Source organism: Picosynechococcus sp. NKBG15041c, from assembly GCF_055380235.1.
Window position 1 is genome coordinate 518,852 of sequence record NZ_AP040363.1, and the last position, 56,095, is coordinate 574,946.

Here is a 56,095-nt window from a genome sequence, read left to right on the forward strand (position 1 = left end):
CGTTCCCCGGTTTGAAAAAGATTTTTTGCGGCTTGGAGGGCTTGGGAGAGGGCGATCGCCTCCGCCTTTTCCGCTGCTGATAAATATTGATTCCGAGAGCTGAGGGCTAATCCAGAGGGCTCCCGCACAATGGGACAACCCCGCACGGTCACTGGCAGATGGAGATCCTGTACGAGTCGCCTAATAATCGCCAATTGTTGGGCGTCTTTTTCGCCGAAGTAGGCGATCGCTGGCCGCACCATTTGCAGCAACTTCACCACCACCGTTGCTACCCCCACAAAATGCCCGGGGCGGAAGCGACCACAGAGACCAGTTGTTAAAGAGGGGGGCGGCAGAATTTGCACTGCCTCTGGCAATGGGTACATTTCGGCCACCGTGGGCGCAAAAACCAGGTCTACTCCCAGGGTTTCGCAAAAGCGGCGATCATCTTCCAGTTGACGGGGGTATTGATCGAGATCTTCATTGGCGCCAAATTGGAGAGGATTGACAAAAATACTCACCACCACGAAGTCTGTTTCTCCTCTGGCCTGCTCAATCAAGCTACCATGGCCCCGGTGGAGAGCTCCCATGGTAGGCACAAAGCCAATTTTTACCGTGGGAGCCATCTGGGCGATCGCCGCCCGTAAGGCAGCTAGGGTATGGACAACTTTCATGGGTGCTGCCGCCATCAGACTAGTTCAGGACATCAATTCTGACATTGGCAACACCAGAACTTACCAAGCCAATCTGTTCTGCAGACCCCCGGGACAAGTCGATAATCCGACCGGGGGTAAAAGGCCCACGGTCATTGATCCGCACGACCACAGAGCGGTTGTTGCGTAGATTCGTTACCCGGACTCTCGTGCCAAAAGGCAGAGTCTTGTGGGCAGCGGTCATGGCATATTGATTAAACGGTTCACCACTGGCGGTGCGGCGACCATGGAAACCCGGGCCGTACCAAGAGGCACTACCTTGCATACTCCGTTGGACTTTCAAACCTACGCCCGCATCATTTTGAGCTTTCGGAGCATTGGCAATTTCGGCGATCGGTTCAGCACCACCGAGGATGCGTCGGAAACGATTCACGGCAATTAGAGCATCCTGGGTTGTATTGCCAGTACGGTCTGCCAGAAATACCGCGTCATCGAGGGTCACCAGGGGTTCATTGTCATATTGCAGAGCATATTGCCCTTCCCCTTCCCAGCTGGCGGTGAACTTTGTGGCGTCAAAGTCGGCTTGGGTAACGAGGCTATTTAATTCTTGGGAAACTTGTTGGGCGATCGCCGGAGTCGTATCAGGGGCAAGATCGTCAGAGTCGAGAAACGTGAGAACGGGCAATTGGTTGACGTAGAGAGTGGTAGCAGTCCGTTCTTCTTGGGGATAGGAAAAGAGAGTTGCGATGGGTTCAGAGCGTTGGGCCGCCGCAAGTATTTGGTTTTGGGCCAGTCGGCCAGAGGACGTATCCTGATTTGCCAGGGTTGGCGCTGCGGTCAGGCCCAGGGGAGCCAAAGTGGTAAAAACAGCAGACAAAGCGAGCAAATGGTTACGGTTTAAAGTCATGAAAAATAATTGAATTCAACTACCGCCGAAAACTACGCTTCACCAAAAACCTTGGTACAAGAGGGTTTTCCTTGGTTAAAGGGGGGATTGCATCGGGAAGATGCTTTAGCCCAAGCTTCAGTCAGAACGTGGTGATCACGTTACATTTCTTAAGCCGCCATACAGTAACACAGGCTTTTTCCGCTTCACATCCGTATACACAACCCCAAAAATCAGGTTCCGAACCAAAATAAATGGCAACGGGGGAAGTTAAAGCAAGGTAAAATCAGCTTTTCGAGTTTTGTTGAACTCGACAATTTCCCTTGATCCATTCATCAGAAATATTTATTCCATGGACTACCAACAAGCAGGTGTAGATATAGAAGCAGGGCGTTCCTTCGTCCAAACCATCAAGGATAACGTCGAAAGCACATATCGCCCCGGGGTGCTGGGCGGCTTGGGTGGCTTTGGGGGCTGCTTCGAAATTCCCGCTGGCTATCGTCAGCCGGTACTGATTTCTGGCACGGATGGGGTGGGAACGAAGCTTAAAATCGCCCACCAGACCGATCAACACCACACCGTCGGTATTGATTTGGTGGCTATGTGCGTCAACGATATTCTGACAGCCGGAGCTGAGCCGCTTTTCTTTTTGGATTATCTGGCCACGGGCAAACTTGAACCTGATCAATTAGCTCAGGTGGTCGCCGGGATTGTGGAAGGTTGTAAACAGAGTGGCTGTGCCCTTCTTGGGGGAGAAACGGCGGAAATGCCTGGTTTTTACCAAACTGGGGAATATGATCTAGCTGGCTTCTGTGTGGGGATTGTTGAAAAGAGCGAAATTTTAGATGGCTCCCGGGTACAGGTGGGGGATGTGGCGATCGCCTTACCCAGTAGTGGTGTCCATAGCAATGGTTTTTCCCTGGTGCGCAAGATTATTGAGATGAACCAACTCACCTGGGCAGACAAGCCGGCAGAATTCCAAGGGAAAACCCTGGGTGAAGTTTTCCTCACCCCTACCCAGATTTATGTACAGGCGATCCAAGGGGCGCTCAAAGCTGGTTTAGAGATCCATGGTATGGCCCACATTACGGGCGGCGGTCTCCCAGAAAATCTCCCCCGTTGTCTCCAAAAAAATCAGGCGATCGCCATCGATGCGAGCAGTTGGGAAATCCCAGGATTATTTCAATGGCTCCAAAAAATGGGAGAGGTCCCCCAAGCAGCCATGTGGGATACCTTCAATATGGGCGTAGGCTATGTGGTGCTTGTGTCGAAAACAAATGCGGCAAAAAGCCTTGAGTGGTTTACATCCCAAGGAATCAATGCCTGGCAAATCGGGGCAGTCGTCGACGGTACTGGGGAAGTCCTCGGGCTACAATAGGGAGCGAATTTTGCAATAAATCACTGATATTGGGTTTGAATTCATGTTTTCCTTTGATAATCAAGGTCCCCAACCCCGGGAAAAATGGCGATCGCAGGTGGATTGGTTTGTCCAAGATTATCGGCCGCAATTAACTGCCCTCGCCTGGGGTTTGCAACAGGAATGGAACAACGACGGTACAATCCTCGGCATTGATCTCAAGCCCAAACCCCATTTTGTGCCCTGTTCGTTTGAGATGCTCCAAATGCTCAATCGTCGAGTGGGAGGCCGTCTTCAAGAAATTTTAGGGATTATTGAAGGGGCTGATTTTGACAAAGAAGTGGTGATTCTCTGTCTGGGAGAAGGACAGGTGAAGTTAATTTATTTTGAAGCAGAGCCCAACCCAGTCGACTGTTTTCAGACCCATGGGGCCGACCTTGACCAACTCATTACGGCGCTAGAAGCGGTCATGGCCGAGTCTATTAGCCTCAAATCGGCATCGAAGTAACGATCTACTACGAAAATCCCACAAGAAATCGAGATTTTCCTAAAATTAAGACAGAAAACCCTAAAAATCTCCTAAGTAGGCATCATGATTACTAAAACCGTTGCCGAAGTCATGACCCCCGCGCCCGCCGTCGTTAAAGCCAGTGACTCGCTCCAAACGGCGATCGCCCTTTTAGTCGAAAAAAAAATTAGCGCCCTGCCTGTGGTTGATGACCAAGGAAAATTGGTGGGGATCATCGCCGATAGCGATCTCACCTGGCAGGAGACTGGGGTTGATACACCCCCCTATATCATGCTGCTTGATAGTGTGATTTATTTACAAAACCCCGCCAAGCATGACGCCGCCATCCACAAGGCCCTCGGCCAAACGGTGGGAGAAGTGATGAGTAAAAAAGTCCATAGCATTACCCCCAATAAAATGGTGCGAGAGGCTGCCCACCTCATGCACGAAAAACACACTGGTCGCTTACCAGTGGTGGATCCTGACAGTGAAAAAGTCATCGGGATTATTACCCAAGGTGATATTATTCGGGCGATGGCCCAAGCATCTTAATGTCCCAATTGTTTCGTTTGGTAGAGGATTTTCATGGCTTCTCTGGAATCTGTACAACAGCTACTCTCTTCTGAGAATTTCGGCGATCGCATTTCTGGTCTCAACCAACTGCGGGCCTTTTCTCCAGCGGAGGCTTTCCCCCTGATTCAACCTCTCCTGAGCGATCCAGAGGCTCGGGTACGCTATGCGGCGGTCAGTCAAATGGATGCCGTGGGCCAAGGCTTTGAGGCTGAAGCCCTTGTCTTACTCCGGCAAGCACTTTTCAATGACTCAGAACTTGATGTAAAAGCCGCCGCTGCCGATGCGATCGCCGGACTTAAACTTGCGGAAGCTTATGATGATCTCGCCCAGGTTTACCATGGCACGACAGAATGGCTGTTGCAATTCAGCATCGTGGCAGCCCTAGGAGAATTGGGCAATCCGGAGGCCTTCGATCTGCTCAAAGAAGCACTCCAGTCGGATATAGAATTAGTCCGCACCAGCGCCATTAGTGCCCTGGGCGATTTAGGTGATCGCCGGGCGATCGCCCTGTTGACCCCTTTTGTCGCTGACTCTGACTGGCAAGTGCGTTATCGCCTTGCCCAGTCCCTCGGCCGACTGGGTGGACCAGATGTGAAACCCTTTCTAGAAACCCTAGCCCAAGATGAACAAGCCGCCGTCGCAGACGAAGCCAAGCACCACCTCGCCTAAGAAAAAAGCAGTGCATCACCTACCCACCTAGTCGAAGCGCACTGTTTTAATTAAGTAAGTGGGCAAGAATTTGGTTGGGGATTTCTTCTGGGTAACCGGCATTAGATGATACGGACATGATCCTTCTAGCTAGGGAAGAGTGCTCATTTGTGACTCGCTCCTTTTCGACACTGTCTAACCTTTACTCACAGCGCCGGATGAGGCTCTGATTTTGAAAGGCTTCCTTCCCTCCTCGACATCGGCAAGGGGAGGAAGCCTGATCGGGCTGCAATGACGCATTCTGTTTCAAAAAGGTGACTAACTTCAGGCATTCCTCTCGCTGGTGGGATATGAGACATATTCACTGGCGTCTAATCCTGTGCAAGGGGATATGGCCATAGCTACAAAAAATCCGGGTAGCCCCGGATTTTCGTAGAAAAATGACTTCAGAAATGGTGCTTGGTAAGCCTTAGAAACCGAGGGCTGTCCAATCTACCTCAAAACCTTCGAGAATCAGAGAAGAGTTGTAAATCTGGAGAATAATAAGCAGGAATACTAAAAACAACGCCATGAAGACGCCCATCAGCGGTGTAGTGCCCCAACCAGGCGCAACCTTACCGTATTCAGAATTTAAAGGCTTGAGGATATCTCCCAACCGAGTACGCTGTGCCATAGGATTCGTGTATCGTAAAGGATTTTTGTAATGTTCCGTAATATTATAGAGGAAGAGTCATCATAATCTGAGATACACCTATGGATTCTGCAACAGTTCTTAGCATCGGTATTGCGGCGGTTGTGATCGCTGTGACGGGTTTTTCGATTTACACTGCTTTTGGGCCACCTTCGATGGAACTTGAGGATCCATTTGAAGATCATGAAGACTAAAAAAGCCCTTGGCATATTTTTTTAACAAGCGCAAAATAACCATATCTGATTGATAAATCATCCAAAACAGCCTGTAGGCTGTTTTTTTTGGAGATTGGCTTTGTCCCTTTGTTTTTAATCTTGGAGGAGGGTCGCCAGAATTTCAGGAACGAGGTCTTGCACGCCGGGAAGGACAATGCTGGCCCCCACATCTTGAAGATTGGAGGCGTACATATATTCTTTATCGTCACCAGTTTGGGCATGGGGTGGGATCACTCCAATGGCCTGCCATTGACGCTCAGGCTGCTGAATGATGGCATTGCTGATGGTGCGCATATCGGCAGCGGTATCACCCACATAGGCGACGGGGGTATTAGCCTCTGGGGATTCTAATTGGGCGATCGCCGCAAATAGTCCTTTGGGATTAGGTTTTTCGGGGGCGTCCTCCATGGCGACCAAGACGAGGTTGTCTAAACCAAGACGTTTTTTCAAGACATGTTCTGCGGAGGCCCGCATTGCCCCGCTAAAAAAACCCCAGGCAAAGCCAGCGGCAGTCAATTGTTCAAAATAATGATTGGTAGCCAGGAGGGGCTCATCATTAATGTAGCCATCAAAGTTCTTGCCCCGATATTTACGTTGGAAAAAAGCAACGAGTTCTTTGAAATCTACAGCAATATTTTCATCCCAACGCCGGATGAGTTCATGGGAAGCTTTCCAGTCATTATTCCAAATTGCTTCGGCCTTGAGGCTATCGATATCGCCATTGGTGGGGCGGTATTCCCCTTTGGTGTAATGTTCAACGGTATCGGCGATCGCCCGACGGTAGGACTGGCTGACATCCCGAATCACACCATCGATGTCAAAAATTACGATCCCTCTGGCCATGGCTATAATCTCTCCTGAACACTAATCACCACCATTGCTATTGTCCCAAGTCTCTGACTAAAAAAAAAGGGCAAACAGTGCCCGAAAATCCCGCTTTCGCCTTTGTTAGGCGTTTATTGAGATGGGGCGATCGCCCCATCTCAATAAAATTACCGCCAGTGGATATTAGTTCAAACAAGACAGAGTTGCTCAAACCAATATTAATGACGGTAACTCGAGGTTTTTCAAAAAGGCAGAACGTCCCAGGGAAGCCCCGACTTTTTTCTATTTACTTACGGTAAGGAACCGAAGCCAAGCTAATGTCTGCGGTGGAAACCCGGACGTTGACGGCGGGAATCCGAGCAGAACGGGCCATGGTGAGGAAGTTGGCCGGATCGCCAGCTTGGGGAACCCGGTCGGGCGTCCGGAAGCGACGGACAGCGTTTTGCCAAACCACTTGGGGGAAGCCAATCTGAGAGCGGTAGTAAGCATCGTAACGGGGAGACTTGATGTTAAAGGGAGTCTCACCTTGGTCACGGCTCGCGAGGCTACGGCGGCGCTGGTAAGGCACGGTGTCATAGCCAAAGTTTTCCATGTACTCATCGGTGTTGAGGAGTTGGTCAACAAAAGCGGCTAGACCCTTGGTGCAAATAACGATTGACCAAGTGATTTTTTCCCGTTCGTTGTAGGGATCACGGCCAAGTACCCGTTGAATGCACTGCTCGACAAAGCGGTAGTTACTGTTTTTGTTATAGAAACTATCAATGAAAGTCGGCGAAAGCAGCAGACCCCGGATAAAGTCACGGACGGTGATTTGACCGTTGCGTAACTGGGATTCGAGGAGTGTTTGGCGATCGCGTTTAAAAGCGTGGAAGAAAATTTGACGGTAAGCAGCGTTGATGAGAACGTCAAAATCGGAATCGCTAATAACGTTATCGGTCGTAAAAACGAAAGGCTGCTCGTCGCCACCGACGGTATACCCTTCTACTCGAACATTTTGGCTCGAGGGGGCGTATTGTAATAAAGGAATTGTCAAACCAGACCTCCGTTATATCAGAAGACTTTAAAAAGTAGGATTTCTTACTGATTAGCATAAGGGAGTCAGGGACTCTCCCTCAGAAAGATTAAAAAATATTACAGAAGTTAACGTTTATGTTGCTGCGCTAGGGCCTAGGGGATTTTATGGTTGTAGGCCAAAGTTCTCGGCATGGGGTTTACTCCCGGGCGATCGCCTGAGCTGGGCTGATAAAAGAGAAAATTAAATTTAAAGAAAATCTATTTTTCAGAGTTGACGGTGACCTGAAAAAATGCAGTATTTTAAGGAAAGTTATTGCCCGAAGATTTTAGTTGTTATTTTTGAATGACAGGTAAGAAATTCTGGGGCGATCGCCCCTTTCGGCGGATCTAAGCTTTATATCTAAGTGTGCAGGAGTTTTCGGATGAGCCAAGCCCCCCCTAACCAAGCAAACACCAGGTTACAGGCAGCCCTTGATAGTTTGGATTTAGATCTAGGCGCCGAATTCCAGCGCTACCAACGCCAGCGGCCAGCTCGATTAGCGCGATTGGCATCGCCACCGAGCTCAGCCCAAGCCCCCTCTTCGCTGGATCATTTAGACGATAACTTAGCCGCCCAGTCCCATCAATATCAAACGGAGACGGTTGACGCCCTAGATGACCCTGGAGTTGCGATGTTATCTCCCTGGGAACAGACACCGCCGCCCCCTGAAGATTACTTAAAATCTTCCGAAGAGCTTCTCAAAAGTTTGGACGAAGAAGGGGAAGTGTTACCGAAAAAGTCTGCTCCCCGTTGGCAGTTGGTCCTTGGTCTTTTGGGGGCAACTTTACTGGGGGGAGGATTAGTCGCCCTGGCGATCGCCATGCCTGATCTGTTTACGCGAACCACCGCTCCAGCAGTCAGCAATGAGCCGTCTCCTGTGACCACCGCTGCAGATCAAGCAACAACACCAAGTGATATTACTAATGGTTCACCCGCAACGGTAAATCTAGCTTCCCAAGAATTCATTGAACTGCGCCTCGAAAACCTAAGCGTTATTGATCCACGCAATGGAACAGAAACGACGACTGCCACCCCTACCGATGACAATCCTACTGAAACAACTGCTGACAATACAGCGACAACCCCGGAGCTAAATCCCATTGGTCTACCAGGCTTGACCAGTCCCCTCGCAACCCCCGATGGTCTCAAGGTGGGATATTTTTATATCATTTCTCGTGATACCAGTGCGGCGACCCTAGGGAAGGCGAAACAGGCAGTAGAAGAAGCATTTATCCGTCAATTTCCGGTTGGACCAGGGGTACAAATGGCTGAGGTGGATACAGTAGCCAAAGCTCAAACCCTGGTTCGGCAGTTCCAGGGCCAGGGGATCACTGCAGAAATTTACCACCATCAACTTTCGCCGGCACTGTAAAACAAGCCAGCGATCGCCCATTGGAGAATTGCACTTTCGGGTCAAGAAAAGACACTTGAAAATTAGGGCGATCGCCCGGGCGGTATAAATTGTAACGAAGGGTAAAACTTATGTTACGCTGACCTGTGGTTTTGTACATGCCCAAAGGAGAATCCTGTGGAACGCACATTTGTAATGGTTAAGCCGGACGGCGTTCAGCGCGGTTTGGTCGGCGACGTTATCCGTCGTTTTGAAGCAAAAGGCTTTAAGTTAGTGGGCCTGAAGTTGGTCTCTGTTTCCCGTGAATTAGCAGAGCAGCACTACGGCGTTCACAGAGAAAGACCGTTCTTCGGTGGCCTTGTGGAATTTATTATTTCTGCCCCTGTTGTTGCGATGGTGTGGGAAGGTAAAGGGGCGATCGCCTCTGCCCGTAAACTCATCGGTGCGACCAATCCCCTCGACGCAGAGCCCGGCACCATTCGCGGTGATTTCGGTGTAGATATCGGTCGTAACCTGATCCATGGTTCCGATGGCCCCGATACCGCCGCCAGTGAAATCGCCCTCTGGTTTAACGAAGGTGAACTTGCCAGCTGGGAGCCCGCTGCTCAAGCCTGGCTCTACGAATAAAAGCCCTAGGACTTACTAAAATAACCTTTTATATAATGAACACCTCGCCAGATTAACAAAGCGGGGTTTTTTATTATCCAAATTCAATTCAAAAACTCATGAAAAAGAAAATCTTAATGTCTTGGAGTAGTGGTAAAGATAGCGCTTGGGCATTGTACACACTACAACAAAACCCGGATTTTGAAGTAGTTGGACTTTTTTGTACGATCAATAAAGAATTTGACCGCATTTCTATGCATGGTGTCAGAATCGAACTTCTACAAAAACAAGCTGAAAGCCTCGATCTTCCTTTAGAGATCATTGAAATCCCTTACCCCTGTCGTAACATTGAATACGAAAAAATCATGGGAGATTTTGTAGAGCGAGTCAAAAGCAATGGTGTTGAATATTTTGCTTTTGGTGATCTATTTCTTGAAGATGTCCGCAACTATCGGGAAGAAAAACTAAAAGGATCTGGAATTCAACCTATTTTTCCGATCTGGGGGATTCCCACCGAAAAAATCTCCCGAGAAATGGTAAAAAACGGCTTAAAAACAATCACTATTTGTGTTGATTCTAAGCGAATTCCCGATAAATTTTTAGGTAAAATATTCGACGATAATTTCTTAGATGCATTACCTGAAACCATTGACCCCTGCGGTGAAAATGGAGAATTTCATACTTTTGTTTATGATGCGCCTATGTTCAAAAAGCCCATTGAGATCACCATAGGAGAAAGATTTGCGCGAGAAAATTTTGTCTATGTTGATATTTTATTGGCTACAGCTACCAATGGATAGTCAATACATTTTCAAGTGACTTGATTTTTTGAGCGTTTAAAAAAAGAGATTTATTTTTTATACAATTGTGAAACAATTTTGATTTTTTGAAATTATTTCTCTTCCTGCCAAAGTTTTTCCAACTGGTATTGCCAGGCAAGGAGAGCTTGACGCTGTTGCCTGGGTTTTTGGTCTAGGTCGCCCATCATGCCCTCTTCATAGAAACGGGTGATGGTTTGCATGGTTTGTTCAATCGTTTGTCCTTGGGATTTTGCCGCCCGAATAATTTCTCGCACTTTTTCTTCTGCAAGTTGATTAAAGAAAGCACTCAGTCCCTGACGATGGAGGGCCAACATCTCTGTTAACACTTGCTGGAAAACACTGGCACTCAGATGCTGGAGGGGGTATTTAAAGACGCCCCAGAGCAAATTTTGATTCATCGCATAGCGCACCAGTTTATTTTCATTAAAGTTGCCTTCGAGTAGCTGTAAATAGTAGGGAGCCGCCTCTTCCTGGGTGGCAATAGGAATAAACACCCGGAGCATTTGCCCATCACTGGAGAGACTGACTAACACATGCAGGCGGGTTTGAACTTGATGGATTTTCCAGGTCTTGCCATCTGTGTGGTTAATTTTGGCATCGGGAAAAAATTCAGCGAGGGTGGCGGAAATGGCGTCTGGGGTCATGACTCTAGAGGGCGGGTGAAGTTTTAATTCGGCGCATGGGCGTTTGGCGATCGCCCCATGGTACAGCGTTGCCAATCATGGACAGCGACGACTATTTCATCCATGGCTTGCCTGGTGGTACTGGCAGGTTGACCCGTTTGATTAGCCATAATTCCCACAAGCATTGTGCTGTCGTTGGGCAGATCCAGATAGCCAGTCAGGGTAGATACATGGGTCATCGTTCCAGTTTTGCCGAAAAATTGATTGACCACTGGGGTATTTTGAAAGCGATTTTGCAGCGTACCAGTGCGGCCGGCGATCGCCAAGGAATCTCGAAATACAGATCCTTGGGTGTGATTATCCATCGCAGCGAGGGCTTGCACTAAGGCTGTCGGTGTCACAAGATTATGGCGAGACAGCCCCGACCCATCCCGAAGCCGATAGCTGCCGGCCTCAATACCGAAGGCAGAGAAAGCAGCGGTTAGATCGAGCTCTTGGGTTTGTAAAGTTTTGAGCAGAGTCTCCGCAAAAAGATTGTTGCTATCTTGGTTGGTGGTTTTGATGATTTCTGCCAGGGGAGGAGAGGCGATCGCCGTCAGGGGTTCTATCTCATACTGTTGGCTGCCGTCACCTAGAGGATCTGGCAGTAAAGAAGCGAGATCACTATAAACGACCCGGCCCCCTCCGTAAGTAATCCCCTGCTCTCGGAGAATCAGCTGCACTGTTTCTAGGGCATAACGGCCGGGATCAGGCACCGATAAAAACCAGCGCCTCGGCGCAGCATCTGGTGCTAGAGATCCGCGCAGACTGAGGGTATTTGTACCATAGGTTTGGATCGGCTCAGGGGGAATCGCTGGCCCATCGGTGCTAGTGAACTGTTGGTTATCAAGACGCCACTGACGGCCGGCGATCGCATCGGACCAATTGAGATTGACTGGCGCCCCTACACGGCTTGGGGTAACAGTCGCTTCGACCGTATTTTCATTGAGGATCAGCCGATTGACTGCCGTTGCATAATACCAAGGCAAATCAGACCATTCCCAAGTTGAATTCAGGGTTTGGCTGGGGGGGCTGTCGAGAATGATCACTTCTTCCACGGCGGTAATGCCCTGGGTTTGTAGAGTGGCGAGGGCATCCCGGAGTTTTGCGGTCGTTAGGGTAGGGTCTCCTTTTCCTTCAATAACGAGGTAGCGCACATCTCCGTGGATATGGCGGACGAGGGAAATGGGGGTCTGGAATTGATAATCGGCTCCCAATAATTCTAGGGCCGCAGCGGTGGTCAACAGTTTAAGGGCAGAGGCGGGAACAAAAAATTGATCCCCGTTGTGTTCATAGATGGTTTGCTCCGTGTGGGCATCTTGGATCGCAATTCCCCACTGGCTTTGTCGCTGTTCTGGACGGTCGAGAATCTGGGCGATCGCCCCCGGTAAATCACAGGTATTTTGGGCCAGACTCACAGAAGCAAAGAGCAAGGGGAGACTGCCCCCCAGAATCAGGATGCTCCCGATTTGCTGCGATCGCCTGGTTCCCATAATGTTTCCTCGCTGAAATTACCGCTATTCGTCCTACTATACTGCCGTTTTTTGGGGATTTCAGTACACTGCGGGAAGGATTCTCTATTTTATTGCAGGGGGCAAAGCTTCCATGGGCGAACAATTTTTTCAACGCAAGCAGACCTTTTTTGATCGCTGGGCGAAAAATTACGACATTTTATTCACCACCCCTTTTTATCAAGCAGTTCACAAGCGATTACTCACCTACGCAGATTTCCCCAAGGATGGCTATGTGCTAGATCTCGGCTGTGGTACGGGCAAACTCTTTAAACGTTTGGGCAAACTTTATCCAGACTTAACCGGGGTTGGTCTGGATTTGTCCCCAGGAATGCTTGCCCAGGCCCGGACGAAAAATCGCCACGGCGATCGCTTTAGCTTTGTGGAAGGCAATGCGGAGGCGCAACCTTTCCCGGACAACAGCTTTGACGCAGCCTTTAATACGATTAGTTTTTTGCATTATCTAAACCCTGAAACGGTCTTGGGGGAAGTGCAACGGGTGCTCAAGCCAGGGAGCAAATTTTATCTCGCGGACTACGGCAAAGGAGAATTGCTCCAAGGGGATGGTTTTCCCTTTTCACCGGGGGGCTTGCGCTTTTATTCCCGCGCCGAGCGCACCGCCATGGGGGAACGAGTTGGCTTCAAAACGGTGACACACCATTATTTGATGTTTGGCGTGCTGTTGACGATTTTCGAGAAATTTTGAGCATTCGTCCCAGGCGATCGCCAATTTTCCCCGACCACTGATCCCCGATTATGGGATGATTATTTCCAACAGACGGGTTCACAGAAACAAGCACTATGACTAACGCCAAAGCCATCTCCATCCTTGGTTCCACCGGCTCCATCGGGACCCAGACCCTCGACATCGTGCGATCGCACCCTGATAAATTTCGCGTTGTGGGGATGGCGGCGGGTCGCAATATTCAGCTTTTGGCGGCCCAGGTGCGGGAGTTTCAGCCGGAAATTGTGGCGACCAGTGAAGAAAGTTTGTTACCCGAACTGAAAGCATTACTCGCTGATTTGCCCTGCACCCCCCAACTGATTGCTGGAAAAGAGGCGATCGCCGAAGTCGCCCGCTATGGTGATGCCGAAAGCGTGGTCACAGGGATCGTCGGTTGCGCCGGACTGTTGCCGACCATTGCGGCGATCGAAGCCGGCAAAGACATTGCCCTCGCCAACAAAGAAACCTTAATTGCCGGTGGCCCTGTCGTTCTCCCATTAATCGAAAAACATGGCGTCAAATTGTTGCCTGCCGATTCAGAGCATTCCGCCATCTTCCAATGTTTACAGGGCGTGCCCGCAGGGGGTCTAAAACGAATTATTTTGACCGCCTCCGGAGGCGCTTTCCGGGATTTGCCCGTCGAAAAACTGTCGACAGTCACCGTTAAAGATGCTCTCAAACATCCCAACTGGTCCATGGGCCAAAAGATCACCATCGATTCAGCAACCTTGATGAACAAAGGTTTAGAAGTCATCGAGGCCCATTATCTTTTCGGTCAAGGTTACGACAATATCGATATTGTGGTGCATCCCCAGAGCATTATTCATTCCCTCATCGAGTTGCAGGACACCTCTGTTTTAGCCCAACTCGGCTGGCCCGATATGCGCTTGCCCCTACTCTATGCCCTGTCCTATCCAGAACGCATTTACACCGATTGGGAGCAGTTTGATTTAGTCAAAGCGGGCGATTTAACGTTCCGAGAACCAGACCACGCAAAATATCCCTGCATGAATCTTGCCTATGGGGCGGGCCGGGCTGGGGGCTCGATGCCAGCGGTACTGAATGCCGCCAATGAACAAGCGGTAGCTCTCTTCCTCGAAGAAAAAATTGAGTTTCTCGATATTCCCCGCCTGATTGAAAAAGTTTGCGATCGCCACCAGAACGACAACAAATCTAATCCCAGCCTAGAAGATATTCTCGAGGCAGACCAATGGGCAAGGGCACAAGTTCTCAGTCTCCAGCCCCAGCTTGCCTAAATTTTATTAAGTTTTGCGATCTTTGACCCAGGTTAAAAAATCCTGAGCTGTCAAAATTTCAACGTCTTGGAAAGGGTTAAGAATCAGCAGATCTTGATCCCCTGTAACGAGAAAATCAGCATTGCCATTGACGGCTAATTCAAGGAATTTATTATCTTTGGGATCGCGGCAGGCAGAAATTTTCTCCATCACAGAGACAATTTCTGATTCAAAGGCCAAGCTGGTTAAAAAGTCTTCTCGAATCGATTGAGTAAGATAATGGTCAAACTTTTTGCGGCTCAGAACTTGGTTTAGTTCTGTCAGGACAGCAATTGAAGTGAGGATAGTTCCCTGCTGTTTGGCAAAGATAACCACTTCCCTACAGTTGGAACTGCCAAATACCAAAGCGCTCACCAAAATATTGGTATCAAGGGCAATTCGGAGCTTATTCATCTGCCAGAATATCGGCAAGGATTTCTGGTGTGATGCCGTTGGCGATCGCCTGTTGACTGGCTGTTTCCATCACCGCTAAAAGGGGCTTGGGGTTGATGGTTTTTTCGAGGAAAAGATTGAGTAAAAGCTGGATTTTTTCCTGCTGTTCTGGTTCCGCCTGCTGATAAGCAGCAGCGAGTTGTGGTTCGACAGGGATTGTAATACTTGTCATAGCCCTAGCCTCAAGAATGCTTACCTCTAGGGTAAGAGGAACTGTCAAAAAAGAGATATTAATTAAACCCGTGCTCCCGTTTGCACTTGCCAGAGACTGTAATAAAGCCCTTGCCGTTCTACAAGTTCTTCGTGGGTTCCTTGCTCAACGATTTTGCCTTGGTCCATCACATAGATGCAGTCGGAATGGCGAATGGTCGAGAGGCGGTGGGCGATCGCAATGGTGGTGCGATGCTGGGTGATTTTTTCGAGGGACTTAGCGATCGCCGCTTCGGTTTCGTTGTCCACGGCGGAGGTGGCTTCATCCAGAATGAGAATGGGCGGATCTTTTAAAATGGCCCGGGCGATCGCCAGCCGTTGCCGCTGACCACCGGATAATTTTTGCCCCCGTTCCCCGACGATGGTGTCGTACTGCTGGGGTAGGGTGTCAATGAAATCGTGGGCCTCGGCTAGTTTTGCCGCCTGGATAATTTCAGTTAACGTCGCATCGGGGTTGCCATAGGCGATATTTTCGGCCACGGTGCCGTGGAAAAGAAACACATCCTGACTCACCAGGCCGATCGCCCGCCGCAGATCCTTGAGATAAACATCACGAATATCTAGGCCATCGATGGTAATTTGCCCGCCGCTAATCTCGTAAAAGCGCAGGAGCAGTTTCACGATCGTACTTTTGCCAGAACCGGTTGCCCCCACAATCGCAATGGTTTGGCCAGCGGGAATCTGGAGGGAGAAATTTTCTAAAACGGGCGATCGCTCAAAATAAGCAAAGGAAACATTGTCGAGGTTGATCTCGCCTTTGACATTGTGGGTAGGGAGGGCCGTATCGCCAGAGCGAATTTGAATTTCCGTATCCAGCAGGTTAAATACCCGGTTACTGGAAGCCATCGCCCGTTGGTAGAGATCCAAGGTTTGCCCCAAGCGTGTCAGGGGCCAGAGCAGCCGTTGGGTCATAAACACCAAAACGCTGTAGGTGCCCACGGCCAGCAGACCCTGTTCCACCTGGAGGCCGCCGAAAAAGAGAATCGCCGTAAAACCCGCCAGAATCGCGATCCGAATCAAGGGGATAAAGGCCGCACTCAAGGCGATCGCCCGTTCATTACTCCTTAGATAAGCATCACTATCAAACCGGAGCCGTTCTAGCTCATAGTGCTCCGTCGTAAAGCTTTTAATCGTCGTGATGCCACTGAGGTTGTTCGATAGCCGCGCACTGAGTATTCCCACCTTTTCACGCACATCGGCATAACGGGGCGCTAACTTTTTCTGGAAGGCCACAGAACCCCAAATAATAATCGGGATCGGCGCCATCGCCATCCAGGCCGCCGATGGGGTCGCGTAGAAAAAGAGTGCTCCAATCAAAATCACCGTAGTGATTACCTGTAAAATTTCGTTGGCCCCTACATCCAGAAACCGCTCCAACTGGTTAACATCATCATTGAGGAGGGCCAGTAATTCCCCCGTGCTGCGCTCCTCAAAATAGCCTAGTTCCAGCTCTTGTAAATGGCTATAACCATCGAGACGGAGGTTATGCTGCATCTTTTGGGCAAGGTTACGCCAGAGCCGCTGGTAAAAATACTCAAAAATCGACTCGGCTCCCCAGATGATGAAGGAAAGCCCCCCAATCACCAGCAACTGACCAATGATGCTGGTGACCCCAAACTGCGCCACAAAGGATCTATCCCGCTGCACTACTGTATCCACGGCCACCCCGATTAATACCGGTGGCGCTAAATCAAAAAGCTTATTCAAAATTGAACAGGCGATCGCCCAATTGATTTGCTTACGGTAGCGATCGCCGTAACGAAACAGCCGGGTGAGAGGGTGGGACGACATACAGACCAAAAATCAGCGTAGGGGAAAATTGATCATAACCTGTTGTGCTTAATCCTGGCCCGGTTCGAGCACTTGCACTTCCACGGTTTTTACCGTTGCACCATCGCTGTCAATATCTGCCGTTGATTCTACTTCCACCGCCGCCACTTCCACCGTACCTTCTGGGGTCGAGCGCTGGAAGGTTTTTTCGGTGATCTGCACCACTTCGCCACAGCTCGGACAACGGGCCATGGAGTTATTTAATCCCGTAAATTCATAACTGCATACCGGGCAAGCCGCTTCCACCAAATTGCGCTTCAGCCACCACTGGAAGCCTACAACCCCCAAGGCGATCGCCACTGGGATCAGCACAACAAGAATAATCAGCCCATTGACGACCCAACCTAGGCCCACTGAAGTTAGTAAGGCTGCAATCAAAATAAGACTTAAAACGCAACCCAAGCCTGAAGAAGAGAATTGAATATTACGGGAGAAAGGATCGTTCACAATATTTCTTAATAATTGTTAACTGCCGACGCGAGTGCCTCAAGCTTATTTCACAAACCGAGATGATAAGCTTACAAATGCACAAAAATTATTTTAATAAATCATGTCGGAAAGCAATAATACACCTCTTTTATTGAGGGCTGCACGGGGGGAAAAAGTTGAGCGGACACCAGTTTGGATGATGCGCCAAGCTGGACGTTATATGAAAATTTATCGCGACCTACGGGATAAATATCCGAGTTTTCGGGAACGTTCCGAAAATCCCGATCTCGCCATTGAAATTTCGCTCCAACCTTGGCACGCATTTCAGCCTGACGGTGTAATTATGTTTTCGGATATTCTCACCCCCTTACCCGGGATGGGCATTCCCTTCGACATTATTGAGAGCAAGGGGCCAATGATTGATGACCCAATCCGCACCCAAGCCCAAGTGGATGCCATGACCCCTTTTGATCCGGCAGAATCGCTGCCCTTTATCAAGACTATTTTGGGAACATTGCGCCAGGAAGTCGGCAATGCTTCGACTGTACTGGGGTTTGTCGGTGCTCCCTGGACTTTGGCGGCCTATGCGATCGAAGGCAAGAGTTCTAAGAACTACGCTGTCATCAAAAATATGGCCTTCTCTGAGCCAGCAATCCTCCACAGCTTCCTCGGAAAAATCGCCGATGCGATCGCCGACTATGTTTGCTACCAAATCGAATGTGGTGCCCAGGTGATCCAAATGTTCGACTCTTGGGCCGGCCAACTGAGCCCCCAAGACTACGATATGTTTGCCCTGCCTTACCAAAAGCGAGTCGTCGATAAAGTCAAAGCGAAATATCCCGACTTTCCCCTGATCCTCTACATCAGTGGCAGTGCTGGTGTTCTCGAACGCATGGGCAAATCCGGTGTGGATATCGTCAGCGTCGATTGGACCGTCGACATGGCCGATGCCCGCCAGCGCCTCGGTAAAGATATGAAAGTCCAGGGCAACATTGATCCTGGTGTACTGTTCGGCTCCCAAGACTTTATCAAAGGACGCATTATCGACACTGTACGCAAAGCTGGCAACTGGGGTCACATCCTCAATCTCGGTCATGGTGTTCTTGTCGGCACTCCCGAAGATAATGTCCGTTTCTTCTTTGAAACCTGTAAAAATGTCCAAAGCTTTCTCTAGGCTGCAAAAAAATACCTAGTCTTAAAAAAGCGTTTTGGGAGATTAACACTCCTAAGACGCTTTTTTGATGGCCACCGCCGCCTGCCATAGGCAGCGCCGACATTTCTCGATAGAATTTGCTAGCGTTTGCTTTTTATTTAGTTGCGGGCAAGAAAGGGATGACAGTTCAACCAAAATTGATTATTCATGGTGGTGCAGGTAGTTCTCTCAAAGGGAAAGGGGGCTTGATCGCGGTACGAGAATCGCTCCACAAGATTGTCCAGGATATCTATAATTTGCTTGCTCAAGGCGGGAGTGCCGTGGATGCGGTAATCCTGGGGGCGAAACTTTTAGAAGACGAACCCCGCTTTAATGCTGGTACAGGTTCGGTGCTGCAATCTGATGGTCAAATTCGCATGAGTGCATCTTTGATGGATGGGGCTGCTCAACGCTTTAGCGGCGTGATCAATGTGGGTCGGGTGAAAAATCCGATTGAAATTGCCCAAGCACTGCAAGCAGAAGATGACCGGGTTTTGTCCGATGTGGGCGCAGCGGAAATGCTCAGGGTTTTGCAACTGCCGATCCATGATCCCCTCACAGATCTGCGTTTGCAGGAATGGATGGAAGAACGCAAAGGAAACTTCAGCAGTAGTATGGCTGGGGTCGTCGCTGAAGATGAAATGGCCCGGCGGGGAACCATTGGGGTAGTGGCACTGGATCAAGCGGGCCGGGTGGCAGCAGCAACTTCCACCGGGGGTAAGGGTTTAGAGCGTATCGGCCGGGTGAGTGATTCGGCAATGCCCGCAGGCAATTATGCGACGAACCTAGCTGGGGTCAGTTGCACTGGAATTGGGGAAGATATCATCGAAGAATGTTTGGCGGCGAAGGTCGTTATCCGCGTCACTGATGGTTTCAGTTTGCAGGCTGCCATGGAAAAATCCATCGAAGAAGCAACCATAAATCGGCGAGATCTCGGGGCGATCGCCTTAGATGCCCAGGGAAATATTGTCTGGGGAAAAACCAGTGAAGTGCTGTTGGCGGCCTACCATGATGGCACTGCGGTGGGGGATACCCTAGAGTGGCAAATTGAACCGGGAGTTGGCTCCCAGGCGTGATCGTGCGTACCTTTCTCACACGGACGGCGATCGCCTCGGGGACTCTCCTGGCCATTAGCTTTGTGGTCTTTACCATCTTGGCCTTGGCCCCGGGAGACCCCTTAAGTGAATTTGCCAACAATCCGGCGATCACCGCAGAGGTGCGGGAAAATATCCGGCGATCGCTCGGCCTCGATCAACCTTTCCAGATTCGTTATTTCAAATGGCTCTGGGCCCTGATTCAGGGTGACCTGGGCTATTCCTTCACGAGCAAAAGCCCGGTGCTAAGCTTAATCTGGCAACGGCTGCCGACGACCCTCTGGGTAGTGGGCATTGCCTATGGGGTGAGTGTGGCGATCGCCTTACCCCTGGGGATTATTTCTGCCCTGCGTCGCAATTCTCTGTTCGATCAACTGGCCACCACCGCCGCATTTTTGGGTTATTCTCTGCCCACTTTTTTCACGGGGCTCCTGGCGATTATCCTCTTCAGCGTGCAGTTGCAATGGCTCCCCTCGATGTATAACAGCACTTTAGTGGTGAATAACCTTGCCAGTTTTGGGCAGCAAATCCAACAATCGATTTTGCCGATTGCTGTACTGGCGTTGTATCAGACGGCTGTTTTGACTCGCTTTGTGCGCAATGCAATCCTCGAAGAGTTGCCCCAAGATTATGTGCGAACGGCCTATGCCAAAGGTTTGGGAGAATTCGCCGTACTACGCAAACATATTTTGCGAAACGCCTTAATTCCCGTTGTCACCCTCGTCGCCTTGGATGTGCCGACAATTTTTACCGGCGCGTTGATCACGGAGCAAATTTTTCGCGTGCCAGGAATTGGGGCATTGCTGATTGAATCGATTAACCGCAGCGATACCCCTGTCGTCATGGGGATTACGATGATTTACGCAATCCTAGTGGTCATTTTTAATGCGATCGCCGACTTGAGTTATCGTCTCCTCGATCCCCGCATTAAATAATCGACTTTTTCCTATCTTTTCCCATAAATCTTCCCCTTGGGGGGAAGTTCAGAGGAGAATTTATTCTTCTTCAGCGATGCTGTCCAGAGTCTCTGCACCCTCTCCTTCGGCGGCAGGGGGCACCAGAGCCACCGCGACGATCGCATCATCCTCATCAAGGCGCTGCACCCGTACCCCGGTAGCGTTGCGGGATTGGAGGGAAGTAGATTCCACTGCCTGGCGAATCATGATGCCCCGCCCAGTGACTAACATCAACTCATCACCTGCATTCACAATCCGCAAGGAAGCGAGGCGGTCATCTGCTGATTTGAACTTAATCGCCCGCAGGCCAACCCCAGCCCGATTTTGCAGACGGAAACGACCCACGGGAACTCGCTTACCGAAACCTTTGGTTGTCACGGCAATTACCCAGGGGCCTTGGTCAGCACTTTCAGTGACTTCTTCGTTCTCGTCATCTTCCTCTGCATTGTCCGCCGAGGCGATCGCCGCCGTAATTTGCGCCGAAACAATGTCCATGCTCACTAGGCGGTCTTCATCGGACTTGAGTTTCATTGACCGCACGCCCCGGGTAGAACGACCTAAGGGACGCAGTTGATGATGGTCGGCTTGGAAATGGATTGCCATCCCTTCACTACTGGCGACAATAATGCTGTCCTCCTGGCGGGCCAAACGGACCCAACGCAACTCATCCCCATCTTCGAGGGAAATAGCAATCAGACCATTGGAGCGAATTTTGGCGAAGGCGGAGAGGGCGGTTTTCTTGATGTAACCTTTTTGGGTCAACATCACGAGGTATTCATCCTCGGTAAACTCGCTCACCGCCAACATCGCCGTAATTTTTTCTTCCTTGGGAATGGGCAGCAGTTGAATGGCAGGTAAGCCCCGGGCCGTACGAGAACTCTGGGGAATTTGGTAGGCACTGATCGAATACACGACCCCCCGGTCTGTGAAAAACAGCACATGGTCATGGTCACAACAGGTGAGGAAGTGATCCACGCCGTCGTCTTCCTTCATTTTGGTGGCTGCTTTCCCACGGGTAGCTCGGTTTTGGGCGTCAAAGGTGGCCACGGGCATCCGTTTAATGTAGCCCTGTTCTGTAAGGAGAATTGCCGCCTGTTCATTGGCAATTAGGTCAATATCTTGCAAATCACCATCGTCAAGGACTAACTCAGTGCGGCGATCGCTCTGGTGAATGGACTTAATCTCTGCTAATTCTTCCTCGATGATCGCATTCACCCGTTCCCGGCGGGCGAGGATGTCCTCTAGGTCAGTAATTTTGAGCAGTAAATCCTGGTGTTCCGCTTCAATCTTGTCTGCTTCCAGGGCTGTCAAGCGACGCAACTGCATCTGTAAAATGGCGTCGGCTTGAGCTTGGCTGAGACTATAGCCATCCATCAACTCCTGGCGAGCGGTGATGGTATCGGCGGCTTGGCGAATTAGGCGAATCACAGCATCGAGGTTCCCTAGGGCAATGAGCAGACCTTGGAGAATGTGATCCCGTTCCTGGGCTTTACGCAGTTCGTAGCGAGTACGACGGGCGATGACCTCGATGCGGAAATCCAGGAAAACTTCGAGGAACTGCTTCAGGTTTAGCAGCTGGGGTTCCCCGTTAACAAGGGCCAGCATATTCGCACCGAAGTTCGCCTGGAGGGGGGTGTGTTTGTAGAGATTGTTTAAAACAACCCGGGGATAGGCGTCCCGTTTCAGTTCGATGACGATGCGCATCCCCTGGCGATCGCTTTCATCGCGGATATCAGAAATTCCATCTAGTTTCTTATCGTTGACCATATCGGCAATCCGTTCGATGAGAGCCGCTTTATTGGTCTGGTAGGGAAGTTCTGTAACAATAATTGCTTCTTTTTCTCGACCGTTTTGCTGAAGCGTTTCAATGGTCGCGACCCCCCGCATGGTGATTGAGCCACGTCCGGTGAGATAAGCATCCCGAATGCCGGAACGACCAAGAATTTGTGCCCCCGTCGGGAAATCTGGGGCCGGGATAAATTGCATCAATTCTTTGATGGTGATCTCAGGATTGTGGATCAGGGCGGTCACTCCATCAATGATTTCGCCGAGATTGTGGGGCGGAATATTTGTCGCCATTCCCACGGCAATCCCCGATGAGCCGTTCACTAGCAGTTGGGGCACCCGAGAAGGTAAGACCACAGGCTCTTGCTGGGAGCCATCAAAAGTATCAGCAAAATCAACGGTATCAGCTTCAATGTCTCGCAGTAGAGCATTGGTAGCGAGAGATTGGAGACGACATTCGGTATAACGCATTGCCGCCGCTGGGTCATTGTCAATGGAGCCAAAGTTGCCATGGCCATTGATCAGCGGGTCGCGCATCGAAAAATCTTGGGCCATCCGCACCAGGGCATCATAGACCGCCGTATCACCGTGGGGATGGTATTTACCGAGGACTTCCCCGACGACCCGGGCACATTTCCGAAAAGGGCGATCAGGGGTCAAACCCAGCTCATACATGGCATAGAGAATGCGGCGATGTACGGGCTTGAGACCATCCCGCGCATCGGGTAGCGCCCGCCCCACAATCACGCTCATGGCATACTCTAGGTACGAGCGTGACATTTCATTACTCAGATCAGTGGGGATAATGCGCTCCTGGGGGGAGATCATAGGATTTTGGCTCCGCTAGGTCAAAAAAGGTCAAAAATCAGCAAAAGAAGCATTTAGAAACGCTATTTCCTCTTTTTGCTGGGTTTTTTTTCGTGAATTCAGACTCTAATTCTATCACAATCTAGAGGCTATAAACGGCCTCAGGTAAGGGCTTTGGGCCTAGAAATTAGTCGGCGCCAGGCTGCTTAAGCCCCGCTGGGGAGTCCACTGGAGGGTTCCCTCGGTAGCGGTCCAATGGACGATCGCATTGGGGGCTAAAAAATGCCCTTGGGGGGAACCGATGGCGATCGCCCGCTGGGGCCGGAGGGTCTGCCAAATTTTCGCGTCGAGGTCTGATGGTTGGGCGATGAGAATCCCAGGGTTCCACTGGGCAATAAAATCTGCTTCTGGATTTTGTTTCGCCAAAAGATAAAAAGATTGTCCCTGGAGCCGAATTTCCAGCAAATGTACATTCTCTTGGAGCAGTTGTAGGTCGATCGCCCCGATGCGTTGGGGTTCGAGGGGGCGGAGGGCGATCGCCTCTGGGTTGATTTCCGGCTCAAGGGTGAAAGACTTCTGAATTGGGAATGTCTGGGGCGTCTCTGGCAACTCTTGATCTGTCGCTGTAAAGTTCACCAGGGCTTCGATTTGACTAATTCCGTTACGTCGCAGAAAGGGCACGAGATTATAGTCCCAAAAATCACTAGAGCCGCCATTGATCACGACCGTTTTGCCGCGAGCCTGGGCGACAATCACCGGGGTTTGGCGATCGCTAAAAATCGTCACCTGGGTCGTATTGAAATGGCGATAAATGAGCAGCACGATAAACAGCGTCAGCAAGCTCGCACTGAGAAAAACAAAACGTTTCTGGGCCCATTTCGTCCGCCAAATCAGCAGCATCACCCCATAGAAAACCAGCAACTGAGACCAATGGAGGGCCGCCACTGTCATCTGCGCCCCCGGTAACGCCACCACCCGTTCTACCAGCCAAATCATTCCCCCTAGGGGCCAAACCAAAATGTAGGCGATCGCCCCGCCCAACTGGGGACTCAATAGGCCCAAAAATCCACTAATCATCCCCCCTAAACTCACCAGGGCGATCGCCGGGGACAGCACAATACTTGTAAACACTGAATAGCTGGCGATCACATTGAACTGATAGGCCAACAGGGGCAACGTCCAGAGGCTGGCGGCGATGGGAATGGCGATCGCCGTGGCCACATTGAGCGGCAGGAAGTCCAGTTTTTTCTGAATGGGTTCGAGGGTCGTAAACAGGCCAAAGGTTGCCAAAAAACTCAGTTGAAAGCCCAAATCCCAAAGCCACAAAGGATTGATCAGCAGCAACACCGTCGCCGTTACCAGTAACAAACTGATGGGTTTCACTTGGCGATCGAGCAACAGGGCCACCAGACCGCCCATGCCCATCAGGGCCGCCCGCAGAATAGAAGGTTGTAACCCCGTCAGCAGCACGTAACCCAGGAGAACACCTGCGGCAACAGCAAACTGAATTTTGACCGCGCGATCGCGCAGGAGCCATAACACCAATCCCAACAGCAGGGACACATGGAATCCTGACGCCGCCACCGTATAGGCTAAGCCTGCCTTCACCCAGAGGTCATAGATCTCGCGATCCAAATTAGCCGCCTGTCGCCCCAGCACCATGGAACTAAGCAAACTGGCCGGGCGCTCTGCTAAAAATTGCCCGTGACTCCGTTGAATCCGTTGGCGAATCCGGTCAGAAATTGGGCGATCGCGTCGCTGTAAATCTGCTTCCCAGGCACTAAAACCCAAGAAAGTATTGCGTTGGCGCAGGTAATCGGGAAAGCTGAAGGCAAACCGATTTTGGGGTGGTCGGGGGGCATACAAGCGGCCCGTGAGCTGGAGGCGATCGCCCCGGTGCAAAGCCGGAAAATCCCCCGTTAAGGTGACATACAAATTTTCCGCTGGAGCCGCCACATTTTGCCCTTGCCGCACCTCGGTTGTGCGGAGCCAAAACCTTTGGTGCTGGGGGTCAGCGCTGTTGGTTGTTTGATAAATTTCGCCGCGAATTTCTACGGGACTTTGTAATAAATTGGGCTGGGCTTGGGTGAGGGCAAATAAACCATTGGCGGCGGGGCGAGGTAAACGAACTTGGCCATAGCCCACCGCCAAAAGCACCACCAATCCAAACAGGGGCCACCAGCGACGCGGCAGTTGCCAGAAATAGCGGGGGAGAAAGACCGTTGCCAGCATTGTGACAAAGGCGATCGCACTGACCATCATCCCCCATTGCAATCCGTCAGGCCTGGGATTTAATGGCCCCCAAAATCCGGTTAAGCCAAGGCCCAAAATATACCCTAGACAAAGCAAAATACCACGGTAGAAAGTCATTGCTGGTTGCAGGCAGTCTGTATAAGATTGAACACAAAAACATTTATGCCCTTAAGTTAAAATAACAAAGCTATTCAGGATCGTTGGAAAAACTGCATTAATGATGGAATTTGTTTACGATTTCAGTCAACTACCAAACTACCTTGAAATACTCAAGAAAAAGTTAAGAATTGCCGTCATTTATGGGGGAGATAAAACAGCTCAAGGGGCCGTTATTTATCAGACTCACAATCCCCGTTCCACCAAAACCTATGAAGTAGTTGCCCGGGACATTGCTGCTGCTCTCACAGATTTAGGTTTCCAACAGGTTTGCGTTTTACCTGATGATGCAACTTTGGGCGATCGCCTGCGAGAAAAGCAAATTCACCTGGCTTGGCTCAATACAGGTGGGGTGCAAGGTTACAATCCTGTTTGCCATACCCCGGCAATCCTAGAAATGTTGGGGGTTCCCTACATCGGCCATAATCCCCTCAATAGCTCGATTTTAGATAATAAACATGCCTTTAAACGGGAGTTACAAGGGCTGGGCTTCCCCACTGCTCCCTTTATGATTTGGCATCCCGCCCAGGGAAAATTTATCGCCAAAAATAATGTTCGTTTTCAGCAAACTTTTACAAATTATCAAGGGGCTTTTTTGGTGAAGCCCGTCTCGGGTCGCGCTTCTTTAAATATTCATTTCATCGCCCAACCTGAAGATCTCGGTGAGGCGATCGCCAACATCCATCAACAGACCCACAACACCGCTTTAATTGAACCTTTCCTGACAGGGCGAGAGTTTTGTGTCTCCGTTTGTGGCTATGTGCGTCACCGCCAAGACAAATTTGAAAAATTAGCCGCGCCTTTTACATTTTCTGTTTTAGAGCGACTTTTGGAACCAGACGAAAAGATTTTTACTTCCATGGATAAAAAAGCAATTACCGGCCAAAGAATTCGCTTTTTAGAAGACAGTGACCCAGCCAAAGAAAAGTTAATGAAATTAGCGCAACAAGTCTACTGGGAATTTAGTTTAAATGCCCTCATTCGCATTGACGCGCGGATGGATGGAACGGGGAATATCCAAATTTTAGAAGCAAACCCCAAGCCCGATCTCAAACGACCAGGGGCCAATGTTACTAGTCTTGTGGCCCAGGGGCTCTCAGAACAGCAAATGACCTATGAAGATTTGATTCTGTCTCTGATTAGCGATCGCCTGGATTATTTGTTCACCAACCACGCCCAGATCATCCCCCATATCACCGCATTGCTGGCCGCCTAACAAATAAATTTACAAATTTACAGCGGGGGCGATCGCCTGCTATATAATTAAATCTTGATAATTAAAATCAGTTCGGTTTTACCGGGGACCAGCCGGTAAAAGTAATGGGGAAAGAACGGTGAAAATCCGTCGCTGTCCCGCAGCTGTAAAGAAATTTGCAAAATTTCTAAGTCAGAATGCCCGCCGAATCCAGAGAATACACATTACTTAAACCATCTGCGAGGTACGGATGTTGACCCTCAATTCTTTTTTTCTCGCCCGCGATCAATTTCCTTTGCCAAGACTGCAATATCGCTACAGCCAGCGCCAGTTTTGTTAAGACAATGCCCATTTTTACATCGGCAGCTTCGTGATTAATCACGGGCCTAATCGGTTTTGATCAAACAGATTTTTTACTGATTACCCTAAATCAGTAGCAGTTTTCCTTTGATTTTTTACAGAGAATTCTGCCGATTAACGGTCAATATCGCTACATCTAATTCACATTTTTTTGAACTTACTTCAATGGCCCAATTTTCCTTTGTTAAGACCGTTTCTTGTGTTTTTCTTTACTTGTTCTGTGGCGCGATCGCCGCTGCTGCTCAAACAGAAATCAACCTTGAAGCAGACTCAGAAACTGAAGATCAAGAAACCGTTGATTTTGAGTTGACAGTAATCGATCAGCTTTTAAATCAAACGGTTTATGGCCCTTCCCGCCGTGAAGAAACGGTTAAAGATGCCACCCGCGCCGCCTATGTGATTAACCGTGAGCAGATCGAAGCCCAGGGTTATCGCACGGTGAATGAAGCCTTGCGGTATTTTCCTGGCATTTTTACGGATAGTACCTCTGGATCCCGCTTGGGAGCCCAAAGTTCTCAAATTTTGCGGGGGGCGAACAACTCTTCCCAAACTCTGATTTTGCTTGATGGCAGACCGATTAACCGTTTTGATTCTGGTGCTTTCGATCTATCGACTTTAACAACGGATAATGTCGAGCGGATCGAGGTCATCCCTGGGGGCGGTTCGGCGCTATTTGGCTCCAATGCCATCGGCGGGGTGATCAACATCGTCACGCGGCAACCGGAATTTAATCAACCGGTAGTGGTGGAAACGGGTCTTGATTTGGGGAGCTTTGGCTATAATCGCCAGCGGGTCGGGGTGAGTTTTGGGTCGGAGGCCCAGGCTGTTCGCGTTGCCTATGACCGCACGGCTGCAGATAATGACTTTGAGTTTGATATTCCGGTCAGTGGTCTAGCGGGAATCCGAGATAATGCCGCTAGTAATATTCAAAATGTGAACCTCCAGGCAATTACCCAGTTAGGCGATCGCCATCGACTGCGCTTTAGCGGTATCTATAGCAGCAAGGATCTCGAAATTCCGGGGAGTGTGACTTTCCCTAGCCCTAACGCGACGCAATACGACAACAATTGGCTACTGTCATTGGATTTAGAGTCTCGCCTCGGCAATAGCGATGATTCAATGCTGACAACGAAGGTTTTCGCAGATTTCAATGATTTTCGTTTCTTCAATGATCAATTTGGGACGACCGATGCTCGCTATGAAAACCGTTCCTTTGGCACACAAATCCAGCATAACTGGCAACTAAGCGAGACCCAAAACCTCACCTATGGCGTGGATTACCGCTATTTGACCGCAACAGCAGAAGATCCTGGTGTCTTTGGCTTTAGCTATGACGAAAACCTCAGTCAGGGGGCGATTTTTGCGCGCTATGGCTGGGATGTTTCCCCGGAATTTGCCCTCAATTTTGGTCTACGCCAAGACTTTAATAGTTTGGCGGATGGTTCGGTGACGTCTCCGAGTGCCGGGTTTGCCTGGCAAGTAGGAACAGCCACCCGCATCCGGGGTAATTATGCCCGCAATTTCCGCGTCCCCACGGCGGTGGATCTATATTTCCCTGGGTTTAGTAATCCTGATTTAGTCCCGGAAACGGCCAATAGTTTTGACTTGGGCATTGACCACCGTTTTTCTGACCGGGCACTGGTGCGACTGACCTATTTTAATAACACCCTCGATGATGCCATTGTTTTCGACCTCGGCACATTCACCCCCCAAAATATTCAAAAAGCCCGGAATCAAGGTTTAGAGGCAGAGTTAACCGTCCAACTGGCGCCTTCTCTTTCTGCTTTTGCTAACTACACTTGGAACAACTCTAAAATTCTCGCCGACACTAATCCTGCATTCGTTGGCAATGAGGTCGCCTTTGCGGGGACGGATTATTTCAATATTGGCCTGGCCTATGAAGATCCCCAGGGCATTTACGCGGGAATTTTTCTGAAGCGGGTGGGCGATCGCCTAACAAATAACGCCAATACAAACTCCCTTGAAGGCTACACCAATGTGGATTTGCGGGCTCGCTACCCCCTCAGTGAAACCGTGAATCTGACGGCGAGTGTGGAAAATTTATTTGACGCAGATTTTGAAACCTTCCCGGGCTACCCTGGAGTGGAACGGCGTTTCCAAATCGGCGTGAATGCCCGCTTCCGTTAATGTTGCCTGTGAAGTTCCCTGCCATTTAACCCCCAATTTTCTATGGTCAGAATCGCCCAAATTACCGATACCCATCTCCTCGATCGCCCGGGGGCAGAAATGCGCGGCGTCAAAACCGATTCGTCTTTTCAGGCGGTGTTGGCGGCGGTGCTGCGGCATAAGCCAGATCGGCTCATTTTGACGGGGGATCTGGCCCACGACGGCGAGGCGATCGCCTACGAGCGGTTGCGGGATCTGGTTGAAACGACCCAGATTCCCAGCTATTGGCTGCCGGGAAACCATGATGATCCAGAGGTGATGGCCGGGATTTTGCAGGGGGATTATCTTTCAGTGGAAAGGAGCATTTCCCTAGGCCAGTGGCAATTGCTGCTGTTGGATTCGCACCACGAAAACCCAGAATATGGCGAAGGCTTTTTAAGCGCCCAGCAATTGGCTTGGTTGGCCGCCCAATTAGAGCAGCATCAAAATTTGCCGGTGGCGATCGCCTTACATCACCATGTGGTACCGGCAGGAATTGATTGGCTCGACCAAATTAACGTGACCAACTGCGGCGAATTTTGGCAAGTTGTCCAACAGCATCCCCAGGTGAAAACCGTTTTCTTTGGCCATGTGCACTTGGAATATAGCGTTACCCAAGGGGGAATTCCCTGCTTTGGGACGCCCTCTACTTGCACCCAGGTGACACCCCCGAATCAGGAATTAAAAGAAGGCGATCGCCAACGGTGGGAGCAGCCGGGCTTCCGTTTATTTGACCTCCACGACGATGGCCGCTTTGCCACAACTGTGCAACGAATCCCGTGGTTTTTGTAGGAGAAAAAATGCCCCTTCCTTTGTTTCTATACCGCTCCTTTCCCCTCCTGGGCTTGGGTTTATCCCTATGGCTAGTGAGTTGTGGCCCGACCCAACAAACGGTAGAAATCCCAACTGCAACGGCGGCCTGTGTCGAAAATTATGATCCGGCGGTTGATTATTTCCCGGAGAAAGTGGCGCCAGAATTTGCGGCGGGGTTCCAGGTGACTTATCACAACCATTACAAAGTGGTGACCGTGCGCCAACCTTGGGAAACAGCCCAGCAGGATTTGACCTATGTTTTCGTCCAGTGCGGCACACCCATTCCCGAAGATTACCCAGAGGCCACCATTGTCGAAGTGCCCGTCCAGCGCATCGTTGCCCTTTCGACGACCTATTTACCCCATCTGGAGGTACTGGACTATCAATCACAGTTACTTGGGGTAGGCGATCGCCAGCTCATTTACAGCCCCGAAATTCGCGCCGCCATTGAAGCGGGTGAAATCCAAGAAGTGGGCAATTTAGAACTTGACCGAGAAAAACTCCTCACGCTCCAGCCCGATGTGGTTTTAAATTATCGCCTTGATACCAGTGAAGGGAACAATACAGCGGCCCTCGATGCCTTGGGGTTAACGGTGGTGCTAGATGCGGCCCACCTGGAACCAACACCTTTGGGCCGGGCGGAATGGCTTAAATTTACAGCTCTGCTGTTCAATAAAGAGGCCGCAGCTAACGACATTTTTGGGGCGATCGCCAACCGTTACGAAGCCCTGATGGATCAAGTCCGAGATTTAGAAGCCATTCCCACGGTGCTGAGTGGTTCCCCCTACCAAGGGGTCTGGTACGTGCCTGGGGGTGAAAGCTATGTGGCCCAACTGTTTCGGGATGCTAATGTGAACTATCCCTGGGATGCGACAACGGCTCGCCTCAGTTTACCCCTCGATTTAGAAGCGGTGTTAAATCGAGCCCAGGACGCCGATCTTTGGCTAAACGTAAATCCCGCTTGGCAGAGTACCGCCGATATTTTCCAAGAAGACCGCCGCTATGACCTATTTACAGCGGTACAAAATCAACAGGTCTATGCTGCCAACAAGCGGGTCGCCCCCGGGGGGGGGAATGATTTTTGGGAAGGGGGCGTGTTAAATCCGGATGTGATCCTCGCCGATGTGATCAAAATTGCCCACCCTGATGTATTGCCCGACCACGAACTTTTCTATTACCAACATCTGCAAGATCCTCAGTGAAAATTCCCTACTCCACTACCCCTTTAACCTTTTTGCCGTGGCCCACTGTGCGGTGGCGATCGCCCTCTTTGCTGCTGGTGTTGGGGCTGGTCTGGGGGGGCTTGTTTTTTCTGAATTTAGGGCTGGGTTCGACGACAATTCCCTGGGATCAACTGTTGGCGATCGCCCTAGGCCGCCCCGTCGATAATCCGGTTTGGGCCAATATCGTTTGGCAACTGCGTTTACCGCGGGCGATCGCCGCGACCTTTGCGGGGGCCGCCCTGAGTATCAGTGGCCTCCAGATGCAAACCCTGTTTAACAATCCCCTCGCCGGCCCCTTTGTACTGGGGATCAACTCTGGTGCGAGTTTGGGGGTGGCGATCGTCCTGCTGGGGACGGGGTTTATGGGCGGTGTGCTCGGCACGTTGAGCGTGGCCATGGCTGCCAGTCTCGGGGCCGTTGCTGTTTTTTTATTAATTTTGGCGATCGCCCGACGCGTCCCCCACAACAGCACCTTACTAATTTTGGGGCTGATGTTGGGCTATGTGAGCAATGCTTTAGTGACCCTTCTGTTGCACTTCAGTCCTGCTGAAGCCCTGCGCCTCTATCTCAGTTGGACATTCGGCAGTTTCGCGGCAATCCACCGGGAACAGTTACCTATTTTTATTACCCTCATTCTTGCTGGTGGCTTACTGGCATTTTTCCAAGCGAAACCCCTCAATGCTCTCCTATTAGGCAAACAATACGCCGAGAGTGTGGGCCTCAATCTCCGGGCAACTCGTCGCCAAATTATTGCTAGTACAGCGCTGCTGGCAGGTTCTGTCACTGCTTTTTGTGGCCCTATTTCCTTTATCGGGATTGCTGTGCCGCACCTTTGTCGAGGCTTACTGAAAACCGTTGACCATCGTCTATTGGTTCCAGCGGTAACTCTTTTGGGGGCGAGTTTGGCACTTTTAGCCGATATCATCGTGCAATTGCCGGGCAGCGAACTGACTTTGCCCCTAAATGCGGTTACAGCGATGTTTGGTGCTCCAATTATTATTATTTTAATTTTACGCCGGCATTCTTAACTGCGGCGAGGTGCACGGCAGATCGAAGCTTTCAAATTGTTTATCTGCATTTTCGAATCACCATGGAAGAATATTTAAGAGCCAGTCAGGTTATTGATTGTCAACATCCTGAAATTGTTAACCTTGCACAAAAAATTGCATCAGGCCACCAAAGCTCAACAGCGATCGCCAAGGAATGTTTTGAGTGGGTACGAGATGAAATTTGTCACAGCTTTGATTACCAGATGAACCCTGTGACTTGTCGCGCTTCTGATGTTCTTAGACATAAAACAGGTTATTGCTATGCTAAGAGCCATTTGTTGGCGGCCTTATTGCGGGCAAACCAGATTCCCGCAGGGTTTTGTTATCAGCGCTTGAGCATCGATGATCAAGGCGCCCCTTATTGCCTACATGGTTTCAATGCAATCTATTTACCTGAAATAGGTTGGTATCGTGTTGATGCAAGGGGCAACAAAGAAGGAGTTAACGCTCAATTTTCTCCCCCTCAGGAACAGTTAGCGTTTAAGATTCAATTTCCTGAAGAGGCAGATTTTCGGGCAATTCTTCCTGAGCCACTGCCAATTGTGGTTGAGGCATTGCAAGCCCAAACAACTTGGGATGGGATGCTTCAGAGACTTCCAGATGTAACCCTAGCCTCTGCAAATAGCTATGGTCTGGCACTCGATCATTAATCCAAGCTTAGTGATAGATGGTGTCGAAAAATATTCATATTTTCTTGTCTCACATGGCTGTTTAGTGCCATAAAAATGTCGTTGAGATGGATAACCTCACGTACTGCATTTAACAACTTACCTGATGGGGATGCTGCCATATAGAGCTTAAAAATCTGTATATCTTCATAAAAGCACTGTACAGATTATGCCTAGAAAATATCTCATTTCGGGTGTTTATCCAGAAATATTCTATATAAAAATAACAGAGAGAATATTATGTGAAAAGCATCTCTATAATTACTTAATTAGGCTGCATTCATATTAGGGGGAAGCCAGTGATCATCGCACCCGTTCAAAAACATGAGAGGCAGGCATTACTTGACTTGGCCGTGAGCACAGGACTATTCACTCCTGAAGACGCAGAAGGACTTTTGGGAAGAGTATTAGATTCCTTGACTGCGGGTGACTTGCCCAGCGGTCACACTGCTGTCTCATGTCGTGAATCATACGGAAGCCCGGTAGTTGGTTGGTCATATTTTGCGCCAGACCCGTATGCAGAGAAAGTATGGAATGTGTGGTGGATCGGCGTCAGTCCAAGTCATCATGGCATGGGCGTCGGCCAGGCACTTCTTGCGCATGTTAAACAAGCGGCTATAGCATCAGGGGTTCGCATCATTGTTATCGAGACAAGCGATCAGGCGCCCCTAGCAAGAGCTCGGCAGTTCTACCTCAAGCTCGGATATAAAGAGTGTGGGCGTATCCCAGATTTTTATGACAAAGGTGATGCGAAGGTTATCTTCTCGTGCTCTATCACGGGGGCAACTGGAGCTTAACGGGTTATCACAGGTCAAAAAACGCCTGAATAAGGCGATCGCCTGGGCATACTGAGTTCATCTTGGTACTCAATCTCGAAGAAGAGTTAGAAAGAACTTCATGATTCAACGTTAGTTGCAGTCAAAAGCCGTGAAGAAAAGCCAGAGATTTTGAATAAAATGTATGAATTTAAGTGGCATTCTATCATTTCATATTCATAAGCCAAACATATGCCGGAAGAAGATATTTTTCGCCTTTTAATGCAGCATAAACCCCCTCGAAAAGAGCGTTGATGTCCAATAAAATAGTAAAACATCAAACTATTATAGTAAATGTATGACAATTCTGATTTAGTAAATTAATCTAAAGTCTTCGTAGGGCAATGAAATTTTCGACAATCATTGATCGGGAATTTTAAAAAAATGGAGATGAAAGGTGAAAAAATAGATTTATTGACTAGATTTTTAATTTCAGATTTAAGCTCTAAAATTAAATTACAGAAGAAAAATGAAGAAAAAAATCGCACTTTTAGGAGAATATACTCCAACATTTAAACCCCATATTTTTACAACTACAGCGATCCAACATTCTTGCTCATTATTATCAATCGATATTGACGGGGATTGGGTTTCAACCGACGATATTAGTGATTCGTTGTTTGATATTTATTCTGGAATTTGGGTTGCCCCTGGTAGTCCTTATAAAAGTATGGAAAAGACTTTATGGGCAATTCAGTATGCTCGTGAGAATGGTATTCCTTGTTTCGGAACTTGTGGTGGATTTCAGCACTTCATTATTGAGTATGCCCGCAACATTCTGGGATTCGAAGATGCTCAACATGCAGAGTATGATCCCTATGCCTCTAAACTATTTATTTCTCAGCTTGACTGCTCATTAGCTGGACGAGAAATGACGTTAAACTTTATAGCAGAGTCACAAATTGCAACTATTTATGGAGCATTAAACGCAGTCGAGCGATACTATTGCAATTTTGGCGTCAACCCTGAGTTCATTCCACTATTGAAGAGTAATTCTTTAAATATTACAGGTTCAGATAGTGAGGGGGAAGTGCGAGTGATCGAGCTTCCTTCTCATCCATTTTTTATTGGAACGTTATTTGTACCTCAAGCACAATCAACTCCTGAAGCTCCACATCCCTTAGTGACTGCATTTTTGAAAGCAGTTTTTAACTATTGATGCAAGTTCAAGTGGTTAGTGCGTCATTTTAAGCTCCCCTGTCTAGATAAAAAACCGAATTGCCTTGCTAAGATTCATTGTTTGTTGCTGTTAAACATGGACAAAATTTCTTGGGATCTGACTCTCTCAACTGAACGCTTGATTCTTCGTCCTCAAAAACCTAATGATTATGAAGCATGGTATGCAGGATTTTCAGGTCGTTTGCCTAGTCAATATCAATATGATGAAGGGCTTGTTGATTTAGAGGGTTGTGATTTAGATTGGTTTGCGGCATTGTGCCAGCGCCATCAACAACAAGCAATAATGGATCGAGCCTATATCTTTGCAATTTTTTTGCGAGAGACAGGACAACACCTAGGGTATGTTGACTTATCTACAATTCGACGAGAAGAGAATCAATGGGCGAATTTAGGATATGGAATTCACAATCAATATCACCGTCAAGGATTCGCTAAAGAAGCGGTTTATGCTGCATTAATCGCTGGGTTTGAAGAATTAAGCTATCATCGGATTGAAGCCGCAATCAATTTGGATAATACACCGTCAATCGCGCTTGCCGAGAGTGTGGGAATGCAAAAAGAATGTATACGATGTGGATTTTTTTATGAGAATAAGCAGTGGGTTGATCATTTGATCTATGTAGCTTTTCCACTTGACTTTGGCCTAGCTGAAAAACCGCCCATGGTTTAGTGAGCACAAACATTTGCTCATAACAGATAAACCAGAATGTAAAAAATCAGGAGCGCGCGAGTGTCAGTTCAGATTATCCACCTTACTGAAAATGACGTTGCCTTGTTGCAGTCTATCAATGCAATGTTTGGTGTGGTATTCGATGACGCAGGGAGTTATTCCAGCAACAAGCCATCATCAAGCTACCTTCAAACATTGCTTGGTACATCCAGCTTCATTGCATTAGCTGCTGTTGATGGGCAAGAAGTTGTAGGTGCGATCGCCGCGTATGAACTAAAGAAATTTGAGCAGCAGAGAAGCGAAATTTATATCTATGATCTCGCAGTCGTTTCGACCCATCGCAGGCAAGGGATTGCCACGGCTCTTATTCAGGAGCTAAAAGTTATCGGTGCTGCACGCGGCGCATATGTGATTTATGTTCAAGCTGATAAAGGCGTAGAGGATCAACCCGCTATAGAGTTGTATTCAAAGTTGGGGACCATTGAGGATGTATTTCACTTCGATATTGCAGTTGAGGGTGGCCACAAAAATACCTAGCCACTGTTGTTGGATGATTCGGAAATTCAAATTCGGAGCGTAGCGGAAAATTGACCGCAGAGCGCTGCGTTAAGGGGTCATCACAGATGAATAAGACGATCGCCTTACCTCAAGCATCACGGAAGCATTGCGATTTTTGGCGGCTCCTAGGGAATCAAGTACACTGGAGGTGCTTTTTGAATATTGTGCTGAACTCATGGTTGTAGGGTCTATGGCGATCGCCTTTAAAGCAAGTCGGTGGTTTCTCAGTAGTTTGATTGCAGTGAATCTGATTGGTTGTAATCCCTGGACAGTGCTTTCTCAGGAGGAGGACCAGACGATCAGCGCCTTACAGACCCTAGAGCCCGGCGTAGAAGTACAGGTTGAGGGCATTGTGCGACAGCGTGTACCTCTCCTTAACCAAGGGGCCTATGAGCTCGAAGATTCGACGGGCCGTATTTGGGTCATTACAACCGCTGAAGCTCTACCAACAGAAGGCACAAGTCGCCGAGTTTCAGGACGTTTAGAGTTTCATGATGTCCAATTACAACAACAAAATTTTGGTGAATTTTTCATCCAGGAGGCAGACAATGCTGACTTCGTGGAACAGGGTGAAATCTCGACCCCCCAAATCCCCATAAAAGAACACCTTGACTTTCAGTTTTTACCCCATAAGGCCCAGCAAAAATCCTGAATTTCAAGGTGTTTTTTCAGAAGTTCAAGTTTCGTGGGTACGACCCCCTAGGCATCTGCACTAGATTCGGTAGTTTCGGGTGACTCTATAGAAGCTGCGACTTTTGCCTGTGCTTCTGCTTCTTCTTTTTCCCGACGTTTGCGTTCTGCTAGCAGGGCATCTTCGAGTACGGCGAGGACCTGATTCATTTTCTCTAGGTTACTGCGATACAGATCGAGGTCTTTTTGCATTTTTTCCGCGGGCAAATTTAAGCCTGTGGTGACGGTCGTCAACATTTCGTCGCGTTTTTCGGAGTCTTCGAGCAGTTGAGGTTCTGATTCGCCGAGAAAAGTATATATTCCGATGGCAAAAAGACGACTATATTTAAAGTTTTTGTTTTTGGCGATCGCCTCAATTTTTTCCCACAGCTCCTGGGCGCCTTCTGGGGGAACATCCTGGCGAAAACAGTCAATCAGTTGCGTGCCAGAACAACGCTTGGCCAGTTCCAGGAGGGCGATCGCATCCTGTTTGTAGTGTTCTGCCGTATCACCGACAGCCTGGCACATACTCTGGAAAATCGAGTCCTTATCCGCTTCCGGGCGATACCCCTGCATAAACCGTTCGAAGGAAGTGACGACTCCCAACGCATAGAAAGGGTCGTAGCGAAAGTCTGCATTAACTGACAGTAAATGCATTTCCACTAATAATTCTTCAACCACCCGCCGAAAAATCGAATTGATTGGCCGGGTATGATACGTATAAAAATCACGCTTCGTATCGGAAACGGTGCGAACTTGACTCACAAATAGGACCCACGATTGACATTTCAATATTCTATTCTGACGTTTTCAGAGGCGTTTGCCAAGGTAATGACGTTGGGCGATCGCCCCCTTGATTTATTTCCGTAATTACTGTGCACAAAAAAAGAGCGGCACCCAAGTACCACTCTTTGATTTTAAAAACGACCAATCTTGATTGGCCCATAAACCTGGGCCCGAAGTCACCAAGATTAGAGGGCATTAGCCCCTGCAACCACCTCTAGCAGTTCCTGGGTAATAGCCGCCTGACGTGCCTTGTTGTAGGACAAAGTCAGGGTTTTCATCAGTTCAGAAGCGTTATCACTGGCGTTGTTCATCGCCGTCATCCGCGCTGCTAATTCGCTGGCCGCTCCCTCTTGGAGGGCCCGGAGTAACTGGTTACTGAGGTACAAAGGCAGCAGAGCATTGAGAATATCCTTCGGATCTTGCTCAAAGATCATGTCTGCCGGTAGTTCCTTCACTTCGGTCGAAACTTTTTCCCGCTCCACCTGGAACTTACCGCCCCGGGTGATTAGGTTAAAGGTTTCATCGTCTGGATTCGTTAAAGCTTCGGGAACCAACGGTAAAAGCGTCTGGATTACGGGCTGAGAGCTAATCAAAGACACAAAGCGAGTGTAGATCAATTCGATTTTGTCTACCTCTTCTGCGAGGAACAAAGAGAGCAGTTCATCGGCAATGTCAGAAGCTTCCGCTGCCGAGGGAATTTGTTCTAAACCGGAGTAGGACTTAGCGATGGGGGCTTGGCGATTTTGGAAATATTGCACCGCTTTACGACCCACCAGCACAAACTTATAGTCGATGCCAGCCGCTGCTAATTCCTTGGCTCTCTGTTCTGCCTTGCGGATAATGTTGGCATTGTAGCCACCACAAAGGCCGCGATCGCCGGTGATAACCAACAAACCCACACATTTCACTTCCCGTTGCTTCAGGAGGGGCAGATCTGCTTCCTCGAGACGTAAACGGCTCTTGAGGCCATAGAGCACCTGCAAGAGGGTATTAGCAAAGGGACGGGTGGAGGTTACCTGTTCTTGGGCGCGGCGTACTTTTGCTGCGGCCACCAGACGCATCGCTTCGGTAATTTTCTTGGTATTTTTGACCGATTGAATCCGGTCGCGAATCCCCTTTAGGTTTGGCATGAGTAATATCCCTTAGTTCGATTCTGGGTCGCCCGTAAGCCTTGATGATGTTCATCTTTGGCCCCAGGCGACAGATAATCTGCTTAGGCCGCAGCGCCAAAGCTTTGCTTGTGTTCGGCGATCGCCTCTTTGAGGAGGGTTTCTGCCTCATCGGTCAATGCTTTGTCATTACCGATGATTTCGCCGTAACGGGCCTTGCTGGTGGCGAGGTACTGACGGAGGCCAGTGGTGAACTCAACCACGCGATCGACGGGGATTTCATCCAAGTAGCCATTCAAGCCAGCATATACAATTGCCACCTGTTCAGCGACGGACAGAGGCGAATTTTGAGCTTGCTTGAGGATCTGGCGCAGACGCTGACCCCGAGCCAGTTGGTTTTGGGTCGCTGCATCTAGGTCAGAAGCAAACTGGGCGAAGGCTTCGAGTTCTGCGAACTGAGCCAACTCCAGCTTGAGTTTACCGGCAACTTTCTTCATTGCTTTAGTTTGCGCCGCAGAACCGACCCGGGATACAGAGATACCCGCATTGATCGCCGGACGGAAACCCGCATTAAATAGGTCAGAGGACAGGAAGATCTGACCGTCGGTAATAGAAATTACGTTGGTAGGAATGTAAGCAGAGACGTCACCGGCTTGGGTTTCGATGATCGGCAGAGCCGTCATACTACCGCCACCGAGTTCATCGCTGAGTTTAGCCGCCCGCTCTAGGAGGCGAGAGTGCAAGTAGAAAACATCACCGGGATAAGCTTCACGACCGGGGGGACGACGGAGCAGCAGGGACATTTGGCGGTAAGCCTGGGCTTGCTTAGAAAGGTCATCGTACACAACGAGGGTTGCTTTGCCTTGGTACATGAAGTACTCGGCGATCGCCGCCCCAGTGTAAGGTGCGAGGTACTGGAGAGTAGCCGGGTCGTTCGCATTTGCAGCAACAACAACGGTGTAGTCCATAGCCCCTTTCGATTCGAGGGTGGTGACAACCTGAGCGACAGTGGAAGCCTTTTGGCCGATCGCCACGTAGACACAGATTACGTCTTCGCCTTTTTGGTTAATGATGGTGTCTACCGCAACGGCGGTTTTACCCGTTTGACGGTCACCAATAATCAACTCACGCTGACCCCGACCAACGGGAATCATTGCGTCGATCGCCGTGATCCCAGTCTGCATCGGTTCATGGACAGAACGACGGGCGATAATCCCGGGGGCCATGAATTCGATCAGACGGCTATCGGTGGCGGCGATGTCACCTTTACCATCGAGGGGACGAGCCAAAGCATCGACAACGCGACCTACAATTGCCTCACCCACAGGGATTTCAGCAATCCGGCCAGTGGCTTTTACGCTACTACCTTCTTGGATATCGCGACCGTCACCCATAAGTACGGCACCAACGTTATCTTCTTCAAGGTTGAGAGCGATCCCAACAGTGCCATCTTCGAACTCAAGGAGTTCACCGGACATTGCTTGTTCAAGACCATAGATCCGCGCAATGCCATCACCCACTTGGAGGACGGTACCGACGTTATCGACTTGAACTTTTTGGTCGTAAGACTCAATTTGCTGACGAATAATGCTACTGATTTCGTCGGGTCTGATACTAATCATGTCTGTACTGTTAAATAAGGTTAATTCTAAGGACAGTCTATTGAGACACTTTCAAAATTAAGTGGTCGGCATGAAAAACTGGTCAAGAAGTACTAACGCAGCTTAATTTGAGCCTAGGAGGTCCATGCTAATCCGACGGAGTTGACCCCGTAAGCTGGCATCAAAGACTTTGGATCCGACCTTAATTACCACCCCACCGATGAGGTCGGCATTGGTAGTAATGTTTAATTCAACGGCACTAGCTCCGGTCATCTGTTTGACCTGGTCAGCGATCGCCGCCTCTTGATCCGCAGAGAGGGCTTGGGCACTCGTTACGTCAGCAAGAACGACATTGTTGAGTTTCCGTTGGAGTGCGATGAACCCTTCACAAATTCCATCCAAGAAGGTGATCCGGCGACGATCAACAAGAAGCAGCAAGAAGCTGAGGAAATAATTATCCACATCTTTGCCACAAACCGCTTGGAGGACGCTCTTTTTCTCCTCGGCTTTCACCAGAGGATTCATCACAAAAGACCGGAAATCGGCTGATTCCTGGAGGATTGCTAACAAAGCCCGGGCATTTTCGGCAAACACCTCAACTTTGTTTGTGTCCTGGGCAAGGGTCATCAGCGCGCCAGCATAGGGCTCAACGACTTGAGCGATCATTGCGTTACCCTTCATGCGCCACCTCCCAATTGTGCAATGCTGCGATCAACTAACTTAGCTTGAGCAGACTCATCTAAATTAGACCGCAGTTGAGCTTCTACTTTTGCCAGAGCAAGTTCGGCAACCCGTCGCTTGAGCTCGGTGATCACCTTAGTTTGTTCTGTACTGAGTTCTTTGACGGCAGAGGCTTTGAGTTTTTCAACTTCCTCGCGACCTTTTGCCAAAATTTCCTGCTTGGTCTTTTCGGCGGCTACCTTAGCTTCCTCGCGAATAGTCACGGCCTGAGCTTGGGCTTGCTCGAGGTCTTTTTGGGCTTTTGTCAGTGCTTCTTGGGCTGCTTTAGCGCGGCTTTCGGCATCTTTTAGATCGGCGACAATTTTGCTCTTGCGCGTCTCCAAAACGTTGCCAATAAACTTGCTCCCATAGACGTACAGAACCCCAATGATGATCGCAAGGTTGATAATGTTTGTTTCTAAAATGTCGAAGTTTAAATGAAAACCACCCTCCGATGCGGTGGCAAGGTAGGAAATAATTCCCATGATATCGATCTACCCCAGCGCTATTTGCTTATGGTGTATACATCTAAATAAATGGTTGACTCTTTAATTTTTAAAGATATAAAAACTTGAAATCTTCAAGAGTTCCCATCTAGGCAGCGAAAACCGCACTACCCTAAAGCTTTGCCCCAACTAGTTTGGAGGCGATCGCCTGGCTGAGAGAATCCACCTGTTGCTCAAGGGACTTGAACGCAGATTCCCGCTGTGCCTCGATCTCCAGGGCAGCCTTTTCCCGCTCTGCCAAGGCCTCAGCTTGGGCCGACTTGATTTCGTCTGCCACCACTTTTTGGGCTTCAGCCTGAGCTGCAGCAATCACATTCTGAGCTTCCCGGCGCACATTGCGGAGTTCTTGCTCATATTGAACTGCCAAGTCTTCCGCCTTCTGTTGACGCTCTTTGGCGTCTACCAGATTGGTGCGGATATAGTCAGAACGGTCGTCAATTGCCTGACCAATAGGCTTATAAAAAAGCTTATTTAACAACGCTGCCAAGACCAAAAACTGAATGGCCATCACCGGGAGCGTTGCGTCAAAATCAAAAAGACCACCCTCAGCGGTTTTCTCGACTGCTTCAGTTGCTAAAACAATTGTCCAGTGTGTCATTTATCAATTGACCCCACCGTGTTTGGGTCTCATAGAGTTTATACATCTAGGGCAATTTGCCCCATCGTCTCACTAAGGGACCGGGCCTAGGCCATTAAGCAGCTTTTGAAAAACAAACCCTAACTCAATGGCCTAAACCCAGTCCAGTGTCTTCTTATGCAAAGGGGTTTGCGAACAAAAGAACGAGAGCAACAACAAGACCGTAGATGGTTAAAGCTTCCATAAAAGCCAAGCTGAGGAGGAGTGTGCCACGAATTTTACCTTCAGCTTCGGGTTGACGCGCAATCCCTTCAGCCGCACTACCAGCCGCATTACCTTGACCAATACCGGGGCCGATCGCCGCAAGACCTACCGCAAGAGCAGCAGCAATAACAGAAGCAGCAGAAGTTAAAGAATCCATAATTTTTTCCTTTCGATGTTATTGAAGTGGGTATAAACAGGTCTCTAAAACAGATCCCCGTCAAAAAAATTAACAGAAAAAGTGACCAGAAACACAAACAAACTTGAAATTTCTAGTGAGCCCGGAGGCACATATCAATAATCCTGAAGATTTAAAAGCTTCCCCTAGTGATGACCTTCCATGGCTTCAGCGATATACGCCGCAGCAAGGGTAGAAAAGATCAACGCTTGGATCGCACTGGCAAATAAACCGAGTGCCATCAGGGGTAAGGGAATAATCAGGGGAACCAAGAATACCAAAACACCAACCACTAGTTCGTCCGCGAGGATGTTTCCGAAAAGACGGAAGCTCAGGGAGAGAGGTTTGGTGAAATCTTCCAGGATGTTAATCGGCAGGAGGATGGGGGTTGGTTCCAAATATTTTTTCAGGTAACCAATTCCACGCTTTCTGAACCCAGCATAGAAATATGCCAAGGAAGTCAACAGGGCTAGGGCAACGGTGGTGTTGATATCGTTCGTGGGAGCAGCCAGTTCACCTTCGGGGAGGCCAATGATTTTCCAGGGCACGAGGGCACCGGACCAGTTGGCAACGAAGATGAAGAGGAACAATGTGCCAATAAAAGGCACCCAGGGACGATATTCTTTTTCTCCCAGTTGGTTTTTCACCAGGTCGCGAATGAATTCGAGCGCGTATTCCATGAAGTTTTGGAAACCGCTGGGGATGCGCTGAACATTGCGGGTTGCCAGGAGAGAGGCAAAAAGGAGCACAGCAATCACGAACCAAGAGGTCATGAGTACTTGGCCGTGGACCTTCAGGCCACCGAGTTCCCAATAGAAATGTTTGCCGACTTCGAGTTCAGCAAGGGGAAATAAACTAAATGTAGTTAAACTATTAAGCATTTCCATTTGATGATCTTTCCCCGGTTCTTTCGCTGGACAGTCAGAGGCTAGGGCGCGATTCTACGACGATCGCCCAGAGAGCAATAAGCTATTAGGCAGAACGTAGACGAGGATGGCAAGCTTGTAGGTGAGAAACCCCAGAAAAGCGGGTAGAACTTCTAGTTGCTCCAGTTGGGTGGCGATCACGATTAGGCCTACAAAGAGGGCTAATCGGCCGGAACCGGTCCTGGGATTGGCGCTACTGATTTTTTCTACGCTTTTTGCCAGCATTCTCAAATAAATTATTCCGACGCCAGCACCAATGAGATAACTCACGGCGGTTTGGGCAGAATAAAAGTACCAAACCATCAGGGCGATCGCCCCACTGATGGCAAGAGTCACAAAAAAAATGGACCGTTTGAGCTGATAATACTCGTCCATTGCGGCGGCACTTGCCGGTGTTCCCTCACTGCCTGAAGTTGTATCAGAGAGCTTAGGAGATTCTGGTTGGCTTTGAGACTCAGATGAATTCACGCTCAGCAGGTTAAATGATCAAAAAATTGATCAATGTATTTGACTGTCAATGTTGCTTTGTACAAGGGAAACAGTACAAACCACGTGCAATCATATCACGCCATCGTCACAAACCTTAAAAAAGTACAGCGGCTCAGGTCAAGGGATTTTTGAGAGGATTGAAACCCTTGGAGGACAATCGTTTTGGGACAAAACTGAGCTATTTTAGTTAAGGTGCGATCGCCTTTGGGGCACACCACACCATTGCACTGGGAGGAAAAATATTGATCGATACGTCAATTTTGGACTGGGTGGCGATCGCCGGCTATTTTGGGGTTACCCTATTGGTCTGCTGGCAAATTTTTCTGCGCCGTTAAGCCCATTACTTTTAAAAACACCGAAAACATTTACTTGAACGAATACTGATGATCGACCAACTCTCCCTGCCAGCTATGGGTTGTGGCACCTGGGCCTGGGGTAATCGCCTCCTCTGGGGTTACGATCCGGTGATGGATCAAGAACTCCAGCAGGTGTTTGATTTCTGCGTTGCCCAAGGAATTACCCTTTTTGATACGGGGGATTCCTATGGTACGGGGCGGCTGAGTGGTCGCAGTGAAAGTCTTCTCGGGGAATTTTCCCAAGCCTATCAAGGGCCAAACCAAGCAAAAATCATCCTCGCAACCAAGTTGGCTCCCTATCCCTGGCGCCTCACGGCAGGAGCGATGAAACGAGCCTATAGAGCCTCTTCAGAGCGTCTACAGCGTCCAGTGGATCTGGTGCAAATGCATTGGTCGACGGCGAACTATGCCCCTTGGCAGGAAAAAAACCTATTGCGGGGTTTAGCAGAACTTTATGGCGCGGGCTTAGTGAAAGGGGTCGGCTTATCGAACTATGGAGGCGATCGCCTCCGCAAAGTCCACCGCTGGTTCGAGGAGTGGGGTGTGCCGATTCGGACCCTGCAGGTGCAATACTCGTTGCTTTCAACGGATCCCGTGCTGAAATATGACGTGAAGGCGGTGTGTGACGAATTGGGCATTCAACTGATCGCCTACAGCCCCCTCGCCCTCGGCCTGCTCACGGGAAAATACAGCCTTGATAAACCTTTGCCCAAAGGCCTCAGACGACGAGTATTTAAGCAAATCTTGCCCAATATGGAGGAATTACAAGGCTGTCTGACTGAATTGATGAGCATTCACCAAAAAACCATGGCCCAGATCGCCTTGAACTGGTGCATCTGTAAAGGGACAATCCCCATTCCCGGGGCAAAAAATCTGGCCCAGGCCGAAGAAAATGCCGGAGCTTTAGGCTGGCAGCTTGCGCCAGCAGAGGTAGAAGCCCTCGATCGAGCCGCCGCCAAAGCCACGAAAACCATGGTGCAAAATCCCTTTCAATCCCGCTAAAGCTCGGCTCGTTTCAAGTTCAATTTTATTGATTGATTTTTTCTGAATTGTCATGACCATTTCCCCTAGCGCCGCCCCGCCCATCGAATCCCCTGAGCAACTGGCGGAATACTTGGCCCAGGCGCAAACCTGGCAGGCGGTAGAAACCCTGACCCAAAGTTACCCAAGCTTTAAAGCGGCGGCCTGGAAATTGCTCTCTGAGGCTGAGCAGCAACACATCCTCGAACTGAAACGCTGGAAAGATGTGGCGATCGCCCAAATATTTCCCCCCGGTTGCCGGGTACAGCGCCGCCAAGATCCAGAACAAAAACAAGGGAAAGTCGTAGATTATTGGGAAGCCTATGGGACTTATTACGTTGTCTTTACCGTCGATGGTTTTACCGACTGGTGTCCTGGGGAAATGCTAGAAAGAGTCCCTTGAAATTGCGGCCACCCCCCCTGCAATATCAACATATATTACCGGCCCACAATCCCGGATCAGGGCCATGCTATGAAAAAGACTGTTGCTCCATTTCGATTCAACCTGAGCCCATGCGTGATACTTCCGAAATTCGCTTTCGCCTCCACCACGAGCTAAGCCAGTGCTACCAAAAACTGTTTGATGACCTCGCCACCATGGACATCAAAGAAGGGGACGCCGCCACCGTTGCCCAACGACTACTCAACTCCCGCCTTGATGCCCTCAAGCATTTGGTTGACGACACCGAGCGATCAGCCTACGAAGCCCGCTATCCAGAGGATGCAGAAGAATAGGGGACCCCTGAATAAGCTCCATAAAAAATGAGGGGTCATTATCCATGTCCCCTCACCTGCAAAATTTTTAGCTCAAAATTACGGATCAACTAGGCCGGATCTACCCAACGGCCATCGGCTTTAATCAGGTTGATCAGCTCTTCAACCCCTTGATCCTCCGGGACTTTGCGGATTTCTTCCCGACCCCGATAGAGGGAAATAATTCCTGGGGTTTTGCCCACATAGCCATAGTCCGCATCAGCCATTTCGCCGGGGCCATTCACAATGCAGCCCATCACTGCGATGTCTAAGCCGGTGAGGTGTTTGGTTGCCTCGCGTACCTTGTGCAACACTTCCTCTAGGTTAAACAGCGTCCGGCCACAGGAAGGGCAAGCCACATATTCCACCATGGTTTTTCGCAGGCCCAGGGCTTGGAGAATGCTATAGCACACGGGGATTTCCTTTTCGGGGGCTTCGGTGAGGGAAACACGGATCGTATCGCCAATGCCCTCGGCGAGGAGCGTCCCAATGCCAGCGGTGGATTTAATCCGACCATATTCACCATCCCCCGCTTCCGTGACCCCCAGGTGGAGAGGATAGTCCATGCCCAGTTCATCCATGCGCTTGGCCATGAGGCGATAGGCTGCCAGCATCACGGGGACCCGGGAAGCTTTCATGGAAATGATCAGGTTGTGGAAGTCGAGGGATTGGCAAATGCGAATAAATTCGAGGGCCGATTCAACCATGCCTTCGGGGGTGTCGCCGTAGGTAAAAAGCATCCGTTCGGCAAGGGAGCCGTGGTTAACGCCGATGCGCATGGCCTTGCCCTGATCCCGTAGGGAAACAACTAGCGGTTCAAGGGTTTCGCGGATTTTTTCGCCGATCGCCGCAAATTCTGCCTCGGTATAGCCGGTGCGATCGCCACTAGGCTGTTCAAAAACATAGAGGCCGGGGTTAATGCGCACCTTATCTACATGTTTTGCCACTTCCAGGGCAATTTTCATGCCGTTGTGGTGCACATCGGCCACGAGGGGCACAGGCTGGTAGGTAGCCGCAAGTTTTTCCTTAATTTCGGCCAAAGAACGGGCATGGGCCATGCTGGGAACGGTCACCCGGACAATTTCGCAGCCAATTTCATGGAGGCGGCGAATCGCGGCAACAGAACCATCTACATCGAGGGTATCTTCGTTGATCATCGACTGGACGACCACGGGATAGTCACTGCCGATGGTGACATTACCGATCTTCACCGCTCTGGTTTTACGGCGGTGAATGGTGGTATCGACGAGGGAATCAGTCGTTGAGGCGGAACGCTCTAAAGCTTGCATAGGACTCGAGGAGAAGGAATTACAAAAATTCGCTGATGACTAATCCCCAGGATAAGTGCTAGAGAAGGGCCTAGGCAACGGAGAATGGCATCTTCCCCATGAAGTGTTCGAAGTCAAAGTGCTTTTGGAACAGGGCTTGGGCCACTTCTACTTTGATCGGTTCCTGGAGGCGTACGTGGTCAAAGGCCTGGTCGATAATCTCCACGGTGGTGAGGGTGTCGTAGTCCACGGAGAGAATGGGGATTTCGAGATCTTCGGCGCGGTTGAGGATAATTTCCTGGGGGGCCACATGGCCGGTGAGGATCAGACATTGGGTCGATGTTTCCAGGGCTGCCAGTTGCAAATCTGTGCGATCGCCCCCGGTGACCACCGCCATATTTTGCCGTTGGCGGAAGTATTTCAGAGCGGAGTTCACATTCATCGCGCCAATGGTCAGGCTTTCTACCATCAGATCAAGGCGATTGGTGCGACAGAGCACTTCAGCGTTGAGGCGTTTGACCAGTTCCCGCACCGTCACACTGCGGAGAATCCGGTCGGCGGGCACGAGGCCATAGACGTCAATGCCCCGCTGGGCCAAGAAAGGTTTAATCTGGGTTTCGGCAATTTCGAGGGCTTCGGGGGGGATTTTGTTAACCACAACCCCCATCAGGCGATCGCCGAGAAAACGATAAACCGTTAGTAAGCTGTCGATCAATAATTTGTGGTTGTAAGGAATCACCAGGAGAATTTTGGCATCGAGACTCGCCGCGATTTCCCCGGCAGACAGGTTAAATAAACTCCCTTCCCAGAGGCTGTTGGGCGCTTCGATAAAGGTGATATCGCTGCTGATATTGTCTAAATCATCCTTGAGTTTTTGGGGATAATCCGTGTGGTCTTGGCCCGTGAGTCTTTCTGTCACCGTCGCTTCATCGAGAAAAAGCACCGGCGATCGCACATCTGCTTCCTTGAGGCCAAAAGCGTCTCCCAGAAAACGCAAATCATCTTCAATGCGGGGGAGAGGACCATTCTGTTCGTTGTGCCACACTGTGCCGATGGGTTTGCTATAGGCTACTGATACCCCTTTTTGTTTCAGGCTCTGAACCAGCCCGAGGAGCACAGCAGATTTACCACTGTAGGGTTCGGTCGAGGCAACAACGATACATTGGGTTGAATTGGTCACACCCACAACTCCTTTAGAAGTGCATATTCTCTAAAACCCACAATAACGGAATTTCGCAGCATCGCAAACCATGACCTAGTCTTTTCTCAGACCCAACAGTTCCCGATAAAAATCCTTCGGAAAGTCGATTACCCCATCCCGCGCAAAGCCCATGAGCAGGTCAATGAGGTAGTCTACAAACTGGTTATTTGGCAAAGTAACACTGTAACTAAGATCGGCTTGGGCATCAAACTGCAAGCGACAACTGGTCATTTCTGACGGCAATTTTGACACATACCAACTGGCCACAAAAGGAATGGGTTCACCCCCTTCAATAATTCTTTCCCCTTCGATGGCCCCAATCTGGTATAGTCCAAGGGCTTTAGGCAATGTTTTCTGTTTATTTTTGGGGTAATAGGGAGCATAGATCATCACTTCTCCCTTGCCTGCAGGTTGAATGTTTTCAAGAACGGCCATAGTTTTTGATTGAGGTTCCCCACAAGAACTGGTTAGCGTTAGGAATACATCGAATTGTAGCCTGTTGTCTGGCCTCTGCTCCTGTTCCCTGAGAGGCGTCTGCAATGACCTGTGATCCCCTGATATGCTTTTGGTCTAATCGGAAATACTAAAAACATGGTTTGTCCTCACCTCCTGAGTGTGGCCCCAATGATGGACCGCACCGACCGCCATTTTCGTTACCTAATGCGCCAAATTACCCGGCGGACATTGCTCTATACGGAGATGATTACCACCCAGGCGATTATCCATGGCGATCGCCCGAAACTGTTAGATTTTGACCCAGCGGAACATCCGATCTCACTCCAACTGGGGGGCGACAACCCAAAGGAACTCGCCGCATGTGCTCAGGTGGGGGAAGACTGGGGCTACGACGAAATTAACCTCAATGTGGGCTGCCCTAGCCCTAGGGTGCAGCAGGGGAATTTTGGCGCTTGTTTGATGACCCAACCGGAGTTGGTGGCCGATTGTGTGGCGGCGATGCAGGGGGCGGTCAATATCCCCGTCACCGTAAAACATCGCATTGGTGTCGATGAGCAGGATAGCTACGCAGACCTCTGTCGCTTTATCGAGATTGTCTCGGCCACGGGATGCGATCGCTTTTCGGTTCATGCCCGCAAAGCCTGGTTACAGGGCCTCAGTCCGAAAGAAAATCGCACAGTGCCTCCCTTGCGTTACGAAGATGTTTATCAGCTAAAGCAGGACTTTCCTCACCTCTGGATCGAGATCAACGGCGGGATCACGGAGCTAGAGCAAATTCAAGCCCATTTAACCCAAGTGGATGCGGTGATGGTGGGCCGGGCCGCCTACGACAATCCCTATCTGTTTGCGACGGTAGACCGTGACATCTATGGGGAAGCCATACAACCCAAGAGCCGCCATGAAATTGTCGAAGCAATGTTGCCCTACATTGAACGCAGCACCAAAGCTGGGGTAAAACTCCATAGCATCAGTCGCCATATGCTCGCCTTATTTTTGGGGCAGCCGGGCACAAAGGCTTGGAAGCGCTACATCACCGAGGAAGCAAGGGGTTTTACCGTAGGGCGAGAAATTATTGAACAGGCTTTGGCTTTGGTGCCTGATTTGACTGGCGTCGGCTAAGAGCAAGCTGGGGTTTAACGGAGAAAAAGATGCAACGACCGAAAATCATTGTGATCGACGATGACCCGACCGGCTCCCAAACGGTGCATAGCTGTCCGTTGTTGCTGCGTTGGGATGTGGCTACCCTGTGCCAGGGCTTACGAGATCCTGCGCCCATTTTGTTTATCCTGGCGAATACCCGCGCGTTGACAGAACCAGAGGCGATCGCCACCACCACAGATGTTTGTCAAAATCTTAAAATCGCCCTCGCCCAGGAAAACATCGAGGAATATTTAGTTGTCAGTCGTTCGGATTCCACGTTGAGGGGCCATTTTCCGGCTGAAACCGAGGCGATCGCCAAAATATTAGGGCCATTTGATGCTTGTTTTTTTGCGCCGGCATTTTTTGAGGGGGGGCGCATCACCCGCGCTGGGATCCATTATGTACGGGACAATGAACGCTTGATCCCCGTGGCCGAGACGGAATTTGCCGGCGATCGCCTCTTTGGGTTTCAAGATAGTTTTTTACCCGATTTCATCGCGACAAAAACAAAAAACGCAGTCACGGCGGATCAAGTAGATTGTCTCAATCCAGGGAATTTACCTAAAAATTTCCAAGACTATTTTGGCAGGCTTCAAGCTGGAAAATATGTTGTCCTCGATGGTGAGTGCCAGGCTGATTTTGATTGTTTAATGCCGGCCCTATTTGGCGCGATTCACCAGGGAAAAAAGTTTCTCTTTCGCAGTGCTGCTAGTTTGCTCACCTCCCTCGCCAGTCTTGGTCCGCAACCAATCCCCCCAGAAAAGAGTTTTACCGTCAGGCGATCGCCCCAACCAGGATTAATTATTGTCGGTTCCCACACGCAAAAAACCACTGCCCAACTGACAGAACTGCTGCAATTGACCAGCGTTGTCGGCATTGAAATCGATGTTGAGCAATGCCAAACGTCCCAGGATCGTCAGCGGTTAAGGGAAAACGTTTTATCCGAAATTTATGCCATTCATCAGGCCCACAAAACCCCCGTCTTGTTTACAAGTCGTGGTGTCATCACCAGTGGGCAAACGGCTCAGAACCTTAAATTTGGGGACAATATCACTGCATTTTTCCTTGAAATCATCGCCCAGCTCCCCCCGGATCTCGGCTTTATCATCAGCAAGGGCGGCAACACGACGAATGCCCTGCTGCAAAAGGGTTTACGGGTTCCGCTCATTCAGCTCCTCGGCCAAATTATCCCTGGCTGCTGTCTGGTACAAACAGAAGCGGAACACCCGCAATTTCCTCAATTGCCCGTGGTGCTGTTTCCTGGCAATGTGGGCGATCGCCACAGCTTAGTCCTGACCTATGAACGGCTGCAAATGCCTACTCCCTAAACGCTTTTTTATCTATCCTGATAATTCCCCATGAACGATATCGCCCTCCAATTTCGTGACCTCTTCCAGCAGTATGCAAACCCTGACCTGTGGCAGCCCGATGTAGCCCTTGATCCCTCACTGGCGGACCTTTATCAGGGCATTTATGAAGGCAACCAGCGACTCAATCTCACTCGGATCACCTCCCCAGAAGATTTTTGGGAAAAGCACCTCTGGGATTCCTATGCTGCTCTGAAATTAGACGTCTTAGGCCAACGTTTGACCCAACCCCAAACAGTTATTGATGTGGGCACGGGCGGCGGTTTTCCTGGCTTACCCCTGGCGATCGCCTTTCCCCAGTGGCAAGTCACTTTGCTCGATTCCACCCGCAAAAAAATCAACTTTCTTGTGGACCTGAGCCGAGGGCTGCAACTCAATACCCAAGGCATCGCGGACCGGGCCGAAACCCTGGGCCAAGACCCCAACCACCGCGAACGTTACGATATCGCGACGATCCGCGCCGTGGGGACAGCCTCCCTCTGCGTGGAATATCTATTGCCCCTGCTGAAAAGAGGTGGTCTGGCGATTCTTTACCGGGGTCAATGGAGCGCCGAAGAAACTGAACAGCTCCAACCGGCGATCGCCCAATGTGGCGGCCAACTGCTCTCGACTTATTCCTTTACAACCCCGATCACCCAGGGCCAGCGCACCTGCCTTTATATCGAGAAAATTCGCCCCACCCCTAAGCAATTTCCCCGGGCGATCGGCCAGCCCAAACAATCCCCCCTTGCCCCGGTTTAAGCCGTACAGCATAAGCACCTCAGGCCCTTAGGGAATCTTATTTACTTGATCCCAAGAGATGGTACTCTGGGTATGGCAAATTTTTAAATTTGGTTAAAACTTTAGGTACAAAGTCAAGCTTTGGCCTAGGGCAAAGCCAATTGATAATAGAGAAGCATGGTAGCTACACAAGAACAAACCCTCGGTAAAGTTACTCAGATCATTGGCCCTGTTATTGACGCAGAATTTCCTAGCGGCAAAATGCCTCGGATCTACAACGCCCTGAAAATTCAAGGCAAAAACCCCGCCGGTCAAGAAGTCAGCATCACTTGCGAAGTGCAGCAGCTACTTGGAGACAACCGGGTACGTGCCGTCGCCATGAGCACCACCGATGGTCTCGTTCGCGGCATGGATATTCTCGACACAGGCGCCCCCATCAGCGTTCCTGTCGGGAAGAAAACCCTCGGTCGGATCTTCAATGTCCTCGGTGAACCCGTAGACGAAAAAGGTGCTGTCGATGCCGAAGAAACTTCTCCCATCCACCGCGCTGCCCCCAAACTGACTGAACTGGACACTGCTCCCTCTGTCTTCGAAACCGGGATCAAAGTGGTTGACCTCCTCACTCCCTACCGTCGCGGTGGCAAAATTGGCCTCTTCGGTGGTGCAGGTGTGGGCAAAACCGTGATCATGATGGAATTGATCAACAACATCGCTACCAAGCACGGTGGTGTATCGGTATTTGCCGGTGTAGGGGAACGGACCCGGGAAGGGAATGACCTCTATAACGAAATGATCGAATCTGGCGTAATCAACGCAGAAAACCTGAACGAATCCAAGATTGCCCTTGTGTACGGTCAGATGAACGAGCCCCCCGGAGCACGGATGCGAGTTGGTCTGTCCGGTTTGACCATGGCGGAATACTTCCGTGATGTCAACAAGCAAGACGTTCTCCTCTTCGTTGACAATATCTTCCGTTTCGTCCAGGCTGGCTCTGAGGTATCTGCACTGCTCGGTCGGATGCCCTCTGCGGTAGGTTACCAGCCCACCCTTGGTACTGATGTAGGCGATCTCCAAGAGCGGATCACCTCCACGAAGGAAGGTTCCATTACTTCTATCCAAGCGGTTTATGTCCCTGCGGATGACTTAACTGACCCCGCACCGGCAACCACCTTTGCACACCTTGATGGTACGACCGTACTTTCTCGTGGCTTGGCTTCTAAGGGTATTTATCCGGCGGTGGATCCCCTTGATTCCACCAGCACCATGCTCCAACCCAGTATTGTCGGTGAAGACCACTACAATACTGCCCGGGCAGTTCAGTCTACCCTGCAGCGCTATAAAGAACTCCAGGACATCATTGCGATCCTTGGTTTGGATGAACTGTCTGAGGAAGACCGTCTGGTGGTTGACCGGGCCCGGAAGATTGAGCGTTTCTTGTCTCAGCCCTTCTTCGTGGCAGAGGTATTTACCGGTTCTCCTGGTAAATATGTCACCCTCAAGGAAACCATTGATGGCTTTAAGCGTATTCTCTCTGGTGAATTAGATGATCTGCCTGAGCAGGCATTCTACCTCGTGGGTAATATTGACGAGGCGATCGCCAAGGGTAAAAAACTCAAAGAGCAAGGCTAAGTCTTAGATAGCCGAAGATATTGGGTCAGTGCTACCGTCAAACGTGGTACTGACCTTAACTGTCAAGTCTCCCTTTATTTTTTTGAATTAGATTTAAGCAAATGGCTTTAAAAGTACGAGTGATCACCCCAGACCGGACGGTATTGGACGACAGCGTCGAAGAGGTCATCCTGCCGAGTAGCTCTGGTCAAGTCGGTATTTTGTCTGGTCACGCTCCTCTCCTGACAGCCCTCGAATCCGGCGTGATCCGGGTCCGCACCAATGGTTGGGAAAATATCGCGATTACCGATGGCTTTGCAGAAGTGGAAGCCAATGAAGTAAAAGTGTTGGTAAATGCGGCTGCTAAGGGCCAAGATATTGACCTTGAAGAAGCCCGTCAAGCTTTCGAGGCAGCTCAAGCTCAGCTTGAACAGACAGATACCACTGACCGGAAAGCCGTCTTTGATGCCCGCAAGGAACTCAAGCGCACCCGGGCCCGTTATATGGCTGCGGGCGGTATGGCTTAGGCTATTTTTGTCCTGACAGCGACATCCTAAAACGACATTTTATGAATAAAAATGGGCAGCCTAAGCGCTGCCCATTTTTTTATAGAAAATTAATTAGAAAATAAAAACTGTAAAAACTTAGCTAGTGATTACGTTTAAAACAAATTTAGGTAATAAACCTTAGTTGCTACCACTGAAGGCGACTTCAGGGAATTTAGCCTGTGCTTCGGCCATACTGGTCTTTTTGCCATGTTCTTGCCAGTAGTTGATGACTTCTGTCGCTTGGTTGAGCACTTCAATGCGCTCTGCTTCAGAAATCCAGTGCTTCGCTTCCATTTCGTCTTTTAACTGTTGCCAAGCATCGTTGCGGGGCCAGAAGAAATAGGCGGTGAGGGGACTCGTGCCTTTACCGACGACTTGATCTACGGCGATCGCCACGTCTTTATCTAACCAAAGTACCTTTAAAAGAAATCTCTCTGTCAAAGAAGCCTCCAAACCCAAATTTTAGACAAATGGTTTCAAAAATTTACAGTCTATTATTTTACATTGAAGCGGGAGCTTTGGCTGCCCCTAAGAAAATCTCCTGAATTTTTTGCGGCGGAACCCATCGTTGCGATCGCCCCCCGCCATGTTATTGGGACAGGTGAATGTTAGACTATCTAAATGTAGACAAATTTCTTTGTCTATACCACCCCGATTAAGCAATCCTGAAGTGGGCCTGACCCGCTTTTTTTGTTGTCTAAATTTGCCCATGGCTCATCCCCTCATTTCTCAAATCATGACCTGTGCCGAACCCATTGCTGCAGCGTTGGGTTTAGAAGTGGTGGACGTGGTATTCCAGACGAATAAAAAACCACCGGTATTACGAATTGATGTGCGGAATCTCTCCCAAGAAACAGGGCTGGAGGATTGTGAACGTTTTAGTCGCCAATTCGACCCTGAGTTGGAGGCCCAAAACATCATCCCTGGAGCCTATGTGCTGGAGGTATCAAGCCCTGGTACTGACCGTACCCTAAGCACTGACCGGGAATTTATCGCCTTCCGGGGCTTTCCGGTACGAGTCAAAACCTATAGCCCCTACAAAGATCACAAGGAGTGGTGCGGCACGCTCAAGGAGCGGGATGAAACGGCGATCTATCTCAATCAAAAAGGAAAGGCGATCGCCATTCCTTGGGAACTCGTTGCCAAAGTACAACTCGACGATCACCAAGCCTGAACAGTCCCCGATTCCCTCCCAGTTTTGTTCATTATCGATTCTTTTCTACTTCCTTAAATCTCTATGTCCCTTGTAAGTCTCACCGGTTTAAGTGCCCTCGTTGCCGAAATCAGCGATCGCCATAATCTGCCCCAAAGCGCCGTCCATGAAGCCCTACGCGAAGCTCTTCTCAAAGGCTATGAACGCTATCGCCGTTCCCTGACCCTCAACCAAACGACCCCTTTTGCTGAAGATTATTTCGATAACTTTGAAGTAGAACTCGATCTCGATGATGAAGGGTTTCGGGTCTTAGCAACGAAAGTCATTGTCGAAGAAGTCGAAAATACCGACCATCAAATTGCCCTCCGGGAAGTCCAAGAGGTGGCCAGCGAAGCCCAACTCGGCGATTCTGTTATTCTCGATGTCACCCCTGAACAAAGTGATTTCGGGCGGATGGCAGCGATCCAAACCAAGCAAGTTTTGC

General features: G+C 49.7%; 62 protein-coding genes and 1 riboswitch (2 of these 63 cut by a window edge). Of the genes, 34 read left to right on the forward strand and 28 right to left on the reverse strand.

All coding sequences use genetic code 11. The annotated features are described in order from the left end of the window. Both ACZ45B_RS02525 and ACZ45B_RS02530 read right to left on the reverse strand, forming a co-directional pair. On the reverse strand, nt 1-653 hold the beginning of the coding sequence (locus tag ACZ45B_RS02525) for a bifunctional pantoate--beta-alanine ligase/(d)CMP kinase (RefSeq protein WP_024544872.1). 874 nt of this gene lie to the left of the window's left edge; only the first 653 of its 1,527 coding nucleotides appear in the window; the start codon lies at nt 651-653; its stop codon lies off the left edge, out of view. Nucleotides 654-672: 19 nt separating this feature from the next. Continuing rightward, nucleotides 673-1,539 carry a septal ring lytic transglycosylase RlpA family protein gene (locus ACZ45B_RS02530; RefSeq protein ID WP_024544873.1) on the reverse strand — a complete coding sequence of 289 codons (867 nt, stop codon included), beginning with the start codon at nt 1,537-1,539 and terminating at the stop codon, nt 673-675. Between the two features lie 331 nt (nt 1,540-1,870). Here ACZ45B_RS02530 and purM point away from each other — a divergent pair, with 331 nt between their 5' ends. The 4 genes from purM (at nt 1,871) to nblB (ending at nt 4,625) form a co-directional block, all read left to right on the forward strand. Then, the gene (gene purM / locus ACZ45B_RS02535) at nt 1,871-2,896 is read left to right on the forward strand and encodes a phosphoribosylformylglycinamidine cyclo-ligase (protein WP_024544874.1); all 1,026 of its coding nucleotides are present in this window, start codon (nt 1,871-1,873) and stop codon (nt 2,894-2,896) included. Between the two features lie 43 nt (nt 2,897-2,939). Beyond that, complete coding sequence (gene ccmS, locus ACZ45B_RS02540; protein ID WP_024544875.1) at nt 2,940-3,383, forward strand: beta-carboxysome assembly chaperone CcmS; 444 nt, start codon at nt 2,940-2,942, stop codon at nt 3,381-3,383. Nucleotides 3,384-3,470: 87 nt separating this feature from the next. Continuing rightward, nucleotides 3,471-3,935 (forward strand): CBS domain-containing protein, encoded by a 465-nt coding sequence (locus ACZ45B_RS02545; RefSeq protein WP_024544876.1) that lies wholly within the window; start codon nt 3,471-3,473, stop codon nt 3,933-3,935. Between the two features lie 33 nt (nt 3,936-3,968). Then, nucleotides 3,969-4,625 (forward strand): phycobilisome degradation protein NblB, encoded by a 657-nt coding sequence (gene nblB / locus ACZ45B_RS02550; RefSeq protein ID WP_024544877.1) that lies wholly within the window; start codon nt 3,969-3,971, stop codon nt 4,623-4,625. 448 nt (nt 4,626-5,073) lie between these two features. On the opposite strand, the gene psbH is transcribed toward nblB, so the two are convergent. Further along, complete coding sequence (psbH, locus tag ACZ45B_RS02555; protein WP_012306436.1) at nt 5,074-5,277, reverse strand: photosystem II reaction center phosphoprotein PsbH; 204 nt, start codon at nt 5,275-5,277, stop codon at nt 5,074-5,076. Between the two features lie 80 nt (nt 5,278-5,357). Here psbH and psbN point away from each other — a divergent pair, with 80 nt between their 5' ends. After that, nucleotides 5,358-5,489, forward strand: coding sequence for a photosystem II reaction center protein PsbN (psbN, locus tag ACZ45B_RS02560; protein WP_024544878.1), 132 nt, complete (start codon nt 5,358-5,360; stop codon nt 5,487-5,489). Between the two features lie 114 nt (nt 5,490-5,603). On the opposite strand, the gene ACZ45B_RS02565 is transcribed toward psbN, so the two are convergent. After that, on the reverse strand, nt 5,604-6,353 hold the full coding sequence (locus tag ACZ45B_RS02565) for a TIGR01548 family HAD-type hydrolase (RefSeq protein WP_024544879.1): 750 nt from the start codon (nt 6,351-6,353) through the stop codon (nt 5,604-5,606). A 268-nt stretch (nt 6,354-6,621) separates the two neighbouring features. Beyond that, nucleotides 6,622-7,368: a phycobilisome rod-core linker polypeptide gene (locus ACZ45B_RS02570; protein ID WP_024544880.1), complete on the reverse strand. Its 747-nt coding sequence runs from the start codon at nt 7,366-7,368 to the stop codon at nt 6,622-6,624. 403 nt (nt 7,369-7,771) lie between these two features. Between ACZ45B_RS02570 and ACZ45B_RS02575 the strand changes: the two genes are divergently transcribed. The 3 genes from ACZ45B_RS02575 to ACZ45B_RS02585 all read left to right on the forward strand — a co-directional run bounded on the left by ACZ45B_RS02575 (nt 7,772) and on the right by ACZ45B_RS02585 (nt 10,146). Then, a complete protein-coding gene (locus ACZ45B_RS02575) occupies nt 7,772-8,761 on the forward strand; it encodes a hypothetical protein (RefSeq protein WP_024544881.1) in 990 nt (329 codons plus the stop codon). Between the two features lie 156 nt (nt 8,762-8,917). After that, entirely contained in the window at nt 8,918-9,367 is a 450-nt protein-coding gene (ndk, locus tag ACZ45B_RS02580) for a nucleoside-diphosphate kinase (RefSeq protein WP_024544882.1), read from the forward strand. Between the two features lie 98 nt (nt 9,368-9,465). Then, entirely contained in the window at nt 9,466-10,146 is a 681-nt protein-coding gene (locus ACZ45B_RS02585) for a Dph6-related ATP pyrophosphatase (RefSeq protein WP_024544883.1), read from the forward strand. 92 nt (nt 10,147-10,238) lie between these two features. Here the strand turns inward: ACZ45B_RS02585 and ACZ45B_RS02590 are convergent, their stop codons facing one another. Next, the gene (locus tag ACZ45B_RS02590) at nt 10,239-10,811 is read right to left on the reverse strand and encodes a hypothetical protein (protein ID WP_024544884.1); all 573 of its coding nucleotides are present in this window, start codon (nt 10,809-10,811) and stop codon (nt 10,239-10,241) included. Nucleotides 10,812-10,834: 23 nt separating this feature from the next. Continuing rightward, on the reverse strand, nt 10,835-12,322 hold the full coding sequence (gene dacB, locus ACZ45B_RS02595) for a D-alanyl-D-alanine carboxypeptidase/D-alanyl-D-alanine endopeptidase (RefSeq protein WP_024544885.1): 1,488 nt from the start codon (nt 12,320-12,322) through the stop codon (nt 10,835-10,837). 112 nt (nt 12,323-12,434) lie between these two features. On the opposite strand from dacB, the gene ACZ45B_RS02600 reads away from it, so the two are divergent. After that, nucleotides 12,435-13,046 (forward strand): class I SAM-dependent methyltransferase, encoded by a 612-nt coding sequence (locus tag ACZ45B_RS02600; RefSeq protein WP_024544886.1) that lies wholly within the window; start codon nt 12,435-12,437, stop codon nt 13,044-13,046. A 95-nt stretch (nt 13,047-13,141) separates the two neighbouring features. Next, nucleotides 13,142-14,320 (forward strand): 1-deoxy-D-xylulose-5-phosphate reductoisomerase, encoded by a 1,179-nt coding sequence (dxr, locus tag ACZ45B_RS02605; RefSeq protein ID WP_024544887.1) that lies wholly within the window; start codon nt 13,142-13,144, stop codon nt 14,318-14,320. A gap of 6 nt (nt 14,321-14,326) precedes the next feature. Here the strand turns inward: dxr and ACZ45B_RS02610 are convergent, their stop codons facing one another. From ACZ45B_RS02610 to ACZ45B_RS02625, 4 genes are all read right to left on the reverse strand, one after another. After that, on the reverse strand, nt 14,327-14,752 hold the full coding sequence (locus ACZ45B_RS02610; protein WP_024544888.1) for a putative toxin-antitoxin system toxin component, PIN family: 426 nt from the start codon (nt 14,750-14,752) through the stop codon (nt 14,327-14,329). Beyond that, entirely contained in the window at nt 14,745-14,963 is a 219-nt protein-coding gene (locus ACZ45B_RS02615; protein ID WP_024544889.1) for a hypothetical protein, read from the reverse strand. The genes ACZ45B_RS02610 and ACZ45B_RS02615 overlap by 8 nt, the downstream gene beginning before the upstream one ends. A gap of 62 nt (nt 14,964-15,025) precedes the next feature. Further along, a complete protein-coding gene (locus tag ACZ45B_RS02620; RefSeq protein WP_029681649.1) occupies nt 15,026-16,792 on the reverse strand; it encodes an ABC transporter ATP-binding protein in 1,767 nt (588 codons plus the stop codon). Between the two features lie 48 nt (nt 16,793-16,840). Further along, nucleotides 16,841-17,278, reverse strand: coding sequence for a hypothetical protein (locus tag ACZ45B_RS02625; RefSeq protein ID WP_024544890.1), 438 nt, complete (start codon nt 17,276-17,278; stop codon nt 16,841-16,843). A gap of 103 nt (nt 17,279-17,381) precedes the next feature. Between ACZ45B_RS02625 and hemE the strand changes: the two genes are divergently transcribed. From hemE to ACZ45B_RS02640, 3 genes are all read left to right on the forward strand, one after another. Continuing rightward, nucleotides 17,382-18,434, forward strand: coding sequence for a uroporphyrinogen decarboxylase (gene hemE, locus ACZ45B_RS02630; protein WP_024544891.1), 1,053 nt, complete (start codon nt 17,382-17,384; stop codon nt 18,432-18,434). A gap of 158 nt (nt 18,435-18,592) precedes the next feature. Further along, nucleotides 18,593-19,528 carry an isoaspartyl peptidase/L-asparaginase gene (locus tag ACZ45B_RS02635; protein WP_024544892.1) on the forward strand — a complete coding sequence of 312 codons (936 nt, stop codon included), beginning with the start codon at nt 18,593-18,595 and terminating at the stop codon, nt 19,526-19,528. A gap of 2 nt (nt 19,529-19,530) precedes the next feature. Then, on the forward strand, nt 19,531-20,481 hold the full coding sequence (locus tag ACZ45B_RS02640; RefSeq protein WP_096418943.1) for an ABC transporter permease: 951 nt from the start codon (nt 19,531-19,533) through the stop codon (nt 20,479-20,481). A gap of 60 nt (nt 20,482-20,541) precedes the next feature. Here ACZ45B_RS02640 and gyrA read toward each other — a convergent pair whose 3' ends face one another. Both gyrA and ACZ45B_RS02650 read right to left on the reverse strand, forming a co-directional pair. After that, nucleotides 20,542-23,115, reverse strand: coding sequence for a DNA topoisomerase (ATP-hydrolyzing) subunit A (gyrA, locus tag ACZ45B_RS02645; protein WP_024544894.1), 2,574 nt, complete (start codon nt 23,113-23,115; stop codon nt 20,542-20,544). Between the two features lie 159 nt (nt 23,116-23,274). Continuing rightward, nucleotides 23,275-25,464, reverse strand: coding sequence for a ComEC/Rec2 family competence protein (locus tag ACZ45B_RS02650; RefSeq protein ID WP_024544895.1), 2,190 nt, complete (start codon nt 25,462-25,464; stop codon nt 23,275-23,277). Nucleotides 25,465-25,564: 100 nt separating this feature from the next. Here ACZ45B_RS02650 and ACZ45B_RS02655 point away from each other — a divergent pair, with 100 nt between their 5' ends. Further along, nucleotides 25,565-26,719 (forward strand): D-alanine--D-alanine ligase family protein, encoded by a 1,155-nt coding sequence (locus ACZ45B_RS02655; protein ID WP_024544896.1) that lies wholly within the window; start codon nt 25,565-25,567, stop codon nt 26,717-26,719. A gap of 56 nt (nt 26,720-26,775) precedes the next feature. After that, a riboswitch (cobalamin riboswitch) is annotated at nt 26,776-26,921 on the forward strand. Here the strand turns inward: ACZ45B_RS02655 and ACZ45B_RS02660 are convergent. Further along, a complete protein-coding gene (locus ACZ45B_RS02660; protein WP_024544897.1) occupies nt 26,886-27,080 on the reverse strand; it encodes a hypothetical protein in 195 nt (64 codons plus the stop codon). (Overlaps the previous riboswitch by 36 nt.) 143 nt (nt 27,081-27,223) lie before the next feature. Between ACZ45B_RS02660 and ACZ45B_RS02665 the strand changes: the two genes are divergently transcribed. From ACZ45B_RS02665 to ACZ45B_RS02705, 9 genes are all read left to right on the forward strand, one after another. Continuing rightward, nucleotides 27,224-29,206, forward strand: a complete 1,983-nt coding sequence (locus tag ACZ45B_RS02665; RefSeq protein ID WP_024544898.1) for a TonB-dependent receptor — start codon at nt 27,224-27,226, stop codon at nt 29,204-29,206. Nucleotides 29,207-29,248: 42 nt separating this feature from the next. Continuing rightward, nucleotides 29,249-30,016: a phosphodiesterase gene (locus tag ACZ45B_RS02670; protein ID WP_024544899.1), complete on the forward strand. Its 768-nt coding sequence runs from the start codon at nt 29,249-29,251 to the stop codon at nt 30,014-30,016. 8 nt (nt 30,017-30,024) lie between these two features. Then, the gene (locus tag ACZ45B_RS02675; RefSeq protein ID WP_024544900.1) at nt 30,025-31,239 is read left to right on the forward strand and encodes an ABC transporter substrate-binding protein; all 1,215 of its coding nucleotides are present in this window, start codon (nt 30,025-30,027) and stop codon (nt 31,237-31,239) included. Further along, on the forward strand, nt 31,236-32,288 hold the full coding sequence (locus tag ACZ45B_RS02680; protein ID WP_024544901.1) for an iron ABC transporter permease: 1,053 nt from the start codon (nt 31,236-31,238) through the stop codon (nt 32,286-32,288). The genes ACZ45B_RS02675 and ACZ45B_RS02680 overlap by 4 nt, the downstream gene beginning before the upstream one ends. 62 nt (nt 32,289-32,350) lie before the next feature. Next, nucleotides 32,351-32,959: a transglutaminase-like domain-containing protein gene (locus ACZ45B_RS02685; protein ID WP_024544902.1), complete on the forward strand. Its 609-nt coding sequence runs from the start codon at nt 32,351-32,353 to the stop codon at nt 32,957-32,959. Between the two features lie 317 nt (nt 32,960-33,276). Next, on the forward strand, nt 33,277-33,774 hold the full coding sequence (locus tag ACZ45B_RS02690) for a GNAT family N-acetyltransferase (protein ID WP_024544903.1): 498 nt from the start codon (nt 33,277-33,279) through the stop codon (nt 33,772-33,774). A gap of 487 nt (nt 33,775-34,261) precedes the next feature. Then, nucleotides 34,262-34,951 carry a CTP synthase C-terminal region-related (seleno)protein gene (locus ACZ45B_RS02695; RefSeq protein ID WP_024544904.1) on the forward strand — a complete coding sequence of 230 codons (690 nt, stop codon included), beginning with the start codon at nt 34,262-34,264 and terminating at the stop codon, nt 34,949-34,951. A gap of 96 nt (nt 34,952-35,047) precedes the next feature. Then, nucleotides 35,048-35,641 carry a GNAT family N-acetyltransferase gene (locus ACZ45B_RS02700; protein ID WP_024544905.1) on the forward strand — a complete coding sequence of 198 codons (594 nt, stop codon included), beginning with the start codon at nt 35,048-35,050 and terminating at the stop codon, nt 35,639-35,641. Between the two features lie 60 nt (nt 35,642-35,701). After that, nucleotides 35,702-36,178, forward strand: coding sequence for an AAC(3)-I family aminoglycoside N-acetyltransferase (locus ACZ45B_RS02705; RefSeq protein ID WP_024544906.1), 477 nt, complete (start codon nt 35,702-35,704; stop codon nt 36,176-36,178). A 69-nt stretch (nt 36,179-36,247) separates the two neighbouring features. Here the strand turns inward: ACZ45B_RS02705 and ACZ45B_RS02710 are convergent, their stop codons facing one another. Further along, nucleotides 36,248-36,376 (reverse strand): hypothetical protein, encoded by a 129-nt coding sequence (locus ACZ45B_RS02710; protein ID WP_255325987.1) that lies wholly within the window; start codon nt 36,374-36,376, stop codon nt 36,248-36,250. On the opposite strand from ACZ45B_RS02710, the gene ACZ45B_RS02715 reads away from it, so the two are divergent. Next, nucleotides 36,375-36,851 carry a hypothetical protein gene (locus ACZ45B_RS02715; protein WP_201766565.1) on the forward strand — a complete coding sequence of 159 codons (477 nt, stop codon included), beginning with the start codon at nt 36,375-36,377 and terminating at the stop codon, nt 36,849-36,851. The genes ACZ45B_RS02710 and ACZ45B_RS02715 overlap by 2 nt on opposite strands. A 47-nt stretch (nt 36,852-36,898) precedes the next feature. Here ACZ45B_RS02715 and psb29 read toward each other — a convergent pair whose 3' ends face one another. The 9 genes from psb29 to ACZ45B_RS02760 all read right to left on the reverse strand — a co-directional run bounded on the left by psb29 (nt 36,899) and on the right by ACZ45B_RS02760 (nt 44,000). Then, nucleotides 36,899-37,633 (reverse strand): photosystem II biogenesis protein Psp29, encoded by a 735-nt coding sequence (gene psb29 / locus ACZ45B_RS02720; protein WP_096416523.1) that lies wholly within the window; start codon nt 37,631-37,633, stop codon nt 36,899-36,901. Between the two features lie 206 nt (nt 37,634-37,839). Next, the gene (locus tag ACZ45B_RS02725) at nt 37,840-38,784 is read right to left on the reverse strand and encodes a F0F1 ATP synthase subunit gamma (protein ID WP_024544908.1); all 945 of its coding nucleotides are present in this window, start codon (nt 38,782-38,784) and stop codon (nt 37,840-37,842) included. A gap of 83 nt (nt 38,785-38,867) precedes the next feature. Then, a complete protein-coding gene (gene atpA / locus ACZ45B_RS02730) occupies nt 38,868-40,385 on the reverse strand; it encodes a F0F1 ATP synthase subunit alpha (RefSeq protein ID WP_024544909.1) in 1,518 nt (505 codons plus the stop codon). Nucleotides 40,386-40,487: 102 nt separating this feature from the next. Continuing rightward, nucleotides 40,488-41,045 (reverse strand): ATP synthase F1 subunit delta, encoded by a 558-nt coding sequence (gene atpH, locus ACZ45B_RS02735; protein ID WP_024544910.1) that lies wholly within the window; start codon nt 41,043-41,045, stop codon nt 40,488-40,490. Then, entirely contained in the window at nt 41,042-41,569 is a 528-nt protein-coding gene (locus ACZ45B_RS02740) for a F0F1 ATP synthase subunit B (RefSeq protein ID WP_024544911.1), read from the reverse strand. The genes atpH and ACZ45B_RS02740 overlap by 4 nt, the downstream gene beginning before the upstream one ends. Before the next feature lie 133 nt (nt 41,570-41,702). Then, complete coding sequence (locus ACZ45B_RS02745; protein ID WP_024544912.1) at nt 41,703-42,188, reverse strand: F0F1 ATP synthase subunit B'; 486 nt, start codon at nt 42,186-42,188, stop codon at nt 41,703-41,705. A gap of 154 nt (nt 42,189-42,342) precedes the next feature. After that, nucleotides 42,343-42,588, reverse strand: coding sequence for an ATP synthase F0 subunit C (atpE, locus tag ACZ45B_RS02750; RefSeq protein ID WP_024544913.1), 246 nt, complete (start codon nt 42,586-42,588; stop codon nt 42,343-42,345). 164 nt (nt 42,589-42,752) lie between these two features. Then, on the reverse strand, nt 42,753-43,493 hold the full coding sequence (atpB, locus tag ACZ45B_RS02755; RefSeq protein WP_201766566.1) for a F0F1 ATP synthase subunit A: 741 nt from the start codon (nt 43,491-43,493) through the stop codon (nt 42,753-42,755). A gap of 54 nt (nt 43,494-43,547) precedes the next feature. Beyond that, nucleotides 43,548-44,000: an ATP synthase subunit I gene (locus ACZ45B_RS02760; protein WP_024544915.1), complete on the reverse strand. Its 453-nt coding sequence runs from the start codon at nt 43,998-44,000 to the stop codon at nt 43,548-43,550. A 404-nt stretch (nt 44,001-44,404) separates the two neighbouring features. On the opposite strand from ACZ45B_RS02760, the gene ACZ45B_RS02765 reads away from it, so the two are divergent. The 3 genes from ACZ45B_RS02765 to ACZ45B_RS02775 all read left to right on the forward strand — a co-directional run bounded on the left by ACZ45B_RS02765 (nt 44,405) and on the right by ACZ45B_RS02775 (nt 46,132). Then, nucleotides 44,405-45,379, forward strand: coding sequence for an aldo/keto reductase (locus ACZ45B_RS02765; protein WP_029681655.1), 975 nt, complete (start codon nt 44,405-44,407; stop codon nt 45,377-45,379). A gap of 52 nt (nt 45,380-45,431) precedes the next feature. After that, nucleotides 45,432-45,800, forward strand: a complete 369-nt coding sequence (locus ACZ45B_RS02770) for a hypothetical protein (protein ID WP_024544917.1) — start codon at nt 45,432-45,434, stop codon at nt 45,798-45,800. A gap of 110 nt (nt 45,801-45,910) precedes the next feature. Continuing rightward, on the forward strand, nt 45,911-46,132 hold the full coding sequence (locus ACZ45B_RS02775; protein ID WP_024544918.1) for a hypothetical protein: 222 nt from the start codon (nt 45,911-45,913) through the stop codon (nt 46,130-46,132). An 89-nt stretch (nt 46,133-46,221) separates the two neighbouring features. Here ACZ45B_RS02775 and ispG read toward each other — a convergent pair whose 3' ends face one another. The 3 genes from ispG to ebsA all read right to left on the reverse strand — a co-directional run bounded on the left by ispG (nt 46,222) and on the right by ebsA (nt 49,054). After that, nucleotides 46,222-47,439: a (E)-4-hydroxy-3-methylbut-2-enyl-diphosphate synthase gene (gene ispG / locus ACZ45B_RS02780; RefSeq protein WP_024544919.1), complete on the reverse strand. Its 1,218-nt coding sequence runs from the start codon at nt 47,437-47,439 to the stop codon at nt 46,222-46,224. A gap of 70 nt (nt 47,440-47,509) precedes the next feature. After that, complete coding sequence (locus tag ACZ45B_RS02785) at nt 47,510-48,598, reverse strand: phosphotransacetylase family protein (RefSeq protein WP_096418945.1); 1,089 nt, start codon at nt 48,596-48,598, stop codon at nt 47,510-47,512. A 75-nt stretch (nt 48,599-48,673) separates the two neighbouring features. Beyond that, a complete protein-coding gene (gene ebsA / locus ACZ45B_RS02790) occupies nt 48,674-49,054 on the reverse strand; it encodes a type IV pilus biogenesis protein EbsA (RefSeq protein ID WP_024544920.1) in 381 nt (126 codons plus the stop codon). Between the two features lie 156 nt (nt 49,055-49,210). On the opposite strand from ebsA, the gene dusA reads away from it, so the two are divergent. From dusA to atpC, 5 genes are all read left to right on the forward strand, one after another. Further along, nucleotides 49,211-50,194: a tRNA dihydrouridine(20/20a) synthase DusA gene (dusA, locus tag ACZ45B_RS02795; RefSeq protein ID WP_029681656.1), complete on the forward strand. Its 984-nt coding sequence runs from the start codon at nt 49,211-49,213 to the stop codon at nt 50,192-50,194. 29 nt (nt 50,195-50,223) lie between these two features. Then, a complete protein-coding gene (locus ACZ45B_RS02800; RefSeq protein ID WP_464674966.1) occupies nt 50,224-51,543 on the forward strand; it encodes a four-carbon acid sugar kinase family protein in 1,320 nt (439 codons plus the stop codon). A 30-nt stretch (nt 51,544-51,573) separates the two neighbouring features. Further along, complete coding sequence (gene rsmG, locus ACZ45B_RS02805) at nt 51,574-52,323, forward strand: 16S rRNA (guanine(527)-N(7))-methyltransferase RsmG (RefSeq protein WP_024544922.1); 750 nt, start codon at nt 51,574-51,576, stop codon at nt 52,321-52,323. A gap of 156 nt (nt 52,324-52,479) precedes the next feature. Then, on the forward strand, nt 52,480-53,931 hold the full coding sequence (gene atpD / locus ACZ45B_RS02810) for a F0F1 ATP synthase subunit beta (protein ID WP_024544923.1): 1,452 nt from the start codon (nt 52,480-52,482) through the stop codon (nt 53,929-53,931). A gap of 101 nt (nt 53,932-54,032) precedes the next feature. Continuing rightward, nucleotides 54,033-54,437 (forward strand): ATP synthase F1 subunit epsilon, encoded by a 405-nt coding sequence (gene atpC, locus ACZ45B_RS02815; RefSeq protein WP_024544924.1) that lies wholly within the window; start codon nt 54,033-54,035, stop codon nt 54,435-54,437. Between the two features lie 159 nt (nt 54,438-54,596). Here the strand turns inward: atpC and ACZ45B_RS02820 are convergent, their stop codons facing one another. Next, nucleotides 54,597-54,899, reverse strand: a complete 303-nt coding sequence (locus ACZ45B_RS02820) for a 30S ribosomal protein PSRP-3 (protein ID WP_024544925.1) — start codon at nt 54,897-54,899, stop codon at nt 54,597-54,599. Between the two features lie 268 nt (nt 54,900-55,167). Between ACZ45B_RS02820 and rimP the strand changes: the two genes are divergently transcribed. After that, nucleotides 55,168-55,632 carry a ribosome maturation factor RimP gene (rimP, locus tag ACZ45B_RS02825; protein WP_024544926.1) on the forward strand — a complete coding sequence of 155 codons (465 nt, stop codon included), beginning with the start codon at nt 55,168-55,170 and terminating at the stop codon, nt 55,630-55,632. A gap of 63 nt (nt 55,633-55,695) precedes the next feature. After that, nucleotides 55,696-56,095, forward strand: partial view of a transcription termination factor NusA gene (gene nusA, locus ACZ45B_RS02830; protein ID WP_024544927.1) — the start only. It continues 821 nt past the right edge of the window; the window shows 400 of its 1,221 coding nt (coding positions 1-400); the start codon lies at nt 55,696-55,698; its stop codon lies off the right edge, out of view.

Coding starts and splice junctions, on each gene's coding strand:
- ACZ45B_RS02530 (WP_024544873.1), bottom strand. CDS start 1,539: ATGACTTTAAACCGTAACCATTTGCTCGCTTTGTCTGCTGTTTTTACC.
- purM (WP_024544874.1), top strand. CDS start 1,871: ATGGACTACCAACAAGCAGGTGTAGATATAGAAGCAGGGCGTTCCTTC.
- ccmS (WP_024544875.1), top strand. CDS start 2,940: ATGTTTTCCTTTGATAATCAAGGTCCCCAACCCCGGGAAAAATGGCGA.
- nblB (WP_024544877.1), top strand. CDS start 3,969: ATGGCTTCTCTGGAATCTGTACAACAGCTACTCTCTTCTGAGAATTTC.
- psbH (WP_012306436.1), bottom strand. CDS start 5,277: ATGGCACAGCGTACTCGGTTGGGAGATATCCTCAAGCCTTTAAATTCT.
- psbN (WP_024544878.1), top strand. CDS start 5,358: ATGGATTCTGCAACAGTTCTTAGCATCGGTATTGCGGCGGTTGTGATC.
- ACZ45B_RS02565 (WP_024544879.1), bottom strand. CDS start 6,353: ATGGCCAGAGGGATCGTAATTTTTGACATCGATGGTGTGATTCGGGAT.
- ACZ45B_RS02575 (WP_024544881.1), top strand. CDS start 7,772: ATGAGCCAAGCCCCCCCTAACCAAGCAAACACCAGGTTACAGGCAGCC.
- ACZ45B_RS02585 (WP_024544883.1), top strand. CDS start 9,466: ATGAAAAAGAAAATCTTAATGTCTTGGAGTAGTGGTAAAGATAGCGCT.
- ACZ45B_RS02590 (WP_024544884.1), bottom strand. CDS start 10,811: ATGACCCCAGACGCCATTTCCGCCACCCTCGCTGAATTTTTTCCCGAT.
- dacB (WP_024544885.1), bottom strand. CDS start 12,322: ATGGGAACCAGGCGATCGCAGCAAATCGGGAGCATCCTGATTCTGGGG.
- ACZ45B_RS02600 (WP_024544886.1), top strand. CDS start 12,435: ATGGGCGAACAATTTTTTCAACGCAAGCAGACCTTTTTTGATCGCTGG.
- dxr (WP_024544887.1), top strand. CDS start 13,142: ATGACTAACGCCAAAGCCATCTCCATCCTTGGTTCCACCGGCTCCATC.
- ACZ45B_RS02610 (WP_024544888.1), bottom strand. CDS start 14,752: ATGAATAAGCTCCGAATTGCCCTTGATACCAATATTTTGGTGAGCGCT.
- ACZ45B_RS02615 (WP_024544889.1), bottom strand. CDS start 14,963: ATGACAAGTATTACAATCCCTGTCGAACCACAACTCGCTGCTGCTTAT.
- ACZ45B_RS02620 (WP_029681649.1), bottom strand. CDS start 16,792: ATGTCGTCCCACCCTCTCACCCGGCTGTTTCGTTACGGCGATCGCTAC.
- hemE (WP_024544891.1), top strand. CDS start 17,382: ATGTCGGAAAGCAATAATACACCTCTTTTATTGAGGGCTGCACGGGGG.
- ACZ45B_RS02635 (WP_024544892.1), top strand. CDS start 18,593: ATGACAGTTCAACCAAAATTGATTATTCATGGTGGTGCAGGTAGTTCT.
- gyrA (WP_024544894.1), bottom strand. CDS start 23,115: ATGATCTCCCCCCAGGAGCGCATTATCCCCACTGATCTGAGTAATGAA.
- ACZ45B_RS02650 (WP_024544895.1), bottom strand. CDS start 25,464: ATGACTTTCTACCGTGGTATTTTGCTTTGTCTAGGGTATATTTTGGGC.
- ACZ45B_RS02655 (WP_024544896.1), top strand. CDS start 25,565: ATGATGGAATTTGTTTACGATTTCAGTCAACTACCAAACTACCTTGAA.
- ACZ45B_RS02665 (WP_024544898.1), top strand. CDS start 27,224: ATGGCCCAATTTTCCTTTGTTAAGACCGTTTCTTGTGTTTTTCTTTAC.
- ACZ45B_RS02670 (WP_024544899.1), top strand. CDS start 29,249: ATGGTCAGAATCGCCCAAATTACCGATACCCATCTCCTCGATCGCCCG.
- ACZ45B_RS02675 (WP_024544900.1), top strand. CDS start 30,025: ATGCCCCTTCCTTTGTTTCTATACCGCTCCTTTCCCCTCCTGGGCTTG.
- ACZ45B_RS02685 (WP_024544902.1), top strand. CDS start 32,351: ATGGAAGAATATTTAAGAGCCAGTCAGGTTATTGATTGTCAACATCCT.
- ACZ45B_RS02695 (WP_024544904.1), top strand. CDS start 34,262: ATGAAGAAAAAAATCGCACTTTTAGGAGAATATACTCCAACATTTAAA.
- ACZ45B_RS02700 (WP_024544905.1), top strand. CDS start 35,048: ATGGACAAAATTTCTTGGGATCTGACTCTCTCAACTGAACGCTTGATT.
- ACZ45B_RS02715 (WP_201766565.1), top strand. CDS start 36,375: ATGGTTGTAGGGTCTATGGCGATCGCCTTTAAAGCAAGTCGGTGGTTT.
- ACZ45B_RS02710 (WP_255325987.1), bottom strand. CDS start 36,376: ATGAGTTCAGCACAATATTCAAAAAGCACCTCCAGTGTACTTGATTCC.
- ACZ45B_RS02725 (WP_024544908.1), bottom strand. CDS start 38,784: ATGCCAAACCTAAAGGGGATTCGCGACCGGATTCAATCGGTCAAAAAT.
- atpA (WP_024544909.1), bottom strand. CDS start 40,385: ATGATTAGTATCAGACCCGACGAAATCAGTAGCATTATTCGTCAGCAA.
- atpH (WP_024544910.1), bottom strand. CDS start 41,045: ATGAAGGGTAACGCAATGATCGCTCAAGTCGTTGAGCCCTATGCTGGC.
- ACZ45B_RS02740 (WP_024544911.1), bottom strand. CDS start 41,569: ATGGGAATTATTTCCTACCTTGCCACCGCATCGGAGGGTGGTTTTCAT.
- ACZ45B_RS02745 (WP_024544912.1), bottom strand. CDS start 42,188: ATGACACACTGGACAATTGTTTTAGCAACTGAAGCAGTCGAGAAAACC.
- atpE (WP_024544913.1), bottom strand. CDS start 42,588: ATGGATTCTTTAACTTCTGCTGCTTCTGTTATTGCTGCTGCTCTTGCG.
- atpB (WP_201766566.1), bottom strand. CDS start 43,493: ATGGAAATGCTTAATAGTTTAACTACATTTAGTTTATTTCCCCTTGCT.
- ACZ45B_RS02765 (WP_029681655.1), top strand. CDS start 44,405: ATGATCGACCAACTCTCCCTGCCAGCTATGGGTTGTGGCACCTGGGCC.
- ACZ45B_RS02770 (WP_024544917.1), top strand. CDS start 45,432: ATGACCATTTCCCCTAGCGCCGCCCCGCCCATCGAATCCCCTGAGCAA.
- ACZ45B_RS02775 (WP_024544918.1), top strand. CDS start 45,911: ATGCGTGATACTTCCGAAATTCGCTTTCGCCTCCACCACGAGCTAAGC.
- ispG (WP_024544919.1), bottom strand. CDS start 47,439: ATGCAAGCTTTAGAGCGTTCCGCCTCAACGACTGATTCCCTCGTCGAT.
- ebsA (WP_024544920.1), bottom strand. CDS start 49,054: ATGGCCGTTCTTGAAAACATTCAACCTGCAGGCAAGGGAGAAGTGATG.
- dusA (WP_029681656.1), top strand. CDS start 49,211: ATGGTTTGTCCTCACCTCCTGAGTGTGGCCCCAATGATGGACCGCACC.
- ACZ45B_RS02800 (WP_464674966.1), top strand. CDS start 50,224: ATGCAACGACCGAAAATCATTGTGATCGACGATGACCCGACCGGCTCC.
- rsmG (WP_024544922.1), top strand. CDS start 51,574: ATGAACGATATCGCCCTCCAATTTCGTGACCTCTTCCAGCAGTATGCA.
- atpD (WP_024544923.1), top strand. CDS start 52,480: ATGGTAGCTACACAAGAACAAACCCTCGGTAAAGTTACTCAGATCATT.
- atpC (WP_024544924.1), top strand. CDS start 54,033: ATGGCTTTAAAAGTACGAGTGATCACCCCAGACCGGACGGTATTGGAC.
- rimP (WP_024544926.1), top strand. CDS start 55,168: ATGGCTCATCCCCTCATTTCTCAAATCATGACCTGTGCCGAACCCATT.